This is a genomic window from Sphingomonas sp. Leaf339 (assembly GCF_001426195.1).
Lineage (GTDB): Bacteria > Pseudomonadota > Alphaproteobacteria > Sphingomonadales > Sphingomonadaceae > Sphingomonas.
On sequence record NZ_LMRS01000060.1, the window covers coordinates 1 to 57376 of the forward strand.

51 protein-coding genes, 3 pseudogenes and 1 other annotated feature (1 of these 55 cut by a window edge) are annotated in these 57376 nt (G+C 64.8%); of the genes and pseudogenes, 23 read left to right on the plus strand and 31 right to left on the minus strand.

Annotation, left to right across the window (positions count from 1 at the left end; all coding sequences use genetic code 11):
- The coding region (locus tag ASG67_RS17185; RefSeq protein ID WP_321163553.1) for an alpha-L-arabinofuranosidase C-terminal domain-containing protein at positions 1–846 on the plus strand (846 nt) is incomplete at its 5' end.
- A 6-nt stretch (positions 847–852) separates the two neighbouring features.
- Here ASG67_RS17185 and ASG67_RS17190 read toward each other — a convergent pair.
- Complete coding sequence (locus ASG67_RS17190) at positions 853–1149, minus strand: hypothetical protein (RefSeq protein ID WP_056532728.1); 297 nt, start codon at positions 1147–1149, stop codon at positions 853–855.
- A gap of 265 nt (positions 1150–1414) precedes the next feature.
- Between ASG67_RS17190 and ASG67_RS17195 the strand changes: the two genes are divergently transcribed.
- Positions 1415–1753, plus strand: coding sequence for a DUF962 domain-containing protein (locus ASG67_RS17195; RefSeq protein ID WP_056532731.1), 339 nt, complete (start codon positions 1415–1417; stop codon positions 1751–1753).
- A gap of 474 nt (positions 1754–2227) precedes the next feature.
- Here the strand turns inward: ASG67_RS17195 and ASG67_RS17200 are convergent, their stop codons facing one another.
- Positions 2228–3226: a helix-turn-helix transcriptional regulator gene (locus tag ASG67_RS17200; RefSeq protein ID WP_082543625.1), complete on the minus strand. Its 999-nt coding sequence runs from the start codon at positions 3224–3226 to the stop codon at positions 2228–2230.
- A 205-nt stretch (positions 3227–3431) separates the two neighbouring features.
- Positions 3432–5234, minus strand: coding sequence for a sensor domain-containing diguanylate cyclase (locus tag ASG67_RS17205; protein ID WP_056532737.1), 1803 nt, complete (start codon positions 5232–5234; stop codon positions 3432–3434).
- 138 nt (positions 5235–5372) lie between these two features.
- On the opposite strand from ASG67_RS17205, the gene ASG67_RS17210 reads away from it, so the two are divergent.
- Genes ASG67_RS17210 through ASG67_RS17235 form a run of 7 tightly spaced genes read left to right on the plus strand, consistent with a single transcriptional unit; the run spans position 5373 to position 15866 of the window.
- On the plus strand, positions 5373–6431 hold the full coding sequence (locus ASG67_RS17210; protein WP_235535278.1) for an SPL family radical SAM protein: 1059 nt from the start codon (positions 5373–5375) through the stop codon (positions 6429–6431).
- Positions 6428–6922, plus strand: coding sequence for a metallophosphoesterase family protein (locus ASG67_RS17215; RefSeq protein ID WP_056532743.1), 495 nt, complete (start codon positions 6428–6430; stop codon positions 6920–6922). Before ASG67_RS17210 ends, ASG67_RS17215 begins: the two co-directional genes overlap by 4 nt.
- Positions 6919–8067: a glycosyltransferase gene (locus ASG67_RS17220; RefSeq protein ID WP_235535279.1), complete on the plus strand. Its 1149-nt coding sequence runs from the start codon at positions 6919–6921 to the stop codon at positions 8065–8067. Before ASG67_RS17215 ends, ASG67_RS17220 begins: the two co-directional genes overlap by 4 nt.
- Before the next feature lie 53 nt (positions 8068–8120).
- Positions 8121–10427 carry a UDP-galactopyranose mutase gene (glf, locus tag ASG67_RS17225; protein ID WP_056532964.1) on the plus strand — a complete coding sequence of 769 codons (2307 nt, stop codon included), beginning with the start codon at positions 8121–8123 and terminating at the stop codon, positions 10425–10427.
- Positions 10424–12511: a glycosyltransferase gene (locus ASG67_RS17230; RefSeq protein ID WP_200940830.1), complete on the plus strand. Its 2088-nt coding sequence runs from the start codon at positions 10424–10426 to the stop codon at positions 12509–12511. Before glf ends, ASG67_RS17230 begins: the two co-directional genes overlap by 4 nt.
- Positions 12508–13608 carry a zinc-dependent alcohol dehydrogenase gene (locus ASG67_RS19290; RefSeq protein WP_200940831.1) on the plus strand — a complete coding sequence of 367 codons (1101 nt, stop codon included), beginning with the start codon at positions 12508–12510 and terminating at the stop codon, positions 13606–13608. The genes ASG67_RS17230 and ASG67_RS19290 overlap by 4 nt, the downstream gene beginning before the upstream one ends.
- Positions 13605–15866: a glycosyltransferase family 4 protein gene (locus tag ASG67_RS17235; protein WP_235535280.1), complete on the plus strand. Its 2262-nt coding sequence runs from the start codon at positions 13605–13607 to the stop codon at positions 15864–15866. The genes ASG67_RS19290 and ASG67_RS17235 overlap by 4 nt, the downstream gene beginning before the upstream one ends.
- A gap of 108 nt (positions 15867–15974) precedes the next feature.
- Here the strand turns inward: ASG67_RS17235 and ASG67_RS17240 are convergent, their stop codons facing one another.
- From ASG67_RS17240 to ASG67_RS17265, 6 genes and pseudogenes are all read right to left on the minus strand, one after another.
- Positions 15975–16226 carry a hypothetical protein gene (locus tag ASG67_RS17240; protein WP_056532748.1) on the minus strand — a complete coding sequence of 84 codons (252 nt, stop codon included), beginning with the start codon at positions 16224–16226 and terminating at the stop codon, positions 15975–15977.
- Positions 16227–16302: 76 nt separating this feature from the next.
- Positions 16303–17604, minus strand: a complete 1302-nt coding sequence (locus ASG67_RS17245; RefSeq protein WP_056532968.1) for a glycoside hydrolase family 130 protein — start codon at positions 17602–17604, stop codon at positions 16303–16305.
- A gap of 70 nt (positions 17605–17674) precedes the next feature.
- Entirely contained in the window at positions 17675–18964 is a 1290-nt protein-coding gene (locus tag ASG67_RS17250; RefSeq protein ID WP_056532750.1) for a cation:proton antiporter, read from the minus strand.
- A gap of 215 nt (positions 18965–19179) precedes the next feature.
- Positions 19180–19290 (minus strand): annotated as a pseudogene (locus ASG67_RS19920) (PEPxxWA-CTERM sorting domain-containing protein); the annotation flags it as partial.
- A 907-nt stretch (positions 19291–20197) separates the two neighbouring features.
- Positions 20198–21247, minus strand: a complete 1050-nt coding sequence (locus ASG67_RS17260; protein WP_056532756.1) for an NAD(P)H-dependent flavin oxidoreductase — start codon at positions 21245–21247, stop codon at positions 20198–20200.
- Between the two features lie 52 nt (positions 21248–21299).
- Positions 21300–24446, minus strand: a complete 3147-nt coding sequence (locus ASG67_RS17265; RefSeq protein WP_056532760.1) for a helicase-related protein — start codon at positions 24444–24446, stop codon at positions 21300–21302.
- 177 nt (positions 24447–24623) lie between these two features.
- Positions 24624–24679 (plus strand) — a sequence feature (sul1 is cis-regulatory element that is thought to sense ions involved in sulfur or methionine metabolism; They are found in Alphaproteobacteria).
- A 76-nt stretch (positions 24680–24755) separates the two neighbouring features.
- Here ASG67_RS17265 and ASG67_RS17270 point away from each other — a divergent pair.
- On the plus strand, positions 24756–26237 hold the full coding sequence (locus ASG67_RS17270) for a SulP family inorganic anion transporter (RefSeq protein ID WP_056532972.1): 1482 nt from the start codon (positions 24756–24758) through the stop codon (positions 26235–26237).
- A gap of 203 nt (positions 26238–26440) precedes the next feature.
- On the plus strand, positions 26441–26608 hold the full coding sequence (locus ASG67_RS17275) for a hypothetical protein (RefSeq protein ID WP_156460899.1): 168 nt from the start codon (positions 26441–26443) through the stop codon (positions 26606–26608).
- A gap of 9 nt (positions 26609–26617) precedes the next feature.
- Here the strand turns inward: ASG67_RS17275 and ASG67_RS17280 are convergent, their stop codons facing one another.
- From ASG67_RS17280 to ASG67_RS17320, 9 genes and pseudogenes are all read right to left on the minus strand, one after another.
- A complete protein-coding gene (locus ASG67_RS17280) occupies positions 26618–26848 on the minus strand; it encodes a hypothetical protein (protein WP_056532768.1) in 231 nt (76 codons plus the stop codon).
- A gap of 47 nt (positions 26849–26895) precedes the next feature.
- On the minus strand, positions 26896–27162 hold the full coding sequence (locus ASG67_RS17285; protein WP_056532771.1) for a hypothetical protein: 267 nt from the start codon (positions 27160–27162) through the stop codon (positions 26896–26898).
- A gap of 815 nt (positions 27163–27977) precedes the next feature.
- Positions 27978–29032 (minus strand): annotated as a pseudogene (locus tag ASG67_RS19295) (IS3 family transposase); the annotation flags it as partial.
- 130 nt (positions 29033–29162) lie between these two features.
- Complete coding sequence (locus tag ASG67_RS18610) at positions 29163–29972, minus strand: SGNH/GDSL hydrolase family protein (RefSeq protein ID WP_082543628.1); 810 nt, start codon at positions 29970–29972, stop codon at positions 29163–29165.
- 217 nt (positions 29973–30189) lie between these two features.
- Positions 30190–30849, minus strand: a complete 660-nt coding sequence (locus tag ASG67_RS17300; protein WP_082543629.1) for an alpha/beta fold hydrolase — start codon at positions 30847–30849, stop codon at positions 30190–30192.
- Positions 30850–30864: 15 nt separating this feature from the next.
- Entirely contained in the window at positions 30865–31911 is a 1047-nt protein-coding gene (locus ASG67_RS17305) for an AbrB family transcriptional regulator (protein ID WP_235535281.1), read from the minus strand.
- A gap of 13 nt (positions 31912–31924) precedes the next feature.
- Positions 31925–33226, minus strand: a complete 1302-nt coding sequence (locus ASG67_RS17310) for a CitMHS family transporter (RefSeq protein ID WP_056532779.1) — start codon at positions 33224–33226, stop codon at positions 31925–31927.
- A gap of 37 nt (positions 33227–33263) precedes the next feature.
- Positions 33264–34757, minus strand: coding sequence for an OprO/OprP family phosphate-selective porin (locus tag ASG67_RS17315; protein WP_056532782.1), 1494 nt, complete (start codon positions 34755–34757; stop codon positions 33264–33266).
- Positions 34754–35818: an ABC transporter substrate-binding protein gene (locus ASG67_RS17320; protein WP_082543647.1), complete on the minus strand. Its 1065-nt coding sequence runs from the start codon at positions 35816–35818 to the stop codon at positions 34754–34756. The genes ASG67_RS17315 and ASG67_RS17320 overlap by 4 nt, the downstream gene beginning before the upstream one ends.
- Positions 35819–35958: 140 nt before the next feature.
- Between ASG67_RS17320 and ASG67_RS17325 the strand changes: the two genes are divergently transcribed.
- The 3 genes from ASG67_RS17325 to ASG67_RS17335 all read left to right on the plus strand — a co-directional run bounded on the left by ASG67_RS17325 (position 35959) and on the right by ASG67_RS17335 (position 39575).
- On the plus strand, positions 35959–36624 hold the full coding sequence (locus ASG67_RS17325; protein ID WP_200940832.1) for a response regulator transcription factor: 666 nt from the start codon (positions 35959–35961) through the stop codon (positions 36622–36624).
- A gap of 61 nt (positions 36625–36685) precedes the next feature.
- On the plus strand, positions 36686–38029 hold the full coding sequence (locus tag ASG67_RS17330; RefSeq protein WP_235535288.1) for a sensor histidine kinase: 1344 nt from the start codon (positions 36686–36688) through the stop codon (positions 38027–38029).
- Positions 38030–38111: 82 nt separating this feature from the next.
- Complete coding sequence (locus tag ASG67_RS17335) at positions 38112–39575, plus strand: glycoside hydrolase family 28 protein (RefSeq protein ID WP_082543630.1); 1464 nt, start codon at positions 38112–38114, stop codon at positions 39573–39575.
- Positions 39576–39658: 83 nt separating this feature from the next.
- Here ASG67_RS17335 and ASG67_RS17340 read toward each other — a convergent pair whose 3' ends face one another.
- Positions 39659–40135: a hypothetical protein gene (locus ASG67_RS17340; RefSeq protein WP_056532789.1), complete on the minus strand. Its 477-nt coding sequence runs from the start codon at positions 40133–40135 to the stop codon at positions 39659–39661.
- Positions 40136–40345: 210 nt separating this feature from the next.
- On the opposite strand from ASG67_RS17340, the gene ASG67_RS19650 reads away from it, so the two are divergent.
- Positions 40346–41158, plus strand: coding sequence for a PEPxxWA-CTERM sorting domain-containing protein (locus ASG67_RS19650; protein ID WP_056532791.1), 813 nt, complete (start codon positions 40346–40348; stop codon positions 41156–41158).
- A gap of 46 nt (positions 41159–41204) precedes the next feature.
- On the opposite strand, the gene ASG67_RS17350 is transcribed toward ASG67_RS19650, so the two are convergent.
- Both ASG67_RS17350 and ASG67_RS17355 read right to left on the minus strand, forming a co-directional pair.
- Positions 41205–42197, minus strand: coding sequence for an SDR family oxidoreductase (locus ASG67_RS17350; protein WP_056532792.1), 993 nt, complete (start codon positions 42195–42197; stop codon positions 41205–41207).
- Between the two features lie 79 nt (positions 42198–42276).
- Entirely contained in the window at positions 42277–42720 is a 444-nt protein-coding gene (locus ASG67_RS17355) for a glycine zipper 2TM domain-containing protein (protein WP_200940833.1), read from the minus strand.
- A 302-nt stretch (positions 42721–43022) separates the two neighbouring features.
- Here ASG67_RS17355 and ASG67_RS17360 point away from each other — a divergent pair, with 302 nt between their 5' ends.
- The gene (locus ASG67_RS17360; protein ID WP_056532795.1) at positions 43023–43319 is read left to right on the plus strand and encodes a hypothetical protein; all 297 of its coding nucleotides are present in this window, start codon (positions 43023–43025) and stop codon (positions 43317–43319) included.
- Between the two features lie 83 nt (positions 43320–43402).
- On the opposite strand, the gene ASG67_RS17365 is transcribed toward ASG67_RS17360, so the two are convergent.
- From ASG67_RS17365 to ASG67_RS17390, 6 genes are all read right to left on the minus strand, one after another.
- On the minus strand, positions 43403–44560 hold the full coding sequence (locus ASG67_RS17365; RefSeq protein WP_056532797.1) for a hypothetical protein: 1158 nt from the start codon (positions 44558–44560) through the stop codon (positions 43403–43405).
- A 95-nt stretch (positions 44561–44655) separates the two neighbouring features.
- On the minus strand, positions 44656–44883 hold the full coding sequence (locus ASG67_RS17370) for a hypothetical protein (RefSeq protein ID WP_156460902.1): 228 nt from the start codon (positions 44881–44883) through the stop codon (positions 44656–44658).
- Positions 44884–45406: 523 nt separating this feature from the next.
- On the minus strand, positions 45407–45697 hold the full coding sequence (locus ASG67_RS17375; RefSeq protein ID WP_156460903.1) for a hypothetical protein: 291 nt from the start codon (positions 45695–45697) through the stop codon (positions 45407–45409).
- A 218-nt stretch (positions 45698–45915) separates the two neighbouring features.
- Entirely contained in the window at positions 45916–46281 is a 366-nt protein-coding gene (locus ASG67_RS17380) for a hypothetical protein (protein WP_156460904.1), read from the minus strand.
- Between the two features lie 215 nt (positions 46282–46496).
- Entirely contained in the window at positions 46497–47159 is a 663-nt protein-coding gene (locus tag ASG67_RS17385; protein ID WP_056532804.1) for an RES family NAD+ phosphorylase, read from the minus strand.
- Positions 47160–47196: 37 nt separating this feature from the next.
- Positions 47197–47577: an antitoxin Xre/MbcA/ParS toxin-binding domain-containing protein gene (locus tag ASG67_RS17390; RefSeq protein ID WP_056532806.1), complete on the minus strand. Its 381-nt coding sequence runs from the start codon at positions 47575–47577 to the stop codon at positions 47197–47199.
- 197 nt (positions 47578–47774) lie between these two features.
- Between ASG67_RS17390 and gntA the strand changes: the two genes are divergently transcribed.
- From gntA to ASG67_RS18625, 7 genes and pseudogenes are all read left to right on the plus strand, one after another.
- Positions 47775–48482, plus strand: a complete 708-nt coding sequence (gene gntA, locus ASG67_RS17395; protein WP_056532808.1) for a guanitoxin biosynthesis heme-dependent pre-guanitoxin N-hydroxylase GntA — start codon at positions 47775–47777, stop codon at positions 48480–48482.
- A complete protein-coding gene (locus ASG67_RS17400; RefSeq protein ID WP_056532811.1) occupies positions 48479–49072 on the plus strand; it encodes a DUF1989 domain-containing protein in 594 nt (197 codons plus the stop codon). The genes gntA and ASG67_RS17400 overlap by 4 nt, the downstream gene beginning before the upstream one ends.
- Positions 49073–49322: 250 nt before the next feature.
- Positions 49323–50303, plus strand: coding sequence for a replication initiator protein A (locus ASG67_RS17405; protein WP_235535283.1), 981 nt, complete (start codon positions 49323–49325; stop codon positions 50301–50303).
- Between the two features lie 397 nt (positions 50304–50700).
- Positions 50701–51561: a helix-turn-helix domain-containing protein gene (locus tag ASG67_RS17410; RefSeq protein ID WP_082543633.1), complete on the plus strand. Its 861-nt coding sequence runs from the start codon at positions 50701–50703 to the stop codon at positions 51559–51561.
- A 196-nt stretch (positions 51562–51757) separates the two neighbouring features.
- Positions 51758–52408, plus strand: coding sequence for a ParA family partition ATPase (gene parA, locus ASG67_RS17415; protein WP_056532814.1), 651 nt, complete (start codon positions 51758–51760; stop codon positions 52406–52408).
- The gene (locus tag ASG67_RS17420; RefSeq protein WP_056532816.1) at positions 52405–52680 is read left to right on the plus strand and encodes a ribbon-helix-helix domain-containing protein; all 276 of its coding nucleotides are present in this window, start codon (positions 52405–52407) and stop codon (positions 52678–52680) included. The genes parA and ASG67_RS17420 overlap by 4 nt, the downstream gene beginning before the upstream one ends.
- Positions 52681–52791: 111 nt before the next feature.
- A pseudogene (locus ASG67_RS18625) lies at positions 52792–53623 on the plus strand (IS630 family transposase).
- 290 nt (positions 53624–53913) lie between these two features.
- On the opposite strand, the gene fcl reads toward ASG67_RS18625, so the two are convergent.
- The 4 genes from fcl to ASG67_RS17455 all read right to left on the minus strand — a co-directional run.
- Entirely contained in the window at positions 53914–54849 is a 936-nt protein-coding gene (fcl, locus tag ASG67_RS17440; protein ID WP_056532823.1) for a GDP-L-fucose synthase, read from the minus strand.
- 1 nt (position 54850) lies between these two features.
- Complete coding sequence (gmd, locus tag ASG67_RS17445) at positions 54851–55918, minus strand: GDP-mannose 4,6-dehydratase (protein WP_200940834.1); 1068 nt, start codon at positions 55916–55918, stop codon at positions 54851–54853.
- Positions 55919–55992: 74 nt separating this feature from the next.
- Entirely contained in the window at positions 55993–56871 is an 879-nt protein-coding gene (locus ASG67_RS17450; protein WP_156460905.1) for an alpha-1,2-fucosyltransferase, read from the minus strand.
- Between the two features lie 10 nt (positions 56872–56881).
- On the minus strand, positions 56882–57376 hold the 3' portion of the coding sequence (locus ASG67_RS17455) for an oligosaccharide flippase family protein (RefSeq protein WP_056532834.1). 951 nt of this gene lie beyond the right edge of the window; the window shows 495 of its 1446 coding nt (coding positions 952–1446); its start codon lies beyond the right edge, outside the window; its stop codon occupies positions 56882–56884.

Here is a 57376-nt window from a genome sequence, read left to right on the forward strand (position 1 = left end):
GCCAAGGCGATGAAGTGGCGGCCCGATCCGTCGCCGCTGGCGCTCACGTCGGACACGCCGCTGATGTGGGGCCTGTCGCTCCACTTCTACACCTTTGCGGGCAACGACTGGTACGACAAGGGCCGCAATGTCGGCTTCGACCGGACCGGCTGGGCCAAGGCGCTGGCGCGCGCCACGCTGACCGACGAGCTGATCGCGCGACACTCGGCGATCATGGACCGCTACGACCCGGACAAGAAGGTCGCGCTGGCGGTCGACGAATGGGGTGCGTGGTTCGCCAGCGAAAAGGGCGCGTCGGCGCTGTATCTGGAAAGCACGTTGCGCGACGCGGTAATCGCCGGCCTCAGCCTCAACATCTTCAACCGCCATGCCGACCGGGTGCGGATGGCCAATCTGGCGCAGATGGTGAACGTCATCCAGTCACTGGTCCTGACGCGCGGGGCCGAAATGGTGGTGACGCCGACTTGGCATGTGTTCGATCTGTACAAGGTGCATCAGGGCGCGACGCAGATCCCGGTCGATGTCGGCACCCCCGATTATGTCGAGGGCGCCAGCCGGATGCCGCAGGTCAGCGTATCGGCCAGCCGCGACGCGGGCGGCGCGCTGCACCTGTCGATCGTGAACCTGCACCCCGACCAGCCCACGCCCGTCACGGCCGTGCTGGCCGGCACGACCGGCCGCACCGCCACGGCCGAAACGCTGACGGCCAGCCGCATCGACACGCGGATCGAGTTCGGCAAGGCGGACCCGTTCGTGCCCGTCCGGTTGGACGGCGTGCGGCTTACGGACCGGCAGCTGTCGCTGACCGTCCCGGCGCGGTCGGTGACGATGGTGACGGTTCGGTAGAGGGCCTTATCCTGCCGATACCGTATCGCCATCGAACTCGGCGAAGGCGGTCTTGATCTCGCCGGCCTGTGCGTCGTCGGCGACATCAACGGTCACGGTGATGCGGCCGTTCAGCGCGGCGTCTTCGCTGGAGCCGGGGGCGCCGGTATCGGCGCCGGCGACTTCCTCGCCTGCGCTGTTGTCATCGCCCGCGGTGGCGATGACGATCGCGGCGCGGTCGATGCCCTGTTCCTGCACCAGTCGCTCGACCGTCATCTCGGCCTCGCGGCGGGTATCGAAGCTGGCGGTCAGGGTGGTGGGCATGGGAGCGTCCTTTGCGGGTGTGGCGTTCATGGAGGAGCGCGGCACGGTCGCGGAAGTTCCCCGGGCGGGATGACGGAAAGTTAGGCTAAGGTAAGGCCTAAACCGGTCCTTTCCGCATGGTCGACGATGGGAAAGAGCGCAGCGGTGATGATGGCCTGCCTTGTACCACCGTAGCCCCTGTAGGACAGCGACGCGTCGGTTGCGGGTGTCGGGCGCGGGGCGCATGATCGGCTCCGTTTGAACGCCCAAGCCGAACGGATCCCGGATGAACCGCATCGCCACCTTCGAAGAATTCTGGCTCCATTACCTGCGCGAGCATAGCAGGCCGGCCACCCGTGCGCTGCATTATGCCGGGACGACGCTAGTCATCGCCTGCCTGATCGCGGGACTGGTCACGGGCCGGTGGCAGTTGTTCCTACTGATGCCGATCAGCGGCTATCTGTTCGCGTGGATCGCGCATTTCCTGATCGAGCGGAATCGCCCGGCGACGTTCCAATACCCCTTGTGGAGTTTGGCGGCCGACTTCGTCATGTATGGATGCTGGTTGAGCGGCCGGATGCGCGGTGAGCTTGCCCGCGCGGGGGTCAAGTCCGTCGGGCGGTAGAGGCCCGGATCGTCTTTTCGTTACGTGAAAAAATGGGCCAGTATCACCCGGCCCATTCCAGCTTAGTTGCTGTCCGACTTATCGTCTTCGTGATCGATGATCAGATAGGTCGCGCCCGCGATGATGCCGGCACCGATCAACAGCGGGATGATGCTCGCTCCGCCGCCCGCCAGCTTGTTCGACGTGGCAGTCGACGTGCCGGCCCGGACCGACGGGGAGACGGAGAGCGAGCATGCGAATTGCCGACGTTGTTTGGATCGTTCACCCTGGCGACAGCGTCAGCGGCGAGGTGATCAAGCATGAGCTACAAGACGGACCGTCGAAGCCGGACGCGAGCTATCGCGGTGTACCTGACCCTTCTTTTGATCGGCGCGACGCTGGGCTTCCTCGTCAGGTTCGGCGTGATTACCGATCACATGCTTTGGTAGATGCGGCCACATGGCGCTGAACGCCAGCATCCCCCACAAATGGCCGTCAGTCGATGCTTTCGATCGCGTGTCGAATGTCGTCGGACGGCGTTCTGGTTGCCGACAGCTCGGTGCCCGCGTGATGTTGGCGTAGCTCGCTCGGCGTCGATCCGAATGCGTTGCGGAAGCTTCGCAGGAGGGCGGCCTGATCGCGAAAGCCGTAGCGCGCGGCCAGTTCGACGAGCGTGCTGGTGTTGAGCGGGTTGCACATCGCGCGGTGCGCGGCGCGCAGGCGACGCATCCGGTCATAGGCGAGGAGGCCGCCGTCGCGTTCGAACAGGCGATATAGCACCGACCGCGAAATGCCGAGTTCGGCGGTGATGCCGGCGACCGACAGGGTTCCGGGCGGTTGCGCCGCGACATAGGCTTTCGCCGCGGCGAGCAACGACAATTGGTCGGTGCGCTGGCTGGCGCCGGCCCGAACCATCGCCGAGGCAGCAAGATCGCGCAGGATCGTTGCATAGAGCGGCGCGCTGCTCGCCATCGCTACGGGTAAGAACCGGATCATCTCGACCGCGATGTCATGCAGCAGGGTGAGTTCGGGAACGGGCGCGAGCGGCCCTTGGAAGCTGACCGGGCCGACGACTTCCTCAAGAAAATCGCGCGAAAAATACAGGATCAGGCAGCGGATACGCGTCGATGTGGCGGTACTGGGCTGGCCATAGTCGCGGATGAAGGAGACGGGCGCTTCCAGTTTCGTCGTCTCGCCCTCACACTCGAAGATGATGGTGCCTTCAAGCAACTGGACGAGTTGCAGGTAATCGGCGCTGACCGCGTTGACGAGCGGGCGGTCACGGATCGCGACGAACGGATCGACCTCGATCACGGTCACCTGCAATCCGCCAAGATTCCAGAGGTCGCCCCGCGCGAGGAATGGCCCCGGCACAAGCTGCTGCAATCGGGCGCCGCCTGAATGCGCAGCCCAATAGGCGAACTGCTCGGCCTCCGGCAGGGATGACGTGTCCATGGCAATCTTGGGGATCGTACCGCCAGAATCACTGTGCATCGCATATCCAAGAAAGTTGGTCGTTGAGCGTTCTGTCTTTCAGGTAACGCATCCCCGCAAGCCGGCGATGGCGCTTTGCCAAAAGGAGGGATCGACACAGAATCCCGCTGGCCTGCGCCAGGAGTCCCAGCTTTCCAATCTTTGCGGTCCCCCGCCGCAGCGAAATGTCGATCGCGATCGCCGGCAATCGGGGTAGCGGTTGACCTCAGGCAGCCAGGCGCAGGGTGTTCCGGCCTTCCCGCTTGGCCAGGTACAATGCCTGATCGGCGCGGCGCAGCAATGTGCCGGATGCTTCGCCGGTCGCCAGTTCGGCGACGCCGATGCTGATCGTGACGCAGGGATTGTCGCTGCCCCGCTCGATCGCGAGACGGACGCGTTCGGCGACCAGCAGCGCGGTCTGCGCCGTCGCATCGGGCAGGACGATGACGAATTCCTCACCGCCGAAACGACCGACCGTGTCGGCACCGCGCAGCTGACCGCCGGCATCGGTCGCGACCCGTTTAAGCACTTCGTCGCCGGCCTGATGGCCATAGGTGTCGTTGATGCGCTTGAAATGGTCGATGTCGAACATGGCGACCGACAATGGCCGGTCAGACAGGCGCGCGGCCGATATCGCCTGATCGAGCGCACAGGTCGTGCGACGGCGGTTGGCGATGCCCGTCAACGGATCGGTTTCCGCCATGATCGTTGCCTGTCGCGCCGTTTCCTCCGCCTGGGCACGGGCGCTTTCCATCGCTTCCTCTTGGGCGATCTGCGCGGTGATGTCGCGGATGATCCCGAACAGACCGAACGAACCGTCATCGGCGATGTGATCGATCTCTCCGCGCGAAAACACGTGGCGTATCCCGCCATCCGGCCGGACGATCCGGGCGGTGAATTCGAAGGCGTCGCACTGGTCGATCGCCCGTTGGATATGCGCGGTCACGCTCGCCCGGTCATCGGGGTGATAGGCGTTGATCGCGTTCGCCAGCGCCGGCGGGTCGCCATCGTCGATGCCGTGGATGCGAAACACCTCCTGCGACCAGGTGAGCGTCTGGGCGGTGACATCGAGCCGCCAGTGGCCGACATGCGCGCCGCTTTCGGCCAGTTGGAGAAGGCGCATTTTTTCCGACAGCATGATCGCCATCCGTTCGCGCGCGGCGAGCAGTGCCGCGATCGGGAGCGCGGCGGCAAACAGCGTCAGCAGATAGAATTGCAGGAACAGGCTCCGCGCGAGCGGAGTGGCATGGACCAGCATCAGCGGCCCGGACCCGATGCTGACGGCGACCGAGCTGACGCCCGCGACGATCAGCACGGCACCCGCCGCCCCGAACGGGCCGAGCCTGAACGCCGCGATGATGACCGCCAGCATCGGCAGGAAGAGAAGCGGATAGGTCGACTGGCCAAAGGTCAGTCCCGACACGAGCGTGACGAACCCCAGCATTGCCACGATATCCGGCAGCATTTTGCGGGCCGCACCCAGCCGGTTGCGGCGATAGGCGCTGGCGACCATCAGGATGATGGGCGTCACGACGAGTACGCCCAGCAGGTCGGTCGAAAACCAGGAAAGCCAGAAATTGGCGGAAGCGACCGGTGCCATGCCGACGGCGATCGTCGCGCCGACCGTCGCGCCCAGCAGCGCGGCCATGCAGAAGCATTTTAGCCCGGCGGGATCGGTGAACGATACCTGGCATTTGCCACGCATGCGCAGCAACCACGCGGCGAACGAGGATTCCGCCATGTTCGCGACGGTAAATCCGATCGACACCGACAAGGCGTTGCCCGATCCCAGATTGGCGGCGAGGCTGGCGATCGCGGCCGCGGCGATATGCCATCCGACGCGGTGCCGCGGCACGATCAGCAGGATGGCGAACAGCAGGCCGCTCAACGGCCAGAACGTCGCGATACCGTCACCGCCACGGGTCAGAAACAGCGATGCGCTGGCCACGAGGTAATAGGCGATGCCGGTCGCGGCGGGGAACGAGGCCGGGTGCAGCATCTGGGCGACGTTGGGACGAACCTGGGCCATCGGACAGAGATAAAACCGAATGGTTAAGGGTCTATAACCATTATGGCTTCTTTGCCGGATCGGACCCCATGATCTGAACGGAGCGTCCAACCGGCGCGTTGGTGAAATATGGCATCGTCTTTCCCCGCCGCCCCAGCAATGCCGCGTCTATGGGTGCCGCGCCGCGTGCTCGTCACCCGCGCGGCGCGGGCATGGCCGCATGCGCTGGCCATCGTCGAGCGTGCCTCTGCCTTGGGTGCGGAGGTAATCGAGCTGCCGGGCGACCGCGTCGTCATGGCGACGCCCGACGATCCGCGCCGCGTCTATGCCGAGGCGAAGGCGACGCTGGCGGTGGTCGTCGCGCCGCCATCGAAACTGAAGCTGGAACCGATCGCGCCCAGCGCCGACTGGCGCGTCGACCTGGCGGCGGGGTGCCCGGCACATTGCAGCTATTGCTACCTCGCCGGATCGCTGAAGGGCGCGCCGATCACCCGCGTCTATGCGAACCTGGACCAGATACTGGAGGCGTTGCCGGGCTATGTCGGGCGCGGCACGATCACCTCGGCCAACCGCGCCCGCGCGCATGAGGGCACCACGTTTGAGGCATCGTGCTACACCGATCCGCTGGGTATCGAGCCGGTCACCGGATCGCTATCGGCGATGATCGCGTGGTTCGGGCGCGCCGGGCTGGACGCGCAACTGCGCTTCACCACCAAGTTCGCCGATGTCGAGCCGCTGCTGGGGCTGGAACACAATGGCCGCACCCGGATGCGTGCGTCGATCAACCCGGCCCGCTTCGCCCGGTTCGAGGGCGGGACCGCACCCGTCGCGCAGCGCTTGACTGCGCTGCGCCGGATGGTCGATGCCGGCTATCCCGTCGGCCTGACGATCGCGCCGATCATCGCCGCGCCGGGCTGGGAGGAGGCGTATGGCGAGCTGATCGACATGGCCGCGACCGTGCTGACGGGGGCGCGTGATCTGGACCTGACGATCGAGCTCATCACCCATCGCTTCACCACCGGATCGAAGGCGGTGCTCGACAGCTGGTATCCCGGTTCGGCGCTCGACATGACGGCGCAGAACCGGGTGACGAAGCGGACCAAGTTCGGCACCGAGAAACAGGTGTATGATGCCGACACGATGGCGCGGCTGCGCGGGTTCTTCCTCGCGGCGCTGGAGCGCGCCCTGCCGACGGCGCGGGTGCTGTACTGGACATGACGGTGTTCTTCACCGCTGACACGCATTTCGGCGATCACCGCACGATCAACATCCAGCGCCGCCCGTTTGCCGACACCGTGACGATGGACGCGGCGCTGGTCGCTGGCTGGAACGCGGTGGTGGGGCCGGAGGATGAGGTCTGGCATCTGGGCGACGTCGCCCGCCGGCCCGCCGACGTGGGCGACCTGCTTGCGCGCCTCAACGGTCGGAAGCACCTATTGCGCGGTAACAACGATCCCGACGCCACGCTCGCCGCCCCCGGCTGGGCCAGCACCGGCGATTATCGCGAGATCGAGGTGGACGGCACGCGCCTGATCCTGTGCCACTATCCCTTCCGCTCGTGGAACGGCCAGCATCGCGGCGCGATTAATCTGCACGGGCATAGCCACGGCCGGCTGAAACCGATGCTGCGCCAGTTCGATGTCGGCGTCGATCCGCGCGGCTTCGCGCCCGTTACGCTGGCGCAGTTGCTGGATCGGACTGTAGCATGACGGCCGTTCCGCGAACGAAGGTGCCGTCGCTGGTGGTCGTCAGCGACCGGGTCGACTGGCATCCGGGCGATGCCGCGCCGTGGCCGGAGGAAGACCCGTGGTCCGAGCCAACCGGCGATCCGCCCGCGGTGACGGGCAGCTATCTCGAACGGCTGCCGCTCGCCTGCATCGCGGCCGGCATCGTCGCGCGGGCGGAGATCTGGCACCACCAGCGGGGTGGCAGTGGATCGCATCGATCGGCGGGACCAAGGCTCGGCTATCGCGGTTTCCCGATCGACGATCCCGCCCCGCCGTTCGACAATCGCGCGATGCTCGACTTCGTGCAGAGGCACGGCGCGCCGCATATCCTGGTCGTCTATGGCCTGGGCGTCACGCCCGCGCTGCTGGAGGCGTGCGGTAACAGCATCATCCTCTACAACTCGATCGACGCGCCGGCATTGCGCGTGCCGCCCGAGGTCAGTGCGCGGTTCGATCTGGTGCTGACGGGGGCTGAGTGGCAGTCCGACGAGGTCGAGGCGCGGCATCCCGGCATGGCGACGGCGATCATGCCGGTCGGTCCCGAATTTGCCGCGATCGACCAGCACCAACCGCTGGGCGGCCCCAGGGATTACGACCTGATCTACGTCGCGGCCGCGCAGGGATATAAGCGGCACGACCTGTTGCTGGACGCGCTGGAGACGCTGCCCCGCGCCATCCGGGCGCTGTTCGTATTCGGTTATGGCGAGGAGGCGGACCGATTGCGTGCGCGTATCGCCGATGCCGGTCTGTTGGTCGACTGCATCGGCCCGCCCGGCGTGCCGATCGACGAGGTGAACCGGCTGATGAACCGCGCGCGGTTCGGTGTGGTGTGCGGGCGTGACGATGGCGCGCCGGCGATCCTGACCGAATATATGCTCGCCAGTCTGCCCGTGCTGTGTACCGACGATCTGGTCTGTGGGCGGCAATACATCCTGCCCGACACCGGCCGCTGCGTCGCGCCCGGCGAGCTGGCGGCCGGGATCATGGCGATGCGCGCCGATGCCGCAACGTTCTTGCCGCGCGATACGGTGCTGGCGCAATGGACGTGGCCGCACACGATCGAACGACTGCGACCATTGCTGGAGCAAATATGGTTAAATAAATATGGCAACATTGATACCTGTTAATTGATTTCCTCCAGCAGGTGGCGAACAGCGGTTTCTTCCCGGGGGAGAATAAGATGCACGGACCCGCTCCTTTTTCTTCCGAATCGCTGGTGTCCGAACCTCTCCCCGCCCCGCTGATCTGCTTTTCCCACCTGCGTTGGGATTTCGTTACGCAGCGGCCGCAACATCTGATGAAGCGTTTCGCGGCCGAGCGTCGCGTGTTCTTTTGGGAAGAGCCGATCGCCTGCGATCATCCGCTCCCCTATCTGGAATATCATCCGTTTCCCGCCGACAACATCATCGCGCTGCGCCCGCGCGTGCCGCATTGGTGGGGCCGCGAGCAGGTGGAGGCGGGGTTGCGCGACCTGCTCGACATGCTGGTCGCGACCTCGATGCCGGTTGATCCGGTGCTGTGGTTCTACACGCCGATGATGACGGGGTTCGCCGGCCATCTGCGCAGTTCGCTGGTCGTGTACGACTGCATGGATGAGCTGTCGGCCTTTGCGTTCGCCGACCCGTTGCTGGTCGAACGCGAGGCGGCTTTGATCGCGCGCGCCGATGTGATGTTCACCGGCGGGTACAGCCTGTACGAGGCCAAGTGCGACCGCCACGACGCGATCACGCCCTTTCCCTCCGCAGTCGATGTCGCGCATTTCGCCGCGGCGCGCGGAGGCGTTGCCGAGGCGGAGGATCAGCGTGGCATCGCCGGGCCGAAGCTCGGCTTCTACGGCGTCATCGACGAACGCATCGACCTGAACCTGATCGACGCGATCGCGGCGACCCGACCCGACTGGCAGATCGTGATGGTCGGTCCGGTGGTGAAGATCGACCCCGCCACCCTGCCCCGCCGCGCGAACATCCACTGGCTGGGCAATCGACATTATGATGAGCTGCCCGCCTATCTGACCGGCTGGTCGGTCGCGCTGATGCCGTTTGCGATCAACGCGGCGACGCGGTTCATCAGCCCGACGAAGACTCCCGAATATCTCGCGGCTGGCAAGCCGGTGGTGTCGACCCCGATCGTCGATGTGATCCGCCATTATGGCGACCTGTCTGGCGTGGCGATCGCGGCCGACGCGCCCGCGTTCGTCGCCGCATGCGAGGTGGCGCTGGCGCCCGAGGGCGCATGGCGGGACGAGGCGGATGCGCTGTTGGCGGCCACCTCATGGGACCGGACCTTCGCGGGCATGAAGGCGAAGATGCTGCCCAGGCGGATTCCCGTGGCCCCCGCCATCCACCCAGCCGGACGCCGCGCACATTATGATGCGCTGGTAGTCGGCGCGGGCTTCGCCGGATCGGTGCTGGCCGAGCGGCTGGCGGCGGGATCGGGCAAGCGCGTGCTGGTGATCGACAGGCGCCCGCACATCGCCGGCAACGCGTTCGACCATCATGACGCGGCGGGCATCATGGTCCACCGCTATGGCCCGCACATCTTCCACACCAACAGCGACGACGTGTTCGCCTATCTGTCGCGTTTCACCAAATGGCGCGGGTACGAACATCGCGTGCTGGCGAGCGTGCGCGACAAATTGGTGCCGATCCCGATCAATCGCACCACGCTCAACACGCTCTACGGTCTCAACCTGCACGACGATGCCGCGACCGCTGCGTTCCTGATGGCGCGCGCCGAACCGCGTGAGATCGTGACGTCGGAGGACGTCGTCGTCGCGGCAGTGGGGCAGGAACTCTACGAGACCTTCTTCCGTGGATACACGCGCAAGCAATGGGGCCTCGACCCCTCCGAACTCGACAAGGCGGTGACGGCGCGCGTGCCGACCCGCACCAACACCGACGACCGCTATTTCGGCGACCGGCATCAGGCGATGCCGCTGAACGGTTATACCGCGATGTTCGAGAACATGCTCGATCACCCGAACATCACCGTGCAGACCGGGGTGGACTACGCCGATTGCGACGTGCGCGCCGACCACCTCGTCTATACCGGGCCGATCGACGAGTATTTCGGTCATCGCTTCGGCCCGCTGCCCTATCGCAGCCTGGAATTCCGGCATGAGACGCATGACGTGGCGCAGTTCCAGCCGGTCGCGGTCGTCAACTATCCCGTGCCCGATGTGCCGTACACGCGCATTACCGAATACAAGCACCTGACCGGCCAGACGGCGCCGCGCACCAGCATCAGTTACGAATATCCGCAGGCCGAGGGCGATCCCTATTACCCGATCCCGCGCCCGGAAAATCAGGCGCTGTACCGGCGGTATGCGGCGCTCGCCGATGGGTTGCCGGATGTCAGTTTCGTCGGGCGGCTGGCGACGTACCGTTACTACAACATGGATCAGGTCGTCGGGCAGGCGCTGGCCACGTATCGCCGTCTCGCGCCCGATCTGGTTCCGATGATCGACCGGGTGACGGTCGCAGCATGACCGAGCGACCAAGGCTGTTTCTGGTCACCGAGAGCCCGGCGCCATCGGGCGTGGGCGAGCATATGCTGACGCTGGCCGATGGCCTGCGCGGCGATCATGATATCGTCGTCGCCGCGACACCCGCGTCCGGGCTGCTGGCGCGCGCCCGCGCGCGTGGCCTGACGGTGAAGGCGATCGACCCCGCCGACCGCGAAGACCTGTCACGCTGGTTCGCCCGCGCGCAGCCGGATATCGTCCATGTCCATGCCGGCATCGGCTGGGAAGGTCATGCCAGCGCGCGAGCCGCGCATGAGGCCGGCGCATGCGTGATCCGCACCGAACACCTCCCCTATCTGCTGACCGATGCGGACCAATGCGCCGCGCATCGTGCCGGTCTGGCCCATGTCGACCGTCTGATCGCGGTGTCGGAGGCGGTTGCCGACAGCCACGCCCGTACCGAACTGGGCAACCGGTTGGCGACGATCCCGAACGGCGTCGCCCCGCCGGCCGCGCCGACGAAATCGCGCGCAACCTTGCGGCGATACTGGGCGCTGGACGACGGGCCGGTGCTGTTGATGGCGGCGCGCTTCGCCGAGCAGAAGGGCCACCGGCTGTTGCTGGATGCGATGCCCGCGATCCGCGCCGCGCATCCGCGCGTCACACTGCTGCTGGCCGGTAATGGCCCGCTAACATGGACGATCGCGCGCGAGATCGCGGCGCGCGGCCTTGCCGGATCGGTGCGGATGCTGGGCCAGCGTGGCGACTTGCCCGACCTGATGGCCGCGGCCGACCTGCTGGTGCTGCCGTCGCGGTTCGAGGGGCTGTCGCTGGTCGCGCTGGAGGCGATGGCGGCAGGACTGCCGGTCGTCGCTAGCGACGCGCCGGGCAATGCCGGGATGGTGGAACATGGCCGTTCCGGCTGGCTCGCCCCCACCGGCGACGCTGCCGCGTTCGCTGCGACGGTGATCGACGCGTTGTCCAATCGGGATCGCCTGCGCGCCATCGCCGCGACCGCGAGCGACCACCAGCGCGCCCATTACGACGCCGACCGCATGATCCGCGATACCGCGACGATCTATGCCGAAGAAATCAGCGGCGCACCGCGACCTGACGGGAAACGCATGACCAGAATAGGCTTCATCGGCGCGGGCGGCATCGCCCATCGCCATTTCGGCGTCCTCGACCAGTTTGAGGATGTCGAGATCGTCGCCATCGCCGATGTCGACGCCGCCCGCGCTGATGAGGCGGCCGCGCGGTTCGGCGCGCAAGCCTTCACCGATATCGACACGATGCTGGATGCGGTACCTGTCGATGCGCTCTACATCTGCGTGCCGCCCTTCGCGCACGGCGCCCCCGAACGCGCCGCCATCGCGCGGTGGTTGCCGTTCTTCGTCGAGAAACCCGTCGCGCTCGACATCGCCACCGCCGACGCCATCGCGGCCGAGGTCGCCGCGGCGAACATCGTCACCGCGGTCGGTTATCACTGGCGTTATCTCGATACGGTGGACGAGGTGCGCGCGCTGCTCGCGCACAATCCGGCGCGGCTGATGTCCGGCTACTGGCTCGATTCCACGCCCCCGCCTGAGTGGTGGTGGCACGCGGACCAGTCGGGCGGGCAGATGGTGGAACAGACCACGCACCTGATCGACCTCGCGCGCTATCTGGCCGGCGACGTGACCCGCGTGTTCGGTCTGGCTGGTCATACGGATCGCGCCGAGTTCCCCGGCCTCGACGTGCCGACCGTCAGCACCGCCAGCCTGCAATTCGGCAGCGGCGCGATCGCCAATTTCGCCTCCACCTGCCTGCTCGGCTGGAACCACCGCGTCGGGCTGCACCTGTTCGGCGATAAGCTGGCGGTGGAGTTGACCGACCGCGACCTGATGGTCGATGTCGGTCGCGGCCGGCCGGTGCGCGGCGCGGAAGGCGATCCGGTGTGGCGCGAGGATCGCGATTTCATCGACTCGGTACAGGGCAAGGAAAACCGTATCCGTTGCCCCTATGCCGATGCGGTCGAAACCCACCGTGTCGCGCTGGCGATCGGCGAGTCCGCGCGCACCGGCACCGCGATCACGCTGGAAGCGAATAGGGAGGAGAAGGCCGTATGAGCGAGTGGCGCCATATCCGCTCGCTGGGCGTCGAACGGCCGGGCGAGGCGTATCTGCACGGCTATGACGAGGGTCCGCCCGGTGACGGGCAGGTCCGGCTCGACATGCTCTACACAGGCTTTTCCGCCGGCACCGAGCTGACCTTCGTCAAGAATACAAATCCCTATCTCCATGCGCGTTGGGATGCCGGGCGCGGTGTGTTCGTGCACGGCGAGCCGCAGCAGCATTATCCGGTGCCGTTCCTCGGTTATATGGAATCCGCGCGCGTCGTGGAGTCGAACGCGTGGGACTATGCCCCCGGCGACACGATCGGCGCGGTCTTCGGACACAAGACCGGCCATACCGCCGATCCCTTCCATGACGTGCTGACCAAGCTGCCGCCTGAAGTCGACCCGATCCTCGGCATCTATGTCGGCCAGATGGGGCCAATCGCCGCCAACGGCATTCTCCACGCCGATGCCGAAATGCTGGGGCCGACTGCGCCCTTCTTCGGGGCGGGCGTGAAGAACCGGCCGGTGCTGGTGATCGGCGCCGGCATCGTCGGGCTGTTCGTGGCGCTGTTTGCACAAGGGGCCGGCGCCAGCGAGGTGGTGATCGCTGATCCTTCCGAATTCCGCCGTACCCGCGCCGCCTGCCTCGGCCTCGTGCCGATGGTCGAGGCGGATGCGTGGGCATACGCAAAGTCGCGCTGGCATCATGGCGGCGACGATCGCGGGGCCGATCTCGTGTTCCAGACCCGCGCCGACAGCGCCTCGCTCCACGCCGCGATGCAGGCGCTGCGCCCGCAGGGCACGGTGATCGACCTTGCCTTCTATCAGGGCGGCGCCGACCGGTTGCGGCTGGGTGAGGAGTTCCACCACAACGGCCTCAACCTCCGCTGCGCGCAGATCAACCGCGTGCCGCGCGGCATGGCGACGGCGTGGGACAAGCGCCGGCTGGCGAACGAGACGGTCGCGCTGCTCGCCGAGCGGGGTGACGACATCCGCGCGCAGCTCATCACCCATGTCGTGCCGATCGAGGAAGCGCCGGACTTCTTGCGCCACCTCGTCAAGGATCGGCCGGAGTTTCTCCAGATCGTGTTCAAGGGCGTCGATTGATCCTCGATCCTGCGTTACCTGCCGTGCCGCAAGCCCCGATGCGCATCCTGTTCGTCTTCGCCTGGCTGGTCGTGGGCGGCGAGGAGACGGAGGTACGCTTGATCGCGCAATCGCTCGATCCGGCGCGTTATACGATCGACGTCGTCGCCTGCTTTCACAAGCCGGGGATGCCCGACCAGACGCACGCGCAATTGACCGCGATCGGGGTGAAGGTCGATACCACCCCGTATCACCTGTCGTTCGACGCGACGGTCGCCTATCTCGCCAGCATCGTGCCGGGTTACGACGCGATCGTGTCGTGTCAGAACGTGGCGGATATCTACCCCGCGCTCGAACGCTTGCACCTGCGCCCGCCGTTGATCGAGCATGGCGGGCTGGTGTCCGAGGCACTGGCCGGGCCGAAGCATTTCACCACCCGCTATGTCGGTGTCTGCGCCTCGATCCGTGACGCTGCGGCCGCGCGGATGCCGGGGCGCGAGCAGGACGCAATCGAGATACCGTCGATGGTCGATATGTCGGCGTATCGACATGTCGACAGGGCGGCGATGCGCACGTCGCTCGGCATCGCGGCCGATGCGCCGCTGATCGGCTGGGTCGGCCGGCTCGACGCCAAGAAGCGCGTCGAGGATTTCATCGCCGCTGCCTCCCTCGTTCATACCGTCTGCCCCGACGCGCGCTTCCTCGTCATCGGCGGGCCGGACGCGTTCATGCCCGACTATGCGCTGCGCCTGCGCGAACAGGCGCACGCGGCGGGGCTGGACGGCGCGCTCCGCTTCCTCGGCGACCGCGCCGACATCCCCGCATTGCTGTCCGCGCTCGACATCTTCGTCTGGCTGTCGCGCGGCGAGGGGATGCCGCATGTCATCGCCGAGGCGGGTGCTGCGTCCCTGCCGGTAATCGCCACGCCCGACAACGGCGCGCTCCAGCAGATCGAGGACGACGTCAGCGGTCTGTTCGTCCCCCACGAAGACCCCGCCGCAGTCGCCACTGCGATGCTCCGGCTGATCGATGACGCCCCCCTGCGCCATCGGCTGGGTGAGGCCCTCCATGGCAAGGTCGCCCGCGATTACGCGGTCGAGGCCGTCGTGCCGCAATGGCAGCGCCTGTTTGACGCCGTCCGTCGCCCGGCCCCGCCAGCACCCGAACCGCTGTTCCGCAGCTTCTGGCAGGGTGGCTTTGAATGCTCCACGCATCGTCGCGCCCATGATCGCAAGCGGGTCGACGTGATCGCCGCCACCCGCCACGACGTGCAGGCCGAACAGGATTACCGCACCCTCCACCCGCACGGCATCCGCACCGTCCGCGATGGCCTGCGCTGGCATCTGATCGAGCGTAAGCCAGGCGTATATGACTGGTCCAGCCTTGACCACCAGCGCGCCGGCGCGGCCGCCAGCGAGACGGAGGTGATCTGGGACCTGCTCCATTATGGCTGGCCCGACGATATCGATGTGTGGAGCCCCGCCTTCGTCACCCGCTTCGCCGCCTTCGCGACCGCAGCTGCGCAGGTCATCGCCGCGCGGACGACGGGCACGCGCTTCTATTGCCCGGTCAACGAAATTTCGTTCCTGTCATGGGGCGGGGGTGATGCGGCGTATCTGAACCCCTTTGCGCGCGGGCGTGGCTATGAGTTGAAGGTCCAGCTCGCTCGCGCCGCGATCGTCGCGATGGATGCCATCCGGGCGGTCGATCCACAGGCCCGCTTCGTCCATGTCGATCCGGTCATCAACGTCATCACCGACCCCGCCCGGCCAGCCGATGCGCCCCATGCCGAGGGCCACCGGCAGGCGCAGTTCCAGGGATGGGACCTGATTTCGGGGCGCATCTGGCCGCAGATCGGCGGGCGGCCCGACCTGCTCGATATCGTCGGCGTCAATTACTACCACAACAATCAGTGGATCCATGGCGGCCCGCCGATCGACCGTCACCACCCGCTGGCCAAGCCGTTCCACCGCATTCTCGCCGATACCTATGCCCGGTACGGCCGCCCGATCTTCGTGGCGGAGACGGGGATCGAGGGCGACGCCCGCCCCGCCTGGCTAGCGCATGTCGCCGGCGAGGTTCGGCTGGCGCAAGCGTTGGGGGTGCCGGTGCAGGGTATCTGCCTGTACCCGATCCTCGACCATCCCGGCTGGGACGACGAGCGCCCCTGCCCCAACGGCCTGCTTCACACGCTGGCCGACGGCACCCGCCGCGCCGACTCCGCCTATGCCGCGGCGATCGCGGTGCAGGAGGGGTTGCGGCGTGGAAAGTTAGGCTAAGGTTAGGCCTAAAACCGACCTAAACAACCTTTCGCCGCCCCACGAACAGCCAGAGTGTCAAATCCCGCCCGGTATCTATCATCGCCGGGCGGTGTAGGACAGCGGCGGTCAATCAGCCTTGGCGTTCCGGGTCTTGGCGTTTTCGGTGCGGGCGCCGACGATCATCTTGCGAGCGATGGCGCGCACCGCCTCGTCGTCCTTGCTGTCGTCGTGCGCCGGGTCGCCGAGATGGTCCAGGCTGCCCTCGATCATATCGAGCAGGCCGGGATGCTTGCCCTCGACATATTCGATCAGCTTGAACAGCACATGCTCGACCGCGATTTCGCGGCGTCGGGCCTGGATGGCGGTGTCGTCGGTCATCGGGTGTGTTCCTTATGGGCAGGTTTGCGGAGAAAGCGATCGGTGACGCCAGAATATCCCTGGCGACCGGGACCATTCACGCCGGCACCATCGCCGACAGGATGTCGTCCACCTGCCCCACTGCGAAGGCCGAATATTCGTCGCCGATCGCATAGGGCAACAGGATGCGCCGCCCGTGCAGCATCCCGCCGCAGCTATAGGTGACGTTGGGCACATACCCGCCGCGCTGCTCCGCGCTGGGGAACAGCAAGGGCGACGGCGTGCGCATCAGTACCTTCGACGGATCATCCTTGTCGAGCAGGCAGGCGCCGACGCAATACCCGCGCACCATGCCGACGCCGTGAGTGAAGACCAGCCAGCCCTCGTCGATCTCGATCGGGGATCCGCAATTGCCCAGCTGCACGAATTCCCACGAATATTTCGGCGCCATGATCGGTGTGCCGGTTTCCCAGCTGTAAAGATCGTCGGAGCGAAGCAGCCAGATATTCTCGTTGTCCTGCCGGCCCAGCATCACGAACCGGCCGTCGATCCGGCGGGGGAACAGCGCCATGCCTTTGTACCCGGTCATCGCGCCGGTCAGCGGCCGCATCTCGACCGTACGCAGATCGACGCCGCGCAGCATCTCCTGGCGCGCATCCTTGCCGTCGTACGCGGTGTAGGTGCCGATGATGCTGCGCACGCCGTCATGATCGGTAAAGTTGACGAGACGCAGATCCTCCACCCCCTGGCGCTGGCTGGGCAGGATGGGGAAGATGATCGTCTCCGACACGTCTTCGCTGTCGGCACACACCAGCCGTATCCAGTTGTCGTCCTGCCGGTCGATCCGGGGCGGTACCGCTTCCTGACTGGGCGGATCGATCACCAGCTGGTCGGGCTGCCCGTCCCTGGCCGGCACCCATTCGCCGGTGCGGAAGGTGATCGACGAGATATGTCCCTCGCCGATCCCGCGCAGTGACAGGATGAAGCGGACCGCCCCCGGCTGCGAGGGTTCCTCCTCGGTCAGCGCGACGACGCTGGGGTTGAACAGCGCGGCGGATTCAAAGGCATATTCCTGGCTGAAATACGCGCCGATCAGCAGCCGTTCGTCATCGTCGAAGTCGCCGGCGCCGATATCGCCGCGTACTTCCTCGAACCGGCGCATCAGCACCTGTTCGACATTGCGGTGCCGCTCCCCCATCGATGCCAGCAGCAACTCGCGCATCCGCGCGCGCATCGCCGGATCAAGTGCCTGCACCCGGTCCACCACCACCTCCGGCCGGGGCGGATGATCGCCGGAAAAGGCACTCGGATAGCCGAAGCTGAACGGCCGGATCACGGTGCGCGAGGGATCGGGTTTCAACTCGATATCGAGCGTCGTGAAGACTTCGGCTGCGTTCATCGGCATCGGTCCTTGATGGCGGTATCGCGAACGGACGTGCGCGATGGAATGCGTAACGGTGTGGGGCGGTTCATGATCCCGCCCCCATCACCGGATCGTCGCGATCGGGGTCGCGGCCCTGTTGTTGGTCGAGCGCGCGCATGATCGGCGTCACCGTCAACCCGTGCAGCACGATCGAGAACAGCACCACCAGCCCGACCAGCCCCCACAACCGCTCACCATCGAACCCGTCGATATGGTTCAGGCCGTACGCGAGGTAATAGATCGTGCCGACACCACGGATGCCGAAGAACGCGAGCGTCAGCTTTTCCGACCGGTCCGCGCGGTGCCCGATCAGCCCGATCAGCCCCGTCACCGGCCGCACGACCAGCAGGATGACGAGCGCGACGCCCGCTTCGATCCACGACACCGACGAGAACAGGCCGCTGACCAGCGCCCCGCCGAACAGCAGCAGCAGGACCATCATCGCCAGCCGTTCGATCTGCTCGGTCACGTCATGCATGTCGTGGTGGAAATCATGCTGGCGATGCGTGTTGCGGAACGTCAGCGCGGTCACGAACACGGCGAGGAAGCCGTAGCAATGGATGATCTCGGTAAAGCCGTACGAGATGCACGTCGCGGCCAGTGCGATCAGCCCGTCGCCGGTCTGCGCCAGCTTGCTCTCGGCCGAGACATGGAAGGTCAGCCAGCCGAACAGCCGCCCGATCGCCCAGCCTGCCCCGATGCCGGCGAATACCTCCCACAGCACACGGTATGTCAGCCATTCGCCGAACCATCCCTCGTGCGTGCCCGCCACAGTCGCTAGTGCGACGGCGAGATGCACGAAGGGAAAGGCGAACCCGTCGTTCAGCCCCGCCTCCGACGTCAGGCCGAAGCGCACCTCGTCCTCGTCGCCGGTCTTCGGCGGGCCGACCTGAATATCGGAGGCCAGCACCGGATCTGTCGGCGCCAGGCTGGCGGCGAGCAGCAGCGCGATCGCCCAGGGCAGGCCCATGCCGAACGCGGTGACGACGGTGATGGCCAGGATGCCAAGCGGCATGGTGATGCCCAGCAGCCGCCACGTCACCGCCCAGTCGCGCCAGCGGAACACACGGTCGATCTTCAGCCCCGCGCCCATCAGCGCGATGATGACGACGAACTCCGCGAACCGCTCGGTAATCTCGGGATACAGGTACGGCAGCGGCCTGAGCGTCACCTGCGGCAACGAGAACAGGGCCGCACCCAGCGCCATGCACACGATCGGCAACGACAGCGGCAGTTTGCGCAGCACCAGTGGCAACCACACCACCAAAGCGGTGAGCAGGCCGAACCCGGTGAGCATCAGGATATAGGGGTCGGGCAGCCAATCGGCAGGAATCATGAATATCGAACGAGTGGGTGGCATGATCGGGCGCAGCCGATTGGACGACCCGGGTTCGATGATGATGACACCGGGGTGCGATGATCCCCGGTGTCATGGGATCGAGGTCGGATGTTGGGTCGATTGCAGACAGTCGGCGGTCAGACCGCCTCTAAGCAAAAGGCCGCCGGATTGCTCCGACGGCCCTCGCATCACCTGACGGGAGTATCAATCTGTCAGGCGTAGACGATATTGGTTTTACGTCGGCGATAGCGAGCCACACTTGCGACCATGCCGAAGCCGACTAGCATCATGGCCCAAGTGCCGGGCTCAGGCACGGCTGTGATCGTGAATGTCACTGCTCTGCTCTCTCCGATCCCTGGATACCCAATGGCAGGAGCGATGGTGCAGTCGGTCGCATCGCCGGCGCCGCTAGAGGCGCTGCATGTTTCCATTCCGAACAGGGCATAGGTGCGAACGCTGGTTTTGAAGAGTAACCCCCCGCTGTCGAGGAACGGCGCAGCTCCGCTTGGATAGAGGAGATTGGTGGCCCAGTAGGGAGCGGCGTTCGGATCCGCCTTAACCAGCGACACATCGCGGAGCGTGGAACCCCGGCTGGCGAACTTGCCGGTCATCGCCGTCACAAGATAGCCGGAACCTGACTGACCGGAAATGGGATCGTCCAGCTTGTCATAGATGAACGGAGTGTCCGTCGTCGTCAGTTGGCCCGAGCCGGTGAATGCCCCCGAGATCTTCCAGTTGAATACGGCCGCCTGAGCTGACGTCGTGCCGAACGAGAACACGGCTACAGCCGCCAGGTGAATTGCCTTCATGATTATTGACCCCCCAGTTTACCGCCGCAGACACCGCCCCCCGCGCATGTCCCAATGTTCAACGCGCCGTTAACTGCGGTCGCGACTGCTGTCGCGCCTCGATCCACCGGTTGGGACGCGAGGCATCATGCTGTGGGATTCCACGTCAAACGGCTTGCGTCGAAGCCTTGCCTCGGAAGAGCAGAGTGGCTTCCAGGCGCGATTCATTCCTTCCCGAGACCCAGTCGATTAGGAAATTGCGAACCTCGGTCATCTCTAGAGAGCTGCCCTAACGCCCTGGCCATGTCCGTTATTGGGATCGGCAAACCAAGCCGCCACGTCCGGCTTTAGGCGACTTTCGCCGGGCCGCTTTGGATCGATGCCAATCGGCAGCGGCTAACGTTGCGATAGGGTGGAAAGCAGACATCCAGCGACGCCGAGCTTACCCAGTTGTCGCTTCCCGCCACAATAATCCGAGCAGATCAGCCGCGGGCATAGCGCGATGAAGAGGAGCACCTTGGCCCGCCCATTGTGCGCCGAAGCCGTTCTCCCCCTTGGCCTTGGCCGCCGTGTTCAGCGCTTTCCCGGCGTCATACGCAATCGGATAGGCTGGAACTGCAACCTTGGCCGACGCGCCCCATTCCGTGAACCGGTTAGCAATGCAACGCGCAGGCCGACCGGAGATTGCGTGCGTCATGATCGTGTGGCTGGCACCAGTAGCGGACAGTGCGGCGCGATACGCTTCATCTGCGCCGCTCTCTGGGCAAGCAATGAAAGCTGTGCCGAGTTGCGCCGCTATGGCACCAAGGTTCAGTGTCGCGCGGATGCCTTGACCGTCCATGATACCGCCTGCGGCGACGACGGGGATGCTGGCCTGTCTCACCAGCAACCTTGTTAGTGCAGCCATTCCAAGCTGATCGTCGAGCCCTGAGGGATCGAACACGCCCCGATGGCCACCCGCCTCCCAGCCCTGCGCTACGACGACGTCGATCCCCGCAGCCTCGATGCTCCGCGCCTCGTCAGGGCTTGTTGCGGAAGCAAGCAGCAAACAGCCGACGTTCTTCAGCGCGTTGATGCGGTCCGATGATGGGACGCCAAAGTGGAAGCTGATGACAGGCGGCGCAGCCTCCACGAGCATCGCCAACATATCATCATCATCGGCAAAGCTGGTGTAAATCGTCTTGAGAGTGTCGGGTGGCGTGGAACCGAAGCGCTGGAACAGGGGGCGAAGTGCCTCGAGCCACCGCGTCTCGTTCGCTGCGTCCGGTTTCGCTGTTGCATGAACGAATAGGTTCACGTTGAATGCGCGCTCGGTAAGAGCGCGCGTGGCATCGATCATGCTTCGAGCAGCAGTAGCATCGACTGCGCCAATCCCGATTGAGCCGAGGCCACCCGCATTTGAAATTGCTGCGGCCAACTTCGGCGTGGAAACCCCTGCCATGGGCGCTTGTATGATGGGAACGGCCATGCCGAGTTGCTGGAGCAAGGTCATTGGAAGCCTATGCGCTCCGCTACGATTGTCTGCAATTAGGCGTGAACCGTCATCACCCATCCCCCCGCAACTCGTCCAGCACGTCGCGCAGGCGTTCGATGCGCGTGGCGGGATCGTCGATGCGTTCGCGTAGCAGCCAGCGGTTCTTCACCTGTTCGAACGGGGCGGGCAGCGTGGCCTTCGGGTCGGCCAGCGTCAGGGCGATGGCGGCGGGGCCGGCGTCGATCTGGCGGACGCCGGCCGACGCGGCCAGCGCGGCGATGCAGGCGGTGTCAAGCAGGCGGACGGCCGGGGCCGGCATCGGTCCGAACCGATCCTCCAGTTCCGCCTGGAACCGGTCGATCGCGCCGACGCCGTCCAGATGCGCCAGCTCACCATACAGCGACAGGCGCAGGTCGGGCTCGGGTATCCAGTCATCCGGCAGGCGCCCTGCCGCGCCCAGCGATAGCGTCGGTTGCCAGCGGTCCGCCGCCTCGCCGCGCGCCGCTTGCAACGCATGACCGAGCAGGTGCTGGTACAGGTCGATGCCGATCAGCTTCATGTGACCGGCCTGTTCCTCGCCGATCAGGTCGCCGGCGCCGCGCATATCGAGATCGCGCGCACTGATCGCGAAACCGGCGCCAAGATGATCGAGCGCCTGTAGCGTGCGCAGTCGCTTCAGCGTCGCCTCTGCGATGGTGGCGTCGCCATCGGTGGTGAGCATGATCTGCCCGCGCCGCCCGCCGCGCCCCACCCGGCCGCGCAGCTGGTGCAGCTGCGACAGGCCGAAACGGTCGGCGTGGTGGACGATCATCGTGTTGGCGCGCGGCACGTCCAGCCCCGCCTCGATGATGTTGGTCGCCAGCAGCACGTCGCCATCGCCGGCCGCGAAGCCCGCCATCGCCTCGTCCAGCTCGCCCGCGCCCATCCTGCCGTGGGCGACGACCAGACCGAGCGCGGGGACCAGCCGGCGCAATGTTGCGGCCATCGCGTCGATATCCTCGATCCGCGGCACCACGACGAAGCTCTGCCCGCCGCTCGCCCGTTCGCGCAGCAGGGCTTTCCGCACATCGTCGTCGGCGAAGGGCGCGACGGTGGTGCGGATCGGCTGGCGGCGCGCGGGCGGCGTCGCGATGACCGAGATCGCCTGCAACCCGACCAGCGCGGATTGCAGCGTGCGCGGGATCGGCGTGGCGCTCAGCGTCAGGACATGACCGGCACCCAGATCGCGCAGGCTCGCCTTGGCGGCCGCGCCGAAACGCTGTTCCTCGTCGATCACCACCAGCGCCAGATCAGCATAGCGCACCGATTTCGCCGCGACCGCCGCGGTGCCGACCACGACGTGGATCGTGCCGTCGACCAGCCCCGCACACACGCGCTTGCGCTCGGCCGGGGTCGACAGGCGCGACAGGGCGGCGACCTCGATACCCGCGAAGCGCCGGCGGATGGTGTCGAGATGCTGGCGCACCAGCACCGTCGTCGGTGCGACGATCGCCACCTGTCGACCGCTGAGCGCGACGAGCGCGGCCGCGCGCAACGCCACCTCGGTCTTGCCATACCCGACATCGCCGACGACCAGCCGGTCCATCGCCCGCCCGCTCGCCAGATCGCTGCGCACCGCCGCGATGGCGCGTGCCTGATCGGCGGTTTCGGTGAAGGGGAAACCGGCTGCGAAGCGTTCATAGGCGGCATTGTCTGGGACGATTGGATCGACCGTCCGTGCCTCCCGCTCCGCCGCCAGCGAGGCCAGCGTGCGGGCGCTTTCCGCGATGGCGGCATCGATCGCCGCGCGCCGTTTGATCCAGCTCGCGCCGTCCAGCGTGTCGAGCGTCACCGCGTCGCGATCGGCGCCGTATCGCCAGATGCGGTTCGCTTCCTCCACCGGCACCAGCCGGCGCGCGGCCTTGGCATATTCCAGCACGATGTGGTCGCCGGTTTCCTGTGTCTCCAGCCCGACGACGCTGCCGATGCCGTGATCCTCGTGCACCACGATATCGCCGATGTGCAGTTCGGTGCCTTGCGCGAAGCCGGCGCCGATCGTGGTCGGGGCGTCGTCTCCTTGCGCGCGACTGCCGAGCAGATCCGCCGCAGCGACCACCACGGCATCATCGATCGTGAAACCACGCTCGACCGGGGCGGCAAGCAGGGACAATGTGCCGACCGGTGTCGCCATCGCCTCCGCCAGCGAGGCGACGGGCGTGGCGGGGGTGCCGATGCGGCTGGCGAGGAAACTCAGGTCGCGCGGCGAGCCGGCCAGCACCAGCCGCCCCTCCGCCAGTGCCGCCTTCGCGAAGCGGCGGAACGCGCGCACCGGGTCGGTCCGCTCGACGAAGCGGGGCGGCGCGGCGTCCGTTTCCCAGTCCAGTATCACCAGACGGTCCGCGACCGCCTTGTCCAACGCCTTGGCATCGACCAGTTCGGCCGCGATCCGTCGCCGGGGTGCGCCATCGCCGGCCAGCGCCAGGAAGCGGTTGCGCCGGTCGATTGCGGCGGGTTCGATCAGGATTGCGGCATCCGGCAGATGGTCGGTGATCGCGACACCCTTGCCCCCGCCCGCGCCGAGCGCCGGCTCGCTGGCGCGGCCGATGACGACGCTGTCGATCGCCTCGATACCCAGCTGCGTGACGGGGTCATAGGCGCGCAGACCGGTCACGACGCCATCGGCGAATTCGATGCGCGCCGGCGTGGTGCGATCGGCGGGGAAGATGTCGATCACCGTGCCGCGAAGGGCGATCTCGCCCGGCTCGTCGACGCGGTCGTCGTTGGTGTAACCCAGCGACTCTGCGAGCGCAGGAAAGGCGTCGATGTCGATCGCATCGCCGATCGCGAAGGCGGGCGGTTGTTCGTCGAACGCGGCTGGCGCGGGATAGCGCACCGCGCTGGCATCCGCCGACAGGATGACGACGATCCGCGTGTCCATGCCTTCCGTCTCGGCCAGCCGTAACTGGCGCAGCGCCGCGACCCGCCGACCGACATTGCCCGCCGATGGCGGTGCCGCCTCACCCGGCAACGCATCGCTGGAGATCAGGTGGACGACCACCGCATCGGGCGCGAAGGCCGCGACGGCCTTGGCGATCGCCTCGCCCCGCTGGCCGTCCTGCGCGACCAGCATCACCCGCCGGTCGTCCCGCAACGCCACCCGCGCCGCGATCGCCGCGATCGCATCGGCCGTCGCCACGGCCTCGCCGGGCAGGACGGTATCGGGGGTGCGTTTCAGCATGGGTTCCTCTCACGCCCTCGAAAGGGGCTGATCGGACAACCGGTGCGCGGCGCCCGACGTTCCGGCGCGCGGGCCGGATTTGTCGTGTAATCGATGCAGGTTACTCGCTTTCCCCAAAGAAGGACCGGGGCGGACGGTTGCGCCCCGCCGCGATCCGGGTTAGCTGGCCGGCATTCGCCTGGACCCGGTGCAATTCCGGGTGGCTATTCCGGCCGCCGATCCGCCGGACAACGCTAAATCCGCTGCCGACATTTTCCACCGTGCTTTGCCGCGGTGTCGTTCGGCGCGGTCGATGCGGACCGTTTATCCATGAATACCCTATCTCTCTCCCGCTACCGGACCGAATGGTTCAGCGGCATCGGCCAGGCCCGGCGCGATATCCTGGCCGGCATGGTCGGCACCTTCGCGCTGATCCCGGAGGTCATCGCCTTTTCGTTCGTCGCCGGCATCGATCCCGAGGTCGGCCTGTTCGCGTCATTCGTGATCGGCATCGTCATCGCCGTCGCAGGCGGGCGCCCGGCGATGATTTCCGGTGCGGCGGGATCGGTCGCGCTGGTCGCGGCCGCGCTCGTCCATGCGCATGGCCTGCCCTATCTGCTCGCCGCGACGTTGCTGGCCGGCGTCTTCCAGATCGTGTTCGGGCTGTTGAAGCTCAATGTGCTGATGCGCTTCGTCTCGCGGTCGGTGCGCACCGGGTTCGTCAACGCGCTGGCGATCCTGATCTTCTCGGCGCAGTTGCCGCAGCTGATCGGTGTCACCTGGCACAGCTATGCGATGATCGCGCTGGGCCTCGCCATCATCTATCTGTTGCCGCGCATCACGACGGCGATCCCGTCGCCGCTGATCTGCATCGTCGTGCTGACCGCGATCGCCGCTTTCGTGCCGATGCCGCTGCGCGTGGTGGCCGACCTCGGCCGCCTGCCGGACGGATTGCCCGTGCTGGCGCTGCCGCACCTGCCGATCGCGTGGGAAACGCTGGCGATCATCGCGCCCTATGCCTTGGCGATGGCGGCGGTCGGCCTGCTGGAATCGATGATGACCGCCAGCGTCGTCGATGACCTGACCGAGACGACCAGTTCAAAGGCGCGCGAGTGTACCGGCCTGGGCCTCGCCAATATCGCGGCCGGGATGTTCGGCGGGATCGCCGGCTGCGGCATGATCGGCCAGACCGTCGGCAACGTCCGCTATGGCGGGCGCGGGCGGTTGTCGACGCTGGTCGCGGGCGTGTTCCTGCTGGTGGTGATGGTGCCGCTCAGGCCATGGGTCGCGCAGGTGCCGGTCGCGGCACTGGTGGCGATCATGGTGATGGTGTCGATCAGCACCTTCTCGTGGGGATCGTTGCGCGATCTGGGCCGGCATCCCAAGGTGTCGGGCATCGTCATGCTGGCGACCGTCGCGGTGACGGTCGCGACGCACGACCTGTCGGCTGGCGTCATCGTCGGCGTGCTGTTGAGCGGCGTGTTCTTCGCGTTCAAGGTGACGCGCCTGATGGACGTGGCGGTCGATTACGACGCGGCTACCGACACGCGGTTGTACCAGGTGTCGGGTCAGGTGTTCTTCGCCAGTGCCGACATCTTCGGCGACCGTTTCGACCTGCGCGACACGGCGCGTCGCGCGCGGATCGACCTGACCCACGCGCATCTGTGGGACATCACCGCCGTCGGCGCGCTGGAGGATGTGGTGTCCAAGATGCGCCGCCACGCCATGACGGTCGAGGTCGTCGGCCTGAACGAGGCAAGCGCGATATTGGTCGACCGCCATGCGCCGTTGATGCGGGAGGTGGGGGTGTAAGGGGCATGGGTCGATCCCCATCGGCTTGGTGCTCCGCTGGCCAAAGTGGCGGCTGCAAGCCCGCCTCCACAACGTCCGCGGCTAACCAAACCCAGCTATCATTCTGAGTGTGCCCGCAAAATGATGCGGTATCCCCTCACACACGGCCCCATTTTCCCCTTATCCGCGTTGAAGCATTCGTGCTGGCGAACGGGAAAACGACGATGACGGCCTCACCCTTTCTGGACGACCCCGGCGAAGAGTTCGCCCGGCAGATCGCGCTGGCAGTGGCCTCGCCTATCGAGGACGTGCGCGCGATGCATATCCGGGCGGCCGAGCATTTCGCAGCGCTGGCAAAGGCCAGCCGGTTGCCCCTGCCACCCAGGAAATAGACGGGGCGATCAGCCGGGCGTGACGATCGGGTGATCCAGTCGCATCCGGTCCAGCAACCGTTCGACACGGTCGTTCTCGCGGTAATCGCCCGACGGGGCCAGCGACCAGTTGCAATGCGCGTGCGTCGCCAGATCGTGCAGGCGCAGCGACCCGACCACGATCCGCCAGCGCCGGCGCAGGCCGCCATGCTCCCTGAGCAGCGTCGAGACGATCAGATCCTGTAGCTCGCTGGCGGTCATTCCCGCGCCTGTCGCCGCTGTCGCCTCGCTTGGCAAGCGCGCGCGGTTCAGTCGTCGTCGGGCGTCAGGCGTTCCGACAATTCCATCAGTTGCCTCGCCGCATCCCGGTCGGCCGGGTCCTTGAACGCGACGTCCAGATCGGGCGCGGCATCCAGCATGAACAGCAGCGTCCACAGCGCGAAGCGCCGCGCACGGTCACGTTCCAGCCCCAGATCGACCCGTGCATGCTCGATCCCCGCCGCCATCGCCGTCGCCGGCACCGTGGCCAGATCGGCGGTGCCAAAATAGCGGCGCATCTGATCGTCCAGGTCCATCGCCCCCGTTTAACGGGTTGCGGCGCGGCGAAAACTATAAAAAGTCGATACGGTCATATCGCATTCGGTAAGACTGTTTTATTTGATTAATAAAATGAGTTCGATAGAATATTTCACCCGTCATGAGCGATTCTTGGTTAAATAATTTACAACTTCCACCGGTAAATTATATCTCATTATAGAACAATATCTGGATCATTTAAGAAAAGTATTTGCCGGAATGAGCGTGCGTGTCGCTTGTTGCACCCAGCACGGCATCAGCGGTAACCAGGTATTTACCTAGCGCCGACCGATGGATCACGGATCGCTGACTGCCGCGACAGCCGGCGAGGACGTGGGCCGGCGGTCGAGCACCGAACCTTGGAGAAGCAGGTGAGCGAGCTGCAGCGACTGCTCGGCAGAAGGCCTTGGAGAATAAGCTGCTCCGCGAAGCCGTATCCCAGGCTACAGGCCAAAAAATGCTGCTGCGATTGTCTGGTCAAACCAGATTCGTAGCGTATCGACCATACGGGTCTTCGAACGCTCCCGCCTGGAGTCCAATCAAAGCGGGAGCGTGAAGGTATTTCCTGATGGGAGTACCCAAAAATAATCCTAATCTTGTATTCCAATTTTACAATCGGAATTTACGCTTTGCGGTCCGATGGGCACGGTTTGAGGGTGCAGAGTCATCGCTTAAGGGTGTAAGACTATTTTTTGGAAGACGCGCTATTATAGGGTGATCGGGGGCACAGGACTGCCGGTAACCTACTCCCCGTTTTCAGGCCGCTGATAACTTAGCTTCGTTGTAGTCCGTCCGCATGCCTCGATGATCCGTTCGCTGCAGCCAGCGATAGGAACAGATGCTCATTCAGGCACTTGTCGCGTAAGCGACCATTAAAGCTTTCGAAGAAGCTATTCTGCTGCGGCTTCCCCGGGGCGATGTAGCGCCACTCGACCCCGGTGTCCGGACACCAGGCCAGGACGGCATGACTGGTCAGCTCGGTGCCCCCTTCGACAGGCTCAGCACAGGATTGTTGCTGACCACCACGCACGGCAGCCCGCGACGCTCGGCGATGGCGCTCAGCTCGCGAACAACCCGCCGACCCGACAACGAGGTGTCGACGATGCATCCCAGGCATTCCCAGCTGTCGTCGTCGATAACGTTGAGCATACGGAACCGCCGGCCGCAGGCCAACGAGTCCGACATGAGTCGAGCGACCAGCGCTGATTGGGTTCCTGCGGGATCGCCATCGGCGTCCGCGTTCCCAGCGCACGCTTGCGGCCGCCACGCTTGCGCACCGTCAGCCGCTCCTCCCTGTACAACCGATACACCTTCTTCAAGTTCATGCCTTTCCCCTCGCGCCTGAGCAGGATCGCCAACCGCCAATAGCCGAACCGACGGCGCTCATTGGCGATCTCGCGCATCCGCACGCGGACAGCATCGTCCTCCCTCCGCAGCCATTCCAACGATGCTGCGCATCGCCGGACCCTTGGGCTGCTCCGCCCGCGCAGCGGCTCTGTTGCCATGCCGACCGATTGACCCCGATCAGCCCGCAGGCGCGACGCTCGGAGAAGCCGTGCTCGGCCATCAGCCTCTCCACCGCAGCGTAGCGATCCATAGACCGGGTCAATTTTTCCCCAGCAAATCCTTCAGTGCCACACGTCCAGCATCGACTCCGCCAGCAGCTTCCTTAGTCGTCGGTTTTCATGCGAGCGTCCGCAACCGCGCCGCCTCCGACACAGTCATCCCGCCCTACTTCGACTTCCATTTATAGAAAGTCGCGTCTCTGATCCCGTGCTTGCGGCAAAGGTCCGCCATTTTCACACCAGCCTCATGCTCGCGCAGCAGAACAATGACCTGATCCTCGGTAAAAAGGCCTCGCCGCGTCACTCATCTCCATCTGACGACCTAATTTACCAATGGTATGATTTCCGGGGAGCACGTCAACGCCAGCTGCCGATCCACTCGACCACGCGTTTGGGCACATATTGGGTACCCTTACGATACGGCAAACAGCCCGCTAGCGTGAGGGCGGACGGGGTGAACGCTGTAGGAATGGCCCTAAAACTGTCGCGTTCAGGATCGCTAGGCGCTGTTGTCCTGACAACGAGGGATGGGCGCCGTCAGCGTAAAAGCTTTGGTTGTTCAGGTTGTTACCATCGCCCATTACCGAATCTGCGGCAAGGTCATTGACGGCGTCCGCACCGGCACGATTGGCGCGAACAAGTGTATTATACGCTATGCGTTCCCGCTCCATCACCGAAGTCCATCCTCCGTCTGAACGAGGTAGGATCGTGTCAACGACAACATAGAAGCCAGCTTTGCGTGCATCGGAAACGAATGGGGTCAAGATGGATCGATAGAGAGAACTAGCGTTCGTGCCGTAGTAGAGGTCATTCGTACCTTGCTGAATCAACAGAACGGAGGGTGAGGTAGAACTACGAAAAGGAAAGACCTCGGTCATTCGGTTGCCATAGCCTGTCTGCATAGCCTTCCCAGATACACTAGCGTTCTGGATGGTAATGCCAGCTGAAAAGCCCAGGTGATCTATTGCTGCCCAATCATCGGCCCCAACGCCAACACCAATACTATCACCCGCCTGTACGATGACGCCTGCCGCTGCGGTCTGGCTGGCAACCGATCCGGATGAAGCTGCTGATGTTGGTGTCGATGTTGGCGAAGGGATGGCGGAGGTGGAGCCTACATTTACGACCGCTATGGCGGAGGAAGGGGCAGGTGCTGCGTCGGCCCCACAGCCAGATGACATCGCAACCAGGGTCGCCAAGCCGATTATTTGGTAGATCCTCGACACGAAGTTCATCTGCGACATGACCGATCTCTCATTTCGTTAGACGCGGTGCTGATATCAGATGTACCGAGAGAATGTCTCGCTTATGACACTGGAAATTACATCGGTGATCTGATCCGATAGCCGCTCTCACGCAAAAATCGCCATGACAGCCGCCAAGCTCCAAGCTTTCGGTTCTGAGGTCTATCGCACGCGCAACTATCACGAGTGCTTGATGATCCCTTTCTTCATCTAGCCCTCACTGCAACCACTCACGCAGCAGCATCGTGACCTCGCCCGGCCGCTCCATCGGTGACAGGTGCCCGCAGGAGCGCAGCAGGTGGAAGCGGGCGCCGTCGATCCCGGCGCTGAGCGCACGCGCGTCGTCGGGGGTGCAGATGCGGTCGCGGTCGCCGACCGCGACCAACGTGGGTACGTGGATCGCGGCGATCGCCTCGTTGATGTCGGGGCGGGCGAGCAATGCGCGCTGCTGGCGCTCGAACACCGCCTGTCCCACGCGTTCGGCCATCGCCTGGGCAGGACCGGCGACGATCGCGGTCAGGCGTGGGTCGGCGTGCGGCGCGGTGGCGAGCAGGCCCTGGCCGACGACGGTGCGCGGTCGCACCTCCATTGAGGCGCGCGTGCCGAACAGGGCGATGCGGGTGATCCGGTCGGGTGCCTGCCGCACCATCTCCATCGCGACATAGCCGCCAAGGCTAACGCCGGCGACGGCGAAGCGGGGCGGTGCGTTCGCCAGCACGCGCGTGGCCATCGCCGACAGCGTATCGTCCTGCGACAGGTCGCCGAATTCGGGCTGGGCGAGCTTGGCCAGATCCATGATCTGCCGCGCCCATAGCTGCCCGTCGCAGCCCATGGCCGGCAGCAGGACCAAGGGAGTGGGCATGGGAGGGGTACGCATGGGCGAAAGCTCCGATCAGGAAGAAATTGGGGTACGAAAGACGAGCGGCGCCCCGATCAGCACCAGCACGACGCGGGTCAGATGGTGGACGATGACGAAAGCGGGTTCGAGCGCGAGGCTGAGCGCGACCATGCTCATCTCCGCCAGGCCACCGGGGGAATAGGCGAGCACCAGCAGCACCGGATCGATCCCCGTCGCCGCGCCGATGCCGACCGCCCAGAGAATGGTGAGCGTCAGCAGGATCACCGTCGATCCCGCCGCCAGCAACACGGTGCGGACCAGCGCGCGCATCGTCAGCCCGCCGAACCGGCAGCCGAGTGTCGCGCCCAGTCCCACCTGCGCCGCGGCCAGCGCCCAGCCTGGGATGCGGAAATCGGCGATGCCGGTCGCGTGGACGATGGCCGAGACGGCGAGCGGCCCGACCAGATGCCAGGCGGGCAGACGCAGCGCGCGACCCAGCACCAATCCCACGACCACGCAGCCCGAGGCCCAGCCGACCAGCGTCCAGTTCGCCATCCCGCCGCTCACCACGGCGAGCGCACCGGGCGGTATCGCGACGGGCGCGGCGACGAGACGGATCAGGAACGGCAGCGTGAACACCACGAGAAAGATGCGCGCGGCATGGATCAGGCCGACGGTGCGCTCGTCCGCCCCGCGTTCCGCCCCCATCACCACCATCTCGGCGATCCCGCCCGGCATCCCGGCGAAATAGGCGGTCGCGGGATCGAACTTAGCGACCCGCCGGAAATAAGTGACGCAGACCAAAGCCGCGCTGGCGAGGAACAGCGGGAGGAGCGCCAGCGGCACAATCCATGCGCGCGCCTGACCGAACAGATCGGGCTGGAAACTGCTGCCCAGCACCACGCCGATCACCGCCGCCATCGGGCGTCGCGTGGCCGACGATGCCGCGACCGGCGCGCCGGCGATGCTGGCAACCGCGCACGCGGCCATCGATCCCAGCACCCACGGCAGGGGCGCGCCGATCGCCCGGAACAACGCCCCGCCGCTCGCGCCGACGGCGAGCGCCGCGACGAAGCGGAGAAGGACGTCGGCGCGGATCACTTTACGCCCCCGCTCAGGCGACGAACGGGAAGGCCAGCGCGATCATGCCGACCAGCGTCATCACCACGCACACCGCGATGGCGGGGACGAGCGTGAAGCGCTGGTGATCGGCCAGATCGATGCCGACCAGGCTGACGAGCAGATAGGTCGACGGCACCAGCGGGCTGAGCAGATGTACCGGCTGGCCCATCAGCGACGCGCGCGCGATTGCTTCCGGCGCGACGCCGTAATGCGCGCCCGCCTCGGCCAGGATCGGCAGCATTCCGAAATAGAAGGCGTCGTTCGAGATGAAGAAGGTGAACGGCAGGCTGAGGAACGCGGTGATCGGTGCCATATACGGCCCCATCGCCGGCGGGATCACGCCGACCACCGCCTTGCTCATCGCCTCGACCATGCCGGTGCCGCCCAGGATGCCGGTGAAGATGCCCGCCGCGAAGATCAGCGAGACGACCGCCAGCACGTTGCCGGCATGGGCGGAAATGCGCTCCTTCTGGTCGGCGACGCCCGGATAATTGACGATCATCGCGATCGCGAAGGCGATCATCATCAGCACCGACAGCGGCAATATGCCCCAGACCAGCAACGTCAGCAGCGTGACGACCAAAGCGGCGTTGAACCAGATCAGGTGGGGGCGGCGGGCCTCGGGATATTGCGACACGGCCATGCCCTCGAACGTGTCGGTCACGGTGATGCCCGCCGCGCCCATCCGCGTGCGTTCCTTGCGGCCGAACCAGATGGCGAGGCCGATCAGGAAGGCGAGGCCGGCGATCATGCCGGGGATCAGCGGCAGGAACAGTGTCGCCGGATCGAGCTTCAGCGCACTGGCCGCGCGCGCGGTCGGCCCGCCCCACGGCGTCAGGTTCATGATCCCGCTCGTCGTCATCAACAGGCAGACGAGGTACAGCCGGTTCATGTCGAACCGCTTGTACAGCGGCAGCAGCGCAGCGATCGTGATGATGTAGGTGGTGGAGCCGTCGCCATCGAGGCTGACGAGCGCGCATAGCACGACGGTGCCGATCAAGATGCGCATCGGATCGCCGTGGACCAGCCGGATCAGCCGCGTGACCAGCGGATCGAACAGGCCGGTATCGGTCATCGTCGAGAAGAACAGGATCGCGAACAACAGCATGACGCCGGTCGGCGCCAGGTTCTTGATCCCGTCGATCATCATGTCGCCAAGGCCGGCGCTCTGCCCGGCGATCACGCCGAACAGCGAGGGGATGACGATCAGCGCGACCAGCGGCGTCATCTTTTTCGTCATGATCAGCGTCATGAACGTGGCCACCATCAGGAAGCCGAGCAGGGCAAGGTTCATCGCATCGTCCTTGGGTTAAGGGCGTGAAGGGGATTCATCAGAAGGTGACGCCGACACGCGCGCTGAGCGTCTGGCCGCTGTCGCCACCGGTGAAGGCGCCGGCACGGTTGTCGGTGTCCCACTGGATCGCGTTCACCTGGAACCGGGTGAAGCTGTTCAGGTACCAGTTGACGCCCAGCGTCGCGGCCCAGCCCTCGCCCCCGGTCAGCAGGTCGGTATAATCGAGGCTTTCGTAGCGCGCGGTCAGCTCGATCGCGCCGACCCCGCCGTCGAAGGTGGGTTTCAGCACCTTGGGCTGGCCGAAGCTGCCGAGGCGCGGGTTATAGGGTGGCAGATCGCCGGTCAGGAACAGCCCGCCCGATACGCTCCACGCCTTGCTGACGAAATCGGAGCGGCCGGCATCCAGCCGCGCGTTGCGCCGCCCGGCCTCGCCCATCACCCATAGCGGTCCGCGGTAACCACCGACCTCGATCCCATAGCCGGTGGTGCCGGTGCCGCCCGTCAGCGTGCCGCTCGACACGCGCAGCGCACCGTTGAAGCGCCCGCCGATCACCGTGTTGCGGGTCAGCGATCCGGCGACCGACGAGAGCGATTCATCGAAGCCCCATGCGCCCAGATGTAGCACGCCGTTGTCGGTCTTGATCGGGTTCCAGTGCGCGCGCGCCAGCACGGTGCGGCTGTCGCCGACCGTCTGCACGCCGTCGATCCGGTCGCCGGTCAGCGTGATCGAGGCGTGACCCGTCTTCCAGAACAGGCGCGGCATCACGCCGATGCCGTAAAAGCCGCGCTGCGGGATGATCGCGGTGGCGACGGTGGTGCGTTCCAGGAACGGCGTCGAGTCCGATCCCGTCGATCCCTCGAACCCGCGATCGTTGAACAGATGGCCGGCGCGGACGTCGTAATCGAGGCCGGGCTTGATCCGGTTGCGCCAGCCGACAAAGGCGGTGACGACATCCACCTCGTTTTCGGAAAAGTCGCTTTCGAACTGATAGAAGAAATGCGTGCCGACGCCGCCTTCCAGACCCAGGCGCAGCGCGCGCATCCCCGTCGTGGTGATGTTGCGGCCGTCATATTTCGACCCGAAGCTGGAGCTGACATCGGTCAGGATGCGGCCGCGTGGCTTGAACGTGTACACGCCGTCGGCCGAGTGGAACACGGGCAGGCCCGCGCCCCATTCGGTGGTCAGCCCCGATGGGTTTTCACGCGCGGCGATCGCCTGCGTCACGCTGCGGTCGGCGGGACCGGGGGGTGCCAGCTGCGGCGCGAACGGGATCGTGCGGCGTGGTTCGTTCTGTGCGACCTGCGGGGCGGGAGCTTGCGCCGGCGCGGCGACGGGCGGCGCGGCCTGCGCCACCGCCGTGGCACCCTCCAGCCGGTCGAGCCGCGCTTTCAGCGCCGCGATCTCGGCCGCCTGCGCGCGGACCAGCGTGGCGAGATCGGCATCGCTCGGCGGTGTGGTCGGACTTTGGGCCAGCGCCGGCGTGGCGACGATCAGCGCCAAGGCGGCGCAACCTGTACGGAAAGAGGTCATCGAATTGAGGCTCCGGTGGCGAGGGTCGCGTTCCATTCGCGCAGGAAACGCTGGCGCTTGACGCGATCGAGGTTGACGAGAAGCTGGGGTCCGACGCGGATCGGCCGCGCCTGGTTGGGCGGCAGCCGGCGGGCGCGGACATCGGTGCGCACCGGCCACAGGCTGCGCTGCGCGAGCAGCGTCTGCCCTTCGCGCGACAGCAGGAAATCGAGGAACAGCTTGGCCGCGGCGGGGTGCGCCGCGTCGCGCGCGACGAAGGCGATGCGCGAGGTGACGATGGTGTAATCCTGCGGGAATGCCACGCCGATGCGCGGGTCGGTCCGCGCGCGTTCCAGCGCGTAGGAGCCGATGACGTTGTACGCGATCGCCTGCCGCCCCTCGGCCACCGCACGCAGCATCGGTTCGGTGGTCAGCGACAGCACCGGCCGCGTCGCCGCGATCGCCGCCAGCAGCGAGCCGGTGTCGCGCGTCGTCGCGAAATCCTCCGACAGGTACAGATAGCCGACGTTGGAGCGCGCCGGATCGAACGTCGTCACCCGGCCGGTGAAGGCGGCGCGCTGTTGCCGCAACAACGCCTCCAGCGCGGCATGGGTGCGCGGTACGCGGGCGGCGGGCACCAGCCGCTTGTTGTACACGATGCCGATCGGCTCGGCGGTCACGCCGAAACCCATGTTCTTCCACACCGACACCGCCGGCAGCGCGGGTTTCTCCGGGCTGGCATAGCTCTGCGCGAAGCCGTCGTTGATGAGCTTGACCTGCAGGTCCATCGCCGACGACCAGACCAGATCGGCCGACAGGCGGCGCGCGCGGGTTTCGGTGACGAAGCGGCGATACAGTTCGGTCGAACCGAGATCGGCATAGAGGACGGTGATCCCCGGATACCGACGCCGGAACGCGGCGACGACCGGCAGCATCTCGGCGCGGTCGGCATTGGCATAGATGCGCACCTGACGTTCGGCGCGCGCATCGGCGATCAGCTGGTCGTACGATCGCGGATAGCCGGCTGGACGCTGGGCGAAAACAGGGGTCGCGATGGTCGTCGTGACCGTCGCCGCCACCATCGCGGTCAGATGCAGCAATCTGGAAATGAACGGGGCCATCATCACCTCTCCTCGCCTTCCGCCTCTTTGTTCGGATAGACTGCATGGGTGGCGTACGACGCGAACCTGTCATCAACCTTTCACGCCGTGAGGGCGCGTGCATGCGCATCCTGATGATCGAGGACGATGCGGCGCTGGCGCGCAGCATCGCCGCGCTGCTGCGCGCCAGCGGCAACGCGGTCGATCATGTCGCGACCGGCGCGGACGCGCTGGCGGTGGTGGCGGGCGAACCCTATGCGCTGGTCATCCTCGACGTCGGCCTGCCGGATATCGACGGCTTCACCGTGCTGGCCCGGCTGCGGGCGCGCGGCGACCGGGTGCCGGTGCTGATGCTGACCGCGCGCGATGGCCTCGACGACCGGGTGCGCGGGCTCGATCTCGGCGCCGACGACTATCTGCGCAAACCGTTCGAGCCGGAGGAGCTGGAGGCACGCGTCCGGGCGCTCGGTCGCCGGCGGGGCGGCGATCCGCACCCGGTGCTGCGCGTCGGGCCGCTGACGCTCGACCGATCGACCGGCGGGGCGGACATCGCCGGCCGCCCGCTCGACCTGCGTCGCCGCGAACGCGCGGTGCTGGAAGCACTCGCCACCCGCGCCGGCCGCGTCGTGTCGCGCGACCTGCTGATCGGCGAGGTCTTCGGCTTCGACGAGCCGGTCGGCAGCAACGCGATCGAGGTCCACGTCACCCGCCTGCGCGGCAAGCTGGCCCCGGACGGCCCCGAAATCCGCACCGTGCGCGGCGTGGGGTATATGCTTGATGGTGGGTGACGTGCTCCTCCGGGCAACGGAAGCACGCACACCAGCGCTGCGCACCCGCCTGCTGGTCGCGATGGTCGGGCCGCTGCTGCTGGCGGCGGTCGTTATCGGCGTGCTCGGCGCGACCCTGATCGCTGATGTCGTGCGCCGGACCAGCGACCGTGTGCTGGGCGGCGCGCTGGGGGCGATCGCGGAGACCGTGCAGGTGGAGCGCGGCGAGGTGACGCTCGACCTGCCCGCCGCGGCGTTCGGGATGCTGGAGAATGGCGAGCGCGACAATGTCTATTACCGGATCGCGGTGGGGGGCGAATTGCTGACCGGCTATGCTGACCTGCCCGCGCCCGACCCGGCGACGCTGGCGGTCGATGTGCCGCGATACCGCTTCGCCCGCTACCGCGATCAGGACGTCCGCATCGCCGAGGTGCGCCGCGCGCTGCCCCGTATCGACCGGCCGGTGATCGTCCAGATCGCCGAGACGCTCGACAACCGCAGTGCGCTCAACCGGCGGTTGATGCTGGCGCTGCTGGTCGGCGAATGCGTTCTGGTGGGGGCCGCGGCGCTACTGCTCCGCCCCGCGCTCGGCTGGAGTCTCCGCCCCCTCGCCCGATTGCGCGGTGCGGTGGAAGCGCGCGACGAACATGCGCGCCCGGATTTCTCCCCGCTCGATGCCGGCCCCCTGCCCAGCGAGCTGCGCCCGCTCGCCCGCGCGTTCGACCGGTTGCTGGCGCAGCTCGACACCGCGACCAGCGGCGTGCGCCGCTTCACCGCCGATGCCTCGCACCAGATGCGCACGCCGCTGTCGGTGCTGAAGGTGCAACTGGCGCTGGCGCGGCGCGGCTCCGGGCCAGAGCGCACCGAGGCGCTGGACGAGATCGCCGATGCCGCCACCCGCCTGGAACGACTGGTGACGCAGCTGCTGGCGCTGGCCCGCGCCGAGGAGGCCGGCGTCTCCGCGCCCTTGGAGGCGGTCGACCTGCGCGAGGTTGCGGCCGCGGTCATCACCCGCCAGTTCGGCCAAGCGGTCGACGCCGGTATCGACCTGGTGCTGGAGGGCGACGAGACCGTCGCCGCGATCGTGCCCGGCCACCGCACCCTGATCTTCGAAATCCTGTCCAACCTGATCGACAACGGCATCCGCTACAACCGGCCGGGCGGCACCGTGTCGGTCACGATCGCGGCAACGCCATCGGCCACGACGGTCGCCGTCGCGGACGACGGTCCCGGCATCCCCCTCGCCCACCGCGACACCGCCTTCGACCGCTTCGTGCGCCTTGGCCCCGGCAGCGGCCCCGACGGCAGCGGCCTGGGCCTCGCCATCGTCCGCTCCGCCGCGACCCGCCTGAACGCCACGGTGTCGTTCGGAGACGTGGACGTGGGCTTGACGATTATCCTGCGTTTTGCGGGGGTAGGGACGTGATGGTCGGCATCGAACATCGCTCGATGGTGATCGTTCGTTCGGGTATGTCCGCCGTGAAACGGTGCAGGAAAGATGGGCGTAGATGAAGATGCCGGTGGACCGTCGCTCATTCCTCCACGGTGCCTGCGCTCTGCCGCTTCTGAACACCAGTGTTCTGGTTCGTGCCGCTGCATTGCCGACACGGACGGTCACCGTGCCCGCCCCCTTCGATATGCCAGGCATCACCGTGCCGGATTTCCGGATGAGCCGAACCTTCCTGATTACCGACTTTGGCGCATCGCCGGTCGACAAGGCCAGGACCAGCACCGCTATCGCCCGGGCGATCGATGCGGCGAACGCGGCGGGATCGGGCATCGTCGTCGTTCCTGCCGGCACGTGGCCGACCGGCAAAATTCACCTAAAAAGCAACGTCAATCTTCATCTGGCCAAGGGCGCCACGCTGCGATTTTCCGATGAGCCGCAGGACTATTTGCCCGCGGTGCAGACCTCGTGGGAGGGGATCGAATGCTTCAACTATTCGCCCCTGATCTATGCCTTCGGGTGCGAGAACGTGGCCATCACCGGTAAGGGGCGACTGGAGCCCGTTTTGGACCGCTGGACGATCTGGTCGGCACGGCCAAAGCCGCACATGGATGCCTTGGTCGCGCTCTACAACATGGCGTACCGGAACGTGCCCGTGCGCGAACGGCAAATGGCGGTCGGTGCCAACAACCTGCGCCCCCACCTCATCCAGTTCAATCGTTGTCGCAACGTGCTGGTCGAGGACATCTCGATCGAGGGCAGCCCGTTCTGGACGCTCCACCCGCTACTCTGCCGCGACGTGGTGATCCGCCGCATCAGCATTCGCGCCCATGGACACAACAACGACGGCGTCGATCCCGAGATGAGCCAGAATGTGCTGATCGAGGACTGCCAGTTCGATCAGGGCGACGATGCAATCTCGGTGAAATCGGGTCGCGACATGGATGCCTGGCGGCTCGCTGCGCCGTGCCGGAATGTCGTCGTGCGCAATTGCCGGATCGTCAACGGTCATCAATTGATGGCGGTGGGTAGCGAGCTATCCGCCGGCATCGAAAACATCCTGGTCGATAATTGCCACTTCATCGGCGACGGCAAGGGCGCGGACGATCACGCGGTGCCGATCAACAACCTTCTGTTCGTCAAGACCAACGAGCGGCGCGGGGGGTTTGTGAAGAACATCCACATGACCAATGTCAGCGCCACCTCGATCGCAGGCGGCGTGCTCGCCGTCGAGACTGATGTACTTTATCAATGGAAGACGCTGCTTCCCACTTATGTCCGGCGTCTGACGCCGATCGAAGGGCTGTATGTCAGCGATATCGACGTGAAGGCAGCCAAGTTCGTGTGCCGGATAACGGCCGATCGTCAGATGCCGGTGCGCGATGTGCAACTCAACCGGGTACGGGTGGGGACGACCACGGAAACGCCGATTGTAACGGAGAACGTCATCGGCTTTTCAACGACGACAACGGTCCGGGATGGCGGCCCGACACGCGCTAAGCGCAATCCCAGCGCGCGGTCATGATCCTGACCCGGACCGATGGATGTACAGCGGGTCGTCATCGACGGTCAGTCCATCCGTTCCGCCGACAATGTCGGTGCACTCCCTCAAGCCGCCAGCAACGACAGCCCCCCGATCGGCACGATCCATTCCGCCCCCAGTCGCGGATACGGTCCGTTGAACAGGTCGCCCAGCGCGCGTGCGTAATGGCGGTTCAGCCAGCGGCGACGGCGGTGTTCGGGGCCGTCGTGCAGCATGTGGCAGCGCTGGCACAATGCCGCCAGATTCTGCCCCATGCTGTCGGTCGGGTCGTGGTTCAGGTGCGCGCAGGCCAGCACCACCCGCGTCCAGCGTCCGTCGTGCAACAGGTCGCGGCGCGGCAGCCGCACCCGCCGCCCGCGCCCGTCGCGCCAGCGGATGTCATGGCGATCCCACCAGACGCCGTCGCCCAAATGGAACACGCGTTCGCCATGCGGTCGCCGGCAATGCTCGCAGCGCCCGCCGGCCCGGTCGAACCGGATCGCCCGCGACAGCTGCGTCCAGTCGATCGGGTACAACCAGAGATGATCGGCGCGGATTGGCATCGTACGCGCGATTCTGATTCATCCGGCCCCGGAACGAAAGCAGAAAATGCTGGCAAACGTAACAATCGTTTGTCAGCGAAAGATAGTTACCGATACAAATTAATCTGTCCCGAAACAGGGCGTTATTGGCCAAAAAGACAAGAATGATGTCCTTGTCGTCCCCCTTTGAAGCCGACAAATTCGCGCGAGAACAAGAGGGGATACTGAAACATGCACATTCTATCGCACGCGGCCGTGTCGGCTGCGGCACTCTTCGTCGCGGCCCATGCGCAGGCCGCCACCGTCGTCGTCACCGGCGCAACCGGGCTGCCCAGCGCCAACAGCTGGGGCGTGATCCCCACCGAGAACACTGGCGGTGGCTCTGCGGTCATCACCACCACCGCCGCACGGTCGGGCAACGGTTCGGTCGAACTGAAGGGCGACCGCACGCGGTTCCAAGAGGGCATCCAGTATGGTGGCGCGACCGGTGCCACGAACCTGATGGCGCTTTCCACGGTGACCGGCCTTGCCTTTGACTGGCGGATCGCGGCTGACAGCATTAGCGGCTACAATGTCGATTACACTCCCGCTCTTCGCCTGTTGGTACAGGACGGCAGCCAGCGCAGCGAGCTGGTCTGGGAAGGCGTCTATAACGGCACCTATGGCAACACTGCCCGCGACACCTGGTATTCGTCGAGCTTCGGCGACAATTTCTATCAGTTCGTGGCCGGTGCCGGCGTCACGACCGCAGGCGGCAGCCAGGTCAACAAGACGCTGTCGAGCTGGATCACCCAGAACTATAGCGCGAACGCCTTCGTCTCGGGCATCAGCGTCGGCAACGGATCGGGTGCGCTGCCCACCTATCACGCCTTCGCCGACAACGTCGCGTTGCGCACGACCAGCGGCACCACGACCTTCAATTTCGAAACTGCGGTCGCGGCCGTACCGGAACCCGCCACCTGGGCGATGATGCTGGTCGGTTTCGGCATGACCGGCGCCGCGATGCGCTATCGCCGGCGCAAGGTCCGCGCCGTCTTCGCCTGATGACAAGAAAGCCGCCGGCCATGAAGGCTGGCGGCTTCTCCTCACTTCAGGCCGGCTGGCCGTTTCCGCCGGTCGACCCGAAGATCTGCCCGGTCGAGTAACTGAGCAGCGGATCGGCTGCCGCCACGTACAGCCCGGCGATCTCCGCTGGCTGGCCGGGGCGGCCCATCGGTGAGCTTTCGCCGAAGCTGCGTTGCTTGTCCGGTGTCGCCCCACCGCTCACCTGCAACGGCGTCCAGAACGGCCCTGGTGCCACCGCATTCACGCGGATGCCGCGCGCCGCCAGTTGCTTGGCCATGCCCTTGGTGAAGTTCAGCACCGCGGCTCGCGTCATCGCATAATCGACGATATCGGGTGACGGGTCGCCTGCCTGTTCGGACGAGGTGTTCACGATCACCGCCCCCGGCCCCATCCGCTCCACCGCCGCCTTCGTCAGCCAGAACGGCGCATAGACGTTGGTCTTCATGGTATCGTCGAAATCCTGTGACGAGATATCGGCGATGCCCGGCCGCGTCTGTTGCCGCGCCGCGTTGTTCACCAGAATGTCGAGCCCGCCCAGCTGCTCGGCCGCCTGCTGCACCAGCTTCCGGCAGAACCGCTCATCGCGCAGGTCGCCGGGGATCGCCACCGCGCGCCGCCCCTCGGCGCGGATCAGCGCCACGACCTCGCGCGCGTCTGGCTCCTCGGCGGGCAGGTAATTGATCGCGACGTCCGCGCCCTCGCGCGCATAGGCGATCGCCGCGGCCCGGCCGATGCCGCTGTCGCCGCCCGTGATGAGCGCCTTCTTGCCCGCGAGCCGGCCCGATCCCTTGTAGCTGGTTTCGCCATGATCGGGCCGCGGCGTCATCTTCGATGCAAGCCCCGGCCAAGGCTGGCGCTGTACCGCGAAGGGCGGCTTGGGATAGGCGGCCGCAGCCGGCGTGGTCGCCGCCTTGGCGCCCCCGCCGCCTTGCGCCGCTGCGGCCGCACCGTAGGTAACGGCCGCCCCTGCCGCCAGCGCGGCGCCGGTCACAAAACTGCGTCGATCGGTATCGGTCATGTCGTTGAAACTCCCGGCGATATGTCTTTCACCAGAAGCGTCGACCAGGACGATACGTTCCCCGCTGTCCCGACAACCCTTAGCGGCAATAACCTGGGTTGTTCGACTTCTCGACCGCATGACCGGCCAGCGCACCGGCGCCCCCGCCCAGGATCGTGCCGAGCGCCCGGTCGCCCCGGCTGTCGATCGTCCGCCCGAGCAGACCACCGGCAATCGCGCCGACCAGCGCGCCGGTCGTGCCCTTGTTGCACCGTTGCGGACGATCATAGCCCCGGTCGCCATAATCGCGCCGGTCGTCATAGCGACGACGATCGTCGTAACCCCGGCGATCGTCGTAGCGCCGGTCGTTGCGATGGGCGATGTAGCGCGGCGCTGGGTCATAGCGGCCGTCATCATCCTGATAGCGCTGCTCGTAGCGATCCTGGTAGCGCGGGTCCTGATAACGCTGCGCCCCGGCGACCGACGGCATCATGCCCGCAGCAGCAGAAGCCAGCAGCGCCGCACCCAGAACAAACTTGCGCATGATCGATCTCCATTCCGGCAGACCATCGCTGCCATGAAGACGGTATGCGCTCGCCGTCATGTTGCGACACTGAATGCGATCGTTACCTGTCGTTCAGCAGCGTCCTGATCGAAAGGTCCTACGACGTGGACGAATGGCTAGGTGCGGCGGGATGGCGATCGTCGGATTTTATGTCGGCGCGTGATCGAGGATGGTTGAGCGCTGGAATGTCGAGCGATCACGCATCCGCGATGTTTCGGAAACGCAACCATATGACCGCCCCGATCGTCTCGTCACGACCGAATTGAATAAAAGGGACTGACATGAAGCATTCGACGAAGATCGCCGCGGTCGCGGCCGCCCTCCTCTCGCTCACCGCCTGCGGCGGCAAGGGCGACGACAAGCTTGGCGATCAGGCCGAACAGGTCGCCGACAACCGCGCCGACGCGATGGACGCCGCAGCCGACAACATGACCGGCACCGATGCCGCCGCGATGGAAGCGCGCGCCGACGCCACTCGCGCAGCCGGCGAAGCCCGCGAGGAAGCGATCGACGACGCCGACGTCAACGCCCACGCCATGTCGAACGAGCAGAAGGCGGCACTGGTCAACGGCCAGTAATATTGGTGATGTGAGGTAGGGGGCCGGCCGGGAGATAGTAATCCCCCGGTTGGCCCCACCGGCGATTGTTAGGTTGAGTTACCTCAACCGTCCGGATTGGCCAGCACCTCCGATAAATGCTCGCGACGCGCCACGGTCATGGCGTCGGTTTCCGTCAGATCGACGACATGGATGGTCAGCTTACCCATTCGCTGGGGGATCCGGGTGCCCGTTGGCGTACCCAGCGTGCCGCGAACCGTGAACCGGTCGATCCGATAGTTGCCCGGACTTCCCTGTTCGACGTCGAATGGCGCATAGCGTCGCTGACCGACCTGACGGAGAATACCGGGTGCCCACTGGCCGAGACCGGATGTGCGCAATATCTCGGCCCCCGAGGTTCGCCCGTCCGGACGGATCCAGTAGCCGACATCGGCGAACCTGATCTTCGGATCGTGCCAGGGATCGGCCTTGAAGATGTCACTGGGCGGGTTGATGTCGTCGATTGGAGGGGCAAAAATCAGGGTCGGCGCACCGGTCGCGGACTGGCGCAGGCGTGTCGCCAGCGTGTCCACCGCCCCTGCGTCACCGCGCTGGATCGCAATCCGCGTGTGCAGGATGTCGCGCAGTTCCACTATCTGCCGGTTGTTCGCACCAGCCAATCTGACAGCCTCGTCGGCAAGTTTTTCGGCGTCCCGATTGCGCTCGAGAGACAGCGCCAGCCAGGCACGGCGGAATGCCGCCCCGGCCGCCAATTCGGAATTGCCGCTCTCCACCGCCTTCCGCTGGACGGTGAGGTACGCATTCTCGGCGCCGCTGGCGTCACCAAGACCGACCATATTATCACCGAGCGCGAGCTCTTGTGCCAGCGTCGCGATGTTGTTTTCGCCCGCATAGCGGCACAGCACCTGCACGTTGTTCAGGGCCGACCATCGCCACAGGTTGGTGTCGCCCATATGCTCGGCGACCGTCGCCAGCGTGGCGTACAGGCTCGATACCGGACCAGGCAGATCGGCCGCATGATTGCGGTTGCGCCCGATCGCATTCTGCAAGGTGCGCCGCGCATCGACGTAACGACCGCCTGCGAACTGCTCGACCGATGCCTGGAGCGACGTCTCAACCTCCTCGGCGGGCGGGCAATGACGGGCAAGGCACGCCGCCAGCGCCTGTTCGGCGCGGCGACCGACAACGATGATCTCTTCCCGTGAAGCCGGGGCGGCGGCGGGTGCGACTTGCGCCAGCAGCAGGAGCGTTAAACCGATCACACCTGAAATTCATGGGATTCACGGTGGCTGTCAATCATTAGAAAAGGGGACCGAACGACGTCGTTGATGATGGCCATACGGAAACCAGCGTTCGGCTATTTATCCGTGCCGGAAAGGTCGGTTGCCCTGATGCTGTAAGGAATTTCACGAAAACACGCGCCAATTGCTGCAGCAACGAGAAACACAGGTATCAGCCACCAATCCAAGCCACTGGCCCGCCCCTGTACGATCGCCACAAGCCCGATGACGGCAAGATAAGCGCCGCCAACCCAGACGACCTGCTCGATGAACATACGGACTCGTGGATTAAGCTTGTAATACATCAACGCTCGTTCCCCTTAATGTCGACCGTGTACTACACCGTCTCGTCCATGCATTCGGTAACTGTGATCACTGGCATGTCTTCCGTCTTTGACACAGGAGCGTAGACATCATGAAGCGGTCTCCAGATTGCTTCTGACGTGATGCAGACGGTGCGCCCATGGCTGATCCTAAGCAAAAAGTCGGTTGCGCCGGCCGAACGCAACCGAAGGAGTCCATTGAAGGATCGGCCCGCCCAGAGGCCCGGACGCCGCCAACTGCCTGATATATGCGTAATAGACGTGTGTCACTGTATTATATCAGCGATACAATAAATTTATTGGTTAGCTAACTTTAAGAGGCATAGAACATTTTAATGTAGGCATGTCGACACCTAGACCTGTCGCAAGGTAGATATGAGTGAGGTTGCCACAACAACGCTTTGCAGATGGCAACCAAACATCACCGGCTTGGCTTAACCCTCTTTCCGATCTTTTTTGACATAGCAGGGACTAGCCCCGCGACAATCCGTCCGGCTCCTTCACCTCACTGACGTATCCGGTTGATCCGCCGTCGAATATAGCGCGCATGCTGATCGGACAGAACGCCGCCATCTTCTGCCTGGAACTGCAAGGCCTGATCGCGGAGCGCTATGGCCCAGGCGAGGCGCTGCTGCCGCATCGTCGGCGTGTCTCCTGTGTCCGAAAACAGATATCGTGCAGGATCGATCGGGGGAGGAAAGCCGTTGAACCACGTGCTGCCGCTGGGTCCTAACCGGGTCTGCGCGAGCGCCGGATCGGCCGCCAGCAGACCAAGCAGGAAGACGATCCGTTTCATCATCATTTCTCCCGATCGAAATGGTCATAACGTACCGGTCGTGACGCGGTTTCGACCCATGGATTAGCATCGTTTCCGCAGAGCCTCACACAAGAACGCTGTCACCAGCGGTGTGTTCGATGGCAGGTCTGTCGCCGAGGTGCGGCTCCACCACCGCCATGCCGAGACGACCAAAGTCGACTATTCAAGCATTGTCGACAATGATCGAAGGTGGGCGATCAACCGTTGGAATAGGTGACCTGGAACTTTCGGTTCTGGAAAATTCCGATCTGCCACTTCGCGGTGGTGCCCTTGGTGAAGGTCACGTCGTAAGTTTCGATCCGCTCCTCCCCCTGCCCGACGGCAGTAGCGAATGTCATCGTCTTGATCGGCCCCTCCGCGACGAGAGCGGTCCTCATTCTGGGAAGCTGTTCCTTGCAGGCCGCCAGAAGGCGATCGCCCATCAGGTCTGCGGGGCAGTTGCCCGCGGCCGTTTCGCTCAGCATCTTCTTCAGCGCACCGGCATATTGACCCGGTTCCGCTGCCGCTGGTCCGGCGATCAGAAGTGCCGCCACCCCAGCCAGCGACATGACTTCATACCGCACCGTCATCCCCTCTTGTCACGAGCGACATCCGGTACGCGTGCGTCGCGAAACATGGCCGCCCGAAGATGGTCTACGATGTCGATCCGGGCGCCACAACGTGGTTTGCTACTCTTGGAACGTCATCAGGCCGTTCTGTGGAAGAAGCAGCACATCAATGTCGGCAGTCGGTATGTAGGCATGTCGCCATGTCGACATGCCTACATGTATAGTCGCCTTCAATTTATCTTAAAATCCTCCGCCGTGAACCGCAGCGCCTGATCGCTCATCTCGCGCGTCGCCAGCAGGCCCTCGCCGGTCGCCAGGAACGCCCAGCTGGAATGGGCGCGGGGTGGCGGGACCAGCGCGGCGGGGTCGAGGATGGCGAGGTTGATCCCGCCGGGCAGCCGCGCGGAGGGCGCACGGATCGTGGCGATGGCGGCTGCCCTGGCCTGTGTCGCCAGTTTCTGGGTCGGGGCATAATCGTCGGGATGGGTCCAGCGGCCGGGCGAGTTGCTCCACGGCGCGGTGGTCAGGTCCAGGCAGCATGGCGTCGTGACCAGCACCGAAAAGGCCGACATCGGCGTCGGTGTCCGCGGGCGCTGGAACCCCGGCGATCGGGCGAAGCCGACCAGTCGCCAATAGGCGGTCTCGGTCACCGCGGTTTCGATCGCTTCCGAGGTGTAGAGGATGCCCGGCAGTACGTCAGCGCCGCGAAAGCGCGACGGGCGCCCCAGGCCATAACGGAACGGTGAGGCGAGCAGCCACGGCAGATGCTGCGCGGCATCGGGTAGCGGCGGCTTCACCTCGTCTGCCAGCGCTTCGAGTAGTGCCTGATCGGCATTGGTCGCGGCGAGCCGGTTGGTGGAGATGCGGTGCTGGGCCTCGACAATGCGGATCACGCGGCCGCGATAGGGCTGACCGTCTAGTCCAGGCCCTTCAGATCCGGGCGCGCAAGGCGTCGACATAATCGCTGGTTCTCAGTAGCCCGCGTACCGTGGCGATCAGGTCTAGCGGTCGCTCGCCCAGATCGAGGTTCGGCGTTTCCAGCCACGATCGCGCCGACCCGTCGTCCTGCCCCAGCCAGCTGTCGAGCGAGCGGAACAGGCGGAGCAGATGCTGTGCCAGCTCGAATGGCTTGCTGCCCGGGTCCAGCCGGTATTGCCCTGCCCGCAAGCGCGACATGGTCGGCCCTGATACGCCGATGATCGCCCCGGCCTGTGCGTTCGACAACTGCCAGAACCCGGCGATCCGCCCGACTGCCTCGCTCAGTACGCGGGGAGCGTCGGGATCGTGCAGCGCGGGTGCTGATGTGGCCATGTCCGTGCTCCTTGGAACAATATATAGCATCTGCGTTCCAAGGAAACAACACTAAAAAAGGTGTCGGCCTGTCGACAATCATACATCCAGACTTGTCGATCAAGCATATGCGAGAAGACGGTGAAGTAATCCGTATACCGCTTAACCTGCGGCAAGAGGCTGGAACGAACGACGCCGGGCGAACGTCGTGTCTGTCCATGCCTATCTATCAGTCACCGCTGTTCCCCTGGAGCCACAAGGATCAGGCCGCCCACAACGCCCTGCTGCTCGAGCACATCGCCGAGGCTGGCTTCCCGTGCGTCGGCGCGAAGGCGGCGGTAGCGAAGGGGACGCTGGAGGTGCTGTCGTGCAACCGCATCGACAGCGCCTGGGATGATCTTCGCATCCATGACGGCCTGCTGCACTTTGCTGCGGCTTACCGTGCCGACCCTGCCCTCTTCCGCAGCTTCGCCGTCGTCTTCGACGAACCGGTGACGCTCGACGAGGAGACGTTCGAGCGCAAGCTGTGGGACCGTATCCAGTCGCTGTCGGACAAGGACGTCTGGCGTGGTCAGGACTATGACGCCCGCGTCAGCGCGGATCCCGACAGCCCGCACTTCTCGCTGAGTTTCGGCGGCGAGGCGTTCTTCGTCGTCGGCCTCCACCCCAACGCCAGCCGTCCTGCCCGCCGCTTCGCGCGCCCGACGATGGTCTTCAACCTGCACGACCAGTTCACGACGCTGCGCGAGCAGGGTCGTTACGAAACGATGCGCGAGAAGATCATGGTCCGTGACGAGGCGACCGCCGGCTCGCGCAACCCGATGCTGACGCGCCACGGCGAACTGAGCGAGGCGCGCCAGTATAGCGGCCGCGCGGTTGACGCGGTGTGGCGCTGCCCGTTCTCCTATCAGGGGCAGGCCGAATGAGCGTGACCGAGATACCGGAGCGCAGCGGCACCGCGTTCCGTCTGGCGCAGGGAGAGACGCTGACTGTGATCGACCCGCGCGGCGAGCAAGTGGCCGATCTCCTCGCCTTCAATGCCGATGATCTGGACGAGGTCATTTCGTCGGGCCGGACGCTGGATTATGCCGAGACGATCTACATGACGACGGGCCACGTCCTGTATTCCAACCGCTCGCGGCCGATGCTGGAGATCGTGGCGGACGATGTCGGGCGCCACGACTTCCTGCTGACGCCCTGCTCCTACGACACCTTCCACCACTTCTATCCAACGCTGACGCCGCATCGCGGCTGTTTCGGCAATCTGGCCGCGGCGCTGGAACCCTTTGGCATCGCGCCTGATCGTATCCCGACCGCGTTCAACTGCTTCATGAACGTGCCGATCGATGCCGCGACGGGCAAGCTGCGCGTCCTGCCTCCGATCAGCAAGGCCGGCGACCGCATCGTCTTTCGCGCGACGATGGACCTGGTGATCGGCCTGACCGCCTGTTCGGCGCCGGATTCCAATGGCGGTACGTTCAAGCCGATCCACTACGCAGTCGGCAACGACAAATAGTCGAGCTGTAGTGATGTCGTAGTGTCGACATGTCAGATTATCGACTGGTGCTCCTCCAGTACCATACGATTGATCCATCGCCGACCATTCCGGTTTTTGCGGATAGCTCCCGGATTGGAGTATATGGGGTGATGAGCACGGCCCACCCAATTATACTCGAAAGCACGAATGGACGCCCCTTCAGCGGCCCTTCCCCCTGTGCGACCCTCAATGGAATGCCGAAAGTTCGTGCTTTCGAGTATGAATACCGATGAGCCGCCCGCCCGCGCCGAAACGCCCCAAGGACAGCAAGCCGATGGCCATTCCCCAGGGCGAACTCTTCCTGCTCGACAGTCCGCTCTATGGCGAGATCCGCGGCGAGCGGTCGCTGATGGCGTTTCCGTTCTTCGCGCTGGCCAAGACGCGGTGGATGAAGCCCCTCACCTATCAGACCGATCAGGTGTCAATCGAGGTACGCCCTTCGGCCAGCGGCGTCGCCACGATCTATGACAAGGAGATCGTTCTCTACATCGCCAGCCTGATGGCGGCCAAGCTGGATGCCGGCGAGGCGGTCGACCAGGATTTTGTCTTCACCGCGCACGACCTGTTCAACGTCACTGGCAGCAACCATTCGGCGCGGTCCTATGGCCGGTTGTCCGAAGCGCTGGAGCGGCTGCAGGGCACGCAGATCAAGACCAACATCGAAGCGGGCGGGGAGGGGGAGGAGGGCTTCTTCTCGTGGCTGTCCGAGGCGAAGCTGCATTATACCAAGACGCGTACCGGCGAGCGCCGGCTGAAGGCGGTGAAGGTGCGGCTGTGCGACTGGCTGTTCCGCGCGATCCTGCTCGACCGCCATGTGCTTGATTATGCGGCCGCCTATTTCCAGTTGGGACCGATCGAGCGGCGCATCTATGAGGTCGCGCGATCGGCGGGGGACGGGGAGGGGATCGATATCGACCTCGCCACCTTCCGCCTCCAGATCGGCTATCAGAACCCGCTCGCCAATTTCCGCAGCGCGCTGAAGCAGATCGCCGGGACCGACGCGATCCCCAACTACCGGCTCGATCTGGTCGAGACGATCGGCGAGCCCGATACCGGCGCCGCCCGGCCGGGCCGCAAGGCGAGCCCGGTCCGCGTCGTCATCACTCGCCGTCCGCCGGCGATCGAGGACGGGTCCGACGGCGCCGACGAATCATCGGGCGAATCACGCGAGCCGGGCCTCGTATCGGCGACGATCCGCACCGGGCATTGATACCCGAAAGCACGAACTCGCGAGGCCATTAATATCCGAAAGCACGAACTTTCGGTGGCATTAATATCCGAAAGCACGAACTTTTTCGGGCATTAATACTCGAAAGCACGAACCGTGAACGCTTCCGATGTTGGATTTTACCTGCGATTGTAAAGGTTCCAGCCGGCGTCATGCCGGCACAGCAATCGGAGCGGCTGTGACCTCATAAAAGAAAGCCCGGCACGAAGGCCGGGCATCCCCCGGTACGATGACCGGATTGATGGAGCGACGTCGCCAAACGTCGACCCGAAGTACACAACTTCCTCCAGATACCCCTGATCGACCATCGGTTCAAGGATGCGCGTTTCGCGCCACGTCCTCTCTTTGTCCCGGTCCCAGCCCCATGAGGGGATGGAAGATGACGGCGTTTACCCTGGGGGAAGCGGCGACGCTGGCGTTGCGCGGCGTTCGCGTGGCCAAGCCCGCGCGTTCGGGCGCCCCGCATCGCACCGGTGCGCCGGTGCTGCGCGACAGTATCGAGGCCGGCACTTTCGAGGACATGTTCTTCAGCGTGCCCGCGAAGGGCGAGACGGACCGGTTGCTGCGCGTGGCCCGGCGCACGCTTGATGCCGGGCGCCAGCTTGCCCGCGAGGCACGCGCCGGCACCCGCGACCTGACCAGAACAGAGCGCGCGATCGCGGCGCTGACTGCGGGGGCGGTGCGCGTCTATGAGGAGATGCTGACGCTCGCCCGCCTCAATCGTGGCCGCGTCTATCCCAGTTACGACTATCTGGCCGAGGCGACGAAGCTCGGCCGCGCGACGATCGCCCGTGCGCTTCATATTCTTGAGGGGATCGGCTTCATCGTCCGCCAGCGCCGGTTCAAGCGCGTCGAGGGGGAGGGGCCTGGCCCCCGCTACAAGCAGACGTCGAACGCCTATCGGCCCGCCTTGCCGAAGAGCGTCATGGCCTATCTGCCGCGTTGGATGCGGCCCGCGCCGGTGCCGGACGACCAGATCCAGCGGGAGGCGGATCGGATCGAGGAGACGAAGACGATGCTGGCGAGCCTGTCATGTCGCGATCTGGCGAGGGCGACGGTGAGTGGTACGCTCGGCAAGATGCTCGCCCGGCTGGGTGCCCGGATTGATGGTCTGGAGCGTGAGTCTCAAAACAATCTGCAACCGCTAATGGATTATTATTCTAAACCTCAAAATGAGTTGGCCTGCAGCCAACAGCAACGATTCACGATGAAGCCCGACATACGAAACGACCAAAAGTAAAATTGGAATCGTAAAGCGTCGGCTACGCCGCCGCATGCTCCCTAAAGGGATCAAGCGGTTTCCGGTGTGGCCTAAACGAGCGGCATGGAAGGGCGATGTGGTACTCCGCCCGCTGAGAGGGCGGACATCTCTTTGTGCGTGAGAGACAGATCTTCGCTGATGACATGTCGCCGTGTAGACATGTACAGGACCAGACATGCCGACCATCGCGATCATCAGCCAGAAGGGCGGAGCGGGCAAGACGACGCTGGCGCTTCACCTCGCCGCCGCAGCGCAGGACGCCGGCCGCGTCGCGCTCATCATCGATACCGATCCCCAGGCGACGGCCAGCCAGTGGGCATCCTGGCGTCAGGATGCGCCACCCGAAGTAATCGACAGCCCACCGCCGCGCTTGGCCGCCAAGGTGGCGCAGGCCAGCGGGCAGGGGGCCGACTTCATCGTCATCGACACGCCCCCCCATGCCGACAGCGCCGCACGTGCCGCGGTCGAAATCGCCGACCTCGTCCTGATCCCGTGCCGCCCCAGCGCCTTCGACCTGTCGGCGATCCAGACCACCGCCAAGCTCGTCCAGTTGCTTCGCAAACCCGCCTTCGTCGTCTTCACCGCCGGCAGCCCCAACGCCCCGCGCATCTATGCCGAGGCGGGGGAACTAGTCGAAAGCTACGGCACGCCGCCCTGTCCGATCCTGATCCCCGACCGCGCCGCCTATCGCCATGCCTCAGCCGAAGGGCGCACCGTCATGGAACTCGAACCCGCCGGCAAGGCCGCTGACGAGATCAGACAGCTATACGAGTGGACATGTCGACAGGTCGGCGAGCCGACCAAGCGCAAGGGGAAGATCGCATGAGCCGCAAACCGAGCTTCGCCAACCTGCGCGACCGTGCGGTCCCGGCAGCGGCACCTGCATCAGTTAATCCTGTCGAAAATGTCCGTGAACCGGAAGGAAAAGGTCCCGCAAGCCGACATGGCCGCAAACAGATTGCCGGTTTCTTCACCCCCGACATGTCCTTCGCCATGCACATGCTGGCGAGACGGCAGGGGCGGAGCTTACAGGATCTGATGGCCGAGGCTTTCAACGATGTGCTGCGCAAACACGGTGAGAGCCCCATCGGGAATTAGGCTGACCGTTACGTACAGTTAGAGCGTTTTCCGGCCGACGTGAGTCGACGAGGGATTCACACGGACGCGCTGATCTGATTCACGGTGTTGGTTGGATGGAGGCCGGCATGGATGGGCAAGCCGTTCTCGATGGATCTTCGGTTGGGAGCGCTGGCCGCGGTTGATGAGGGGATGAGTTGCCGGACTGCGGCGGTGCGCTTCGGTGTGCCGGTCGCGACGGTGATCCGGTGGCATGACCAGCGCCGCAGCACGGGTGCCTATGCCGCCAAGCCGCAGGGCGAGGACACGCGGTCACGCCGGATCGAGGCGCATCGGAACACGGTCCTGGCGCTGTACGGGTCCCGCCGCGACATCACGCTGGACGAGCTGCGCCGCGAGCTGAGCGCGTGCGAGGACTGGTTCGACGGTCAGCTCGACCTTGATCCCGAGCGGCTGGTGTTCATCGATGAAACCTGGACGGCAACCAACATGACACGAAGCCACGGCCGATGCTTTTCGGGGCGAGCGTCTGCGGATGGGCTACCCGCATGGCCATCGCAAGACGACCACACTGGTCGTCGGGCTGCGCATGACCCGCATGGTCGCGCCGATGGTGCTCGATGGCCCGATTAACCGCGACTAGTTCGAAGCCTATGTCGGTCAGGTTCTCGTTCCCGACCTCAGGCACGGCGACGTGGTAAGCATGGACAACCTGTCCAGCCACAAGCGCGCCAGCGTCCGCGAGGCCATCGAAGCCGCAGGCGCCCGCCTTATGTTCCTCCCGCCCTACAGCCCCGACTTCAACCCGATCGAGAAGGCGTTCGCCCGTCTCAAGGCCATGCTGCGCAGGGCAGGCGAGCGCACCGTGTCGGGGCTGTGGTCCCTCATCGGCAGGTTGGTCGACCTGTTCCCACCGCAGGAATGCTCCAACTACTTCAGCTCTTGCGGCTATGATCCGGACTGATCGGCATCTGCTCTAGTGCTCGTTAATGGTGGTGCCGCGGTTCAGCTTCCAGGCATCGGACGCAATCGAGAGTAACCGGGGTGATTTTGCGAGAGGGCCGGCTATCCTGAGAACGCGTTCTATGGAAAGATTAATGGCAATATTCACACCGTCATGCTGATGTGATTCATGGTGGTGGCTGGATGGAGGCTGGCATGAATGGGCAAGCCGTTGTCATTGTAAACAAGGAAAGGCCCCGTTGTGCGGACAGGCCATTACCTTTCCATATAACGCGAAGATCAGTTTACCTTTTATAATTGCTCGCTGAGAAACGATTCATAGCTACGCTCGATACCTTCCTCCAGTCCCGTCTTCGCACACCAGCCTAGTGCGGTAAGCCGATCGACATTCATCAGCTTGCGCGGTGTGCCATCGGGCTTGGTGAGGTCATGGAGGATATCACCCTTATAGCCCAATACGTCCATAACGATCCGGGTAAGATCCATGATCGACACATCCTCCCCAACGCCAATATTGACGTGCTGTTCGCCTGAATAATGATTCATCAGGTGGACGCAGGCGTCGGCGCAATCCTCTACGAACAGAAATTCGCGCCTAGGCGTACCCGTGCCCCACACCGTCACGGGATTGCCTGATGCCTTGGCCTCATGAACCTTGCGGATCAGGGCTGGCATCACATGGCTAGAGAGGGGATCGTAATTGTCGCCCGGACCATAAAGATTGGTGGGCATGGCCGATATGAAATCGCGCCCGTACTGGCGTCTGTAGGCCTGGGCCAGTTTGACGCCGGCGATCTTGGCGATCGCATACCATTCGTTGGTGGGTTCCAGCGGGCCGGTTAACAGCGCGTCCTCTATCAGCGGCTGCGGAGCGAGCCGGGGGTAGATGCAGCTAGAACCGAGGAACAACAGCTTCTCGACATCGGTCGCATGAGCACCGGCGATGATGGCGGTTTCGATCAACAAATTGTCGAGCAGGAAGTCGACCGGACGACTGTCATTCGCCAATATGCCACCCACTTTTGCAGCGGCAAGGAACACCGCGTCTGGCTTTGTATCTCGCATCCATGCCAGCACCCCGACCTGATCGCGCAGGTCGAGCGTATCACGAGAGACGGTGAGCACCTCGCAATCATCGGCTACCAGACGGCGCACGATGGCCGAACCCACCATGCCGCGGTGACCGGCTACCCACACTTTCTTGCCCGTCAATTCAAAGGAGGGCATGTCAGGCGTCCTTTGCGATCGGCGCGTCGCGCATCACCATCAGGTCTTTTTGTACCATCTCGCGCGCGAGATCGCGGGCAGAGGTTTCATGCTGCCAGCCTAGGCGTTCGCGTGCCTTGGTTGGATCACCGATCAGCAGTTCCACTTCGGTTGGCCGGAAATAACGCGGATCGACTTCGACCAGGCAGCGGCCGGTTTGTACGCACCACCCTTTCTCCTCCACGCCCTTCCCACGCCATTCCAAGGTGATGCCCACGTCGGCGAATGCCCAGTTCACGAAATCGCGCACTGTTGTGGTCTCACCGGTGGCCAGTACGTAATCATCGGGCTCATCCTGCTGCATCATCAGCCACATACCGCGCACATATTCACGTGCATGGCCCCAGTCGCGGCGCGCATCGATATTACCCAGCCATAATCTCTCCTGTCGGCCAAGATGGATCGCCGCAGCGGCGCGGGTGATCTTGCGGGTGACGAAGGTTTCGCCGCGAAGAGGGCTTTCATGATTGAACAGGATACCGTTCGACGCGTGCATGCCATAGGCCTCGCGGTAATTTACCACGATCCAATAGGCGTAGAGCTTGGCCACGGCATACGGCGAACGGGGATAAAATGGCGTGGTTTCACTTTGCGGCACTTCTTGCACGAGGCCGTAGAGTTCGGACGTGGAGGCCTGGTAGAAACGGGTGGACCGTTCCATCCCCAGAATACGGATCGCTTCCAGCAGGCGCAGGGCGCCGATCGCATCGGCATTGGCCGTGTATTCAGGTGTCTCGAAACTCACTGCTACATGGCTTTGTGCGGCAAGATTGTAGATTTCGGTGGGCTTTGTTTCCTGGATAATCCTGATTAGATTGGTCGAATCAGTCAGGTCGCCATAATGTAGATGGAACCGTGCGCCTTCGACATGCGGGTCTTGGTAGATATTCTCAATCCGGGCGGTGTTGAACGAGGAGGAACGGCGTTTGACGCCATGAACCTCATAGCCCTTAGTCAGCAGCAATTCCGACAGATAGGCACCATCCTGCCCGGTGACGCCGGTGATTAGCGCGACTTTGCGATCGGACAAAATTTACCCTTTCCTTAATACGAGCAGCTCGCCGTATTGCAGCCGATGTTTGTCGTCCAGCAGCGGCGTCTATATTACATTCTGCGCCACTGCTGCGGAACGAGATCGCCTTCGCTACCATGACCGGACTCATACCAGACGGCCGGTGCGATCACCTGCTTGTCGCGATGATCCGCAAGCCAAGCTGCCCACCAGCTAAAACTGCTGTTCGCGGTAATGAAATGTCGGCAATTGGACATCAGCCGAAAATCCTCGATATCGGCCGAGCCGACGTTGTGGGATACTAAAGTGCTGTTATCCGGCAGACGCGCGTTGCGGCTGACCCATTCGGGATCGTCAGTGAAGACGAAGTACCGGACGCCGGGTACGGACTCTTCCATCGCGCTCAACGCTCGGTCATAATAATCGGGTGGACAAGCGCGCAAGGTCGTCGACGGCCCGAGATAGTCGGTTCGGCGAAAGTGAACGCATACTGAGGGCTGGGCTTTGATAGCGGCCAAAAGCTCGGCATTTTTTTCGTCAGGTGCGGTCCTGAACGCAAACTCGTCCAGCAGGCGCGATCGGTGATCGGCGAAGAACAACTCACTCTGCCAGCAGCCGATCAGATAAGTGTTGTCGGTGATCGCCGGTACGCGTGGGTCAAATCCTTCCGCCTGATCGACCAAGATGTCGAACCGACCAGGCATCAGACGAAGCCGTTTCGACAGGCCGATCCTCTTGGCGGTGAACGATGATATGCGTGGCGCCGTGATCGCCAAGTGGCCAAGAGCGAACGGGCGGCTTGGAAAATTCGGATCGACGACATCGTAATGCCGTACGTCTATCTCAAAAGAATCCTGCGCTCGTGCTGCAGCGGCATAGCCGGTCGCATATTGGAACAGCTGGTTGCCCAATCCCCCCGTTAGTTGCGAAACAATCATCGGTGATTTCTTTCGATAGTCGCTCGTAAGCATGCTGAACTGATCATGGCCGTGCAAGTCGGCGACGCAGGGTGGTTACGCCCAATCGCAACTCGTCGAACAGAGGGTGACGAAGCCATGCGATCCCAGCAAGCCACAACGCTATACCTATTGTAATGCTGGCGGCGATCGGGGCGAGGGGGGCGTTTGCGGCCCAATCGTAACGGATCATCACGATGATTGACGGTGCGGCGGCCAGTGCGGCCAGTGCGGCCGTCTCGACGGATATCTTCGTCAATTCCCATTCGGTGGCACCGATCATACGGTTGATCTGCCGGCCGTAGAGAACCAGCGCCAGCAGCGCATCGACGATGCTGGCCGCGGCTGCGCCGACCAAGTTGAACAGACTGCCAACAGCGCGGCTGATGACGCTAAAGGTCGAACGGATCGCCTCGATCGTTGTCTGCACGCGCAGTTCGTCTTTGATGACAAACAGTTCCCAATGCATCGCAAAACGCAGCGTTATGAACTGGGCGATCAGTAACAGCGACAGGGGCGT

Excerpts from the sequence above, each read along its gene's own strand:
- ASG67_RS17190 (WP_056532728.1), bottom strand. The coding sequence starts at position 1,149 with ATGCCCACCACCCTGACCGCCAGCTTCGATACCCGCCGCGAGGCCGAG.
- ASG67_RS17195 (WP_056532731.1), top strand. The coding sequence starts at position 1,415 with ATGAACCGCATCGCCACCTTCGAAGAATTCTGGCTCCATTACCTGCGC.
- ASG67_RS17200 (WP_082543625.1), bottom strand. The coding sequence starts at position 3,226 with ATGCACAGTGATTCTGGCGGTACGATCCCCAAGATTGCCATGGACACG.
- ASG67_RS17205 (WP_056532737.1), bottom strand. The coding sequence starts at position 5,234 with ATGGCCCAGGTTCGTCCCAACGTCGCCCAGATGCTGCACCCGGCCTCG.
- ASG67_RS17210 (WP_235535278.1), top strand. The coding sequence starts at position 5,373 with ATGCCGCGTCTATGGGTGCCGCGCCGCGTGCTCGTCACCCGCGCGGCG.
- ASG67_RS17215 (WP_056532743.1), top strand. The coding sequence starts at position 6,428 with ATGACGGTGTTCTTCACCGCTGACACGCATTTCGGCGATCACCGCACG.
- ASG67_RS17220 (WP_235535279.1), top strand. The coding sequence starts at position 6,919 with ATGACGGCCGTTCCGCGAACGAAGGTGCCGTCGCTGGTGGTCGTCAGC.
- glf (WP_056532964.1), top strand. The coding sequence starts at position 8,121 with ATGCACGGACCCGCTCCTTTTTCTTCCGAATCGCTGGTGTCCGAACCT.
- ASG67_RS17230 (WP_200940830.1), top strand. The coding sequence starts at position 10,424 with ATGACCGAGCGACCAAGGCTGTTTCTGGTCACCGAGAGCCCGGCGCCA.
- ASG67_RS19290 (WP_200940831.1), top strand. The coding sequence starts at position 12,508 with ATGAGCGAGTGGCGCCATATCCGCTCGCTGGGCGTCGAACGGCCGGGC.
- ASG67_RS17240 (WP_056532748.1), bottom strand. The coding sequence starts at position 16,226 with ATGACCGACGACACCGCCATCCAGGCCCGACGCCGCGAAATCGCGGTC.
- ASG67_RS17245 (WP_056532968.1), bottom strand. The coding sequence starts at position 17,604 with ATGAACGCAGCCGAAGTCTTCACGACGCTCGATATCGAGTTGAAACCC.
- ASG67_RS17250 (WP_056532750.1), bottom strand. The coding sequence starts at position 18,964 with ATGATTCCTGCCGATTGGCTGCCCGACCCCTATATCCTGATGCTCACC.
- ASG67_RS17260 (WP_056532756.1), bottom strand. The coding sequence starts at position 21,247 with ATGACCTTGCTCCAGCAACTCGGCATGGCCGTTCCCATCATACAAGCG.
- ASG67_RS17265 (WP_056532760.1), bottom strand. The coding sequence starts at position 24,446 with ATGCTGAAACGCACCCCCGATACCGTCCTGCCCGGCGAGGCCGTGGCG.
- ASG67_RS17270 (WP_056532972.1), top strand. The coding sequence starts at position 24,756 with ATGAATACCCTATCTCTCTCCCGCTACCGGACCGAATGGTTCAGCGGC.
- ASG67_RS17275 (WP_156460899.1), top strand. The coding sequence starts at position 26,441 with ATGACGGCCTCACCCTTTCTGGACGACCCCGGCGAAGAGTTCGCCCGG.
- ASG67_RS17280 (WP_056532768.1), bottom strand. The coding sequence starts at position 26,848 with ATGACCGCCAGCGAGCTACAGGATCTGATCGTCTCGACGCTGCTCAGG.
- ASG67_RS17285 (WP_056532771.1), bottom strand. The coding sequence starts at position 27,162 with ATGGACCTGGACGATCAGATGCGCCGCTATTTTGGCACCGCCGATCTG.
- ASG67_RS18610 (WP_082543628.1), bottom strand. The coding sequence starts at position 29,972 with ATGTCGCAGATGAACTTCGTGTCGAGGATCTACCAAATAATCGGCTTG.
- ASG67_RS17300 (WP_082543629.1), bottom strand. The coding sequence starts at position 30,849 with ATGCGTACCCCTCCCATGCCCACTCCCTTGGTCCTGCTGCCGGCCATG.
- ASG67_RS17310 (WP_056532779.1), bottom strand. The coding sequence starts at position 33,226 with ATGAACCTTGCCCTGCTCGGCTTCCTGATGGTGGCCACGTTCATGACG.
- ASG67_RS17315 (WP_056532782.1), bottom strand. The coding sequence starts at position 34,757 with ATGACCTCTTTCCGTACAGGTTGCGCCGCCTTGGCGCTGATCGTCGCC.
- ASG67_RS17320 (WP_082543647.1), bottom strand. The coding sequence starts at position 35,818 with ATGGTGGCGGCGACGGTCACGACGACCATCGCGACCCCTGTTTTCGCC.
- ASG67_RS17325 (WP_200940832.1), top strand. The coding sequence starts at position 35,959 with ATGCGCATCCTGATGATCGAGGACGATGCGGCGCTGGCGCGCAGCATC.
- ASG67_RS17330 (WP_235535288.1), top strand. The coding sequence starts at position 36,686 with ATGGTCGGGCCGCTGCTGCTGGCGGCGGTCGTTATCGGCGTGCTCGGC.
- ASG67_RS17335 (WP_082543630.1), top strand. The coding sequence starts at position 38,112 with ATGAAGATGCCGGTGGACCGTCGCTCATTCCTCCACGGTGCCTGCGCT.
- ASG67_RS17340 (WP_056532789.1), bottom strand. The coding sequence starts at position 40,135 with ATGCCAATCCGCGCCGATCATCTCTGGTTGTACCCGATCGACTGGACG.
- ASG67_RS19650 (WP_056532791.1), top strand. The coding sequence starts at position 40,346 with ATGCACATTCTATCGCACGCGGCCGTGTCGGCTGCGGCACTCTTCGTC.
- ASG67_RS17350 (WP_056532792.1), bottom strand. The coding sequence starts at position 42,197 with ATGACCGATACCGATCGACGCAGTTTTGTGACCGGCGCCGCGCTGGCG.
- ASG67_RS17355 (WP_200940833.1), bottom strand. The coding sequence starts at position 42,720 with ATGCGCAAGTTTGTTCTGGGTGCGGCGCTGCTGGCTTCTGCTGCTGCG.
- ASG67_RS17360 (WP_056532795.1), top strand. The coding sequence starts at position 43,023 with ATGAAGCATTCGACGAAGATCGCCGCGGTCGCGGCCGCCCTCCTCTCG.
- ASG67_RS17370 (WP_156460902.1), bottom strand. The coding sequence starts at position 44,883 with ATGTATTACAAGCTTAATCCACGAGTCCGTATGTTCATCGAGCAGGTC.
- ASG67_RS17375 (WP_156460903.1), bottom strand. The coding sequence starts at position 45,697 with ATGAAACGGATCGTCTTCCTGCTTGGTCTGCTGGCGGCCGATCCGGCG.
- ASG67_RS17390 (WP_056532806.1), bottom strand. The coding sequence starts at position 47,577 with ATGGCCACATCAGCACCCGCGCTGCACGATCCCGACGCTCCCCGCGTA.
- gntA (WP_056532808.1), top strand. The coding sequence starts at position 47,775 with ATGCCTATCTATCAGTCACCGCTGTTCCCCTGGAGCCACAAGGATCAG.
- ASG67_RS17400 (WP_056532811.1), top strand. The coding sequence starts at position 48,479 with ATGAGCGTGACCGAGATACCGGAGCGCAGCGGCACCGCGTTCCGTCTG.
- ASG67_RS17405 (WP_235535283.1), top strand. The coding sequence starts at position 49,323 with ATGAGCCGCCCGCCCGCGCCGAAACGCCCCAAGGACAGCAAGCCGATG.
- ASG67_RS17410 (WP_082543633.1), top strand. The coding sequence starts at position 50,701 with ATGACGGCGTTTACCCTGGGGGAAGCGGCGACGCTGGCGTTGCGCGGC.
- parA (WP_056532814.1), top strand. The coding sequence starts at position 51,758 with ATGCCGACCATCGCGATCATCAGCCAGAAGGGCGGAGCGGGCAAGACG.
- ASG67_RS17420 (WP_056532816.1), top strand. The coding sequence starts at position 52,405 with ATGAGCCGCAAACCGAGCTTCGCCAACCTGCGCGACCGTGCGGTCCCG.
- fcl (WP_056532823.1), bottom strand. The coding sequence starts at position 54,849 with ATGCCCTCCTTTGAATTGACGGGCAAGAAAGTGTGGGTAGCCGGTCAC.
- ASG67_RS17450 (WP_156460905.1), bottom strand. The coding sequence starts at position 56,871 with ATGCTTACGAGCGACTATCGAAAGAAATCACCGATGATTGTTTCGCAA.